The sequence below is a fragment of the Affinundibacterium flavidum genome (assembly GCF_014284175.1).
GTDB lineage: Bacteria > Pseudomonadota > Gammaproteobacteria > Burkholderiales > Burkholderiaceae_D > Undibacterium > Undibacterium flavidum.
In genome coordinates this window covers 115,344-173,014 of record NZ_JACOGA010000005.1, presented here as the reverse complement: position 1 = coordinate 173,014, position 57,671 = coordinate 115,344, and the positions used below count along the sequence as shown (strand labels likewise).

Below are 57,671 nucleotides of genomic sequence, written 5' to 3'. Positions count from 1 at the left end.
ATAGTTCTCGTCCAAAGTTTGCATGCCATGATCACCGCTCTCATCAACATATACCACGTAGTTACTGAATTTTCCGGTGGGCGGCAATGCTAAATCCGCTTGTGCAGTTTTGGGGTCAGTGTTTTCAAATAATGAGAATTGTTTGGGCTGAGTGTCTGTGTTTTCTGGCGGCATAATTGCTATCTACATTGCAGTCTATGAATGTTTATGTTTTTGAGTCTATTGCGAAGCTGATTCCAATCGTGTTCACTAGAGAATAATTATGACAGACCATTTTATCGATTACACTGCTTTTTGATTGGCGATCCCAAATGGAATGTGCACCATAGGAATATCTCCTCCCGGTGATTCTAAGTGACTGCGTTGATCGTCAAAAAACATATGGGGTTTTAAAACTGTTAGAACTCTAGATTTTTCCATTCCGCCTAAGAAAAAAGCTTCATCGACAGAAACACCCCAATCTTTGAGTGTAGTAACAACACGTTCGTGCGATGGCGCGTTTCGTGCAGTTACGATGGAAATTCGTAAAATTTTTTGATAACTTGGTTCCTCCTTTTGCCGCTTCTCTTCTAGCTTTTGCATGAAGGAGAGCTTCTTAAATAGGTCGGCAAGAGGACCTGGTTGATGTGGAATGGACATATTCTTAGCTTCGTGTGCCTGAAACTCCTCTAAGTCATTATTCTTCTTGAACACCGTCTCCGCCTCATCATCCGCAATTACGCCATCAAAATCGAATGCGACTCGCAGTTCTGCGTCAGCTTCATCATCGTAAACTTTCGACGGCAAGACAACGCCAGCCGGATAATCTTCATCAATCGCTCTTTGTACATCGCTTTCGTTCGCACTTAGAAAAAGTGAAGCGTTAAATGCAGGCAGGTATTCATGTGGTGAACGACCAGCCATGAAAGCCGCGCGGCTGACATCTAATCCATAGTGTTTGATCGAACGAAAAATTCTTAATCCAGTCTCAGGCGAATTTCTCGATAATAGGACAACTTCGACTGGTGATTGTTTTGGGAATGCTTTGTTAATGCTCAAAAACCGTCGAATAAAAGGAAACGCCACGCCACGAGGGAAAGGAAGATCGATATTGGTTTCTTGATGATCTCGATACGCAGCAACACCATGATCTAAATAGATTTGATTCGACTCCGAGAGATCAAACAGCGCACTCGACGAGACACCGATCACTAATTTTCTTTCGATGGGATACGCCATATTTTCTTCACTTTCTTAAATAGAGTGTGAGCTTGTGATTGACACTCAGTGGAGTGGTTTCGACATTGAGAGTGAATTTTCTACGAGAACATCAGCTAGTTTTTGTTGATGCTGTTTAGCTTTGATGATGCGGGATTTTAGTTGCTCGCATATGGACATTAGTTCATCTACTTTGGCTACTATGCGATGTTGTTCCTCTAGTGGAGGACAACAGAAAATGAGGTTAAGTATCTGTTCTCTCGTCACATTTTTCATAGAGCTACTTGTTCCACCAGCGTGGAGTAAATAATAGGCTCGTGCAAATGGCGACGCATTTGCAAGATTGATAAACTGTTTGTCGCAAAGTGATGAAAGGCGAAGCCTGACGATTTTGTCTGACAGCATTAAATTAGGTGGGCACTCGTCGATTACCACACTTTTCGCCACTAGTTCAGCGGTATTTGCTCTGGATATTAAGAAATCCCCTTCCTCAACCACACAATCCAATCTCGCCTCAAGCGACTTTGGAAGTGCTTTATTCTCATCAGGTAAAAATTTACCCCAAGATACAGCACTAACTTTTAATACCCCCCAATCAGTACCAATGCGTGGATATGCTTCACAGCTTGGACTCCAACCAGCACCGCTTTTTTCGACCAATGTGCCAAGCCTAATCCACTCCCAACCTTTAGGAAGATCAAAACACTTCTCATTTTCTTCAATCGCCGCCAACGGTTTATCCTTCTTAATCGTCCCCTCAGCAACCAACTTCGCTTTCTCAGCCTGTATCCGCTTAAGCAACTCGCTAGCCGGTTCGTCGTTCGGGTCTTGTGGTACGAGTTTGCCCATGACTGCTAGTTGCAGCAGGGTTTGTTTGAGGGCGTCTATGCTGGATTCAGTAGTGAACAGGGAGTCGAAATGGGTGGCGATGCGTTGCCAGTTGGCGTTGAAGTCTGCTGCATCTTGCGATTGCGTGAGCGTGCTTAACAAGTGGCTGACGAGTTGTTCGTGGGCGTCGGCGGCGTTGTTGTGTTGGGCTTCTAGTTGGTCGCATAACGCCATTAGTTCGTCTACTTTGGCTACTATGCGGTGTTGTTCCTCAAGGGGAGGAATGGGTATCGATGTTGTCTTGAGATTGTTTTGTGTTATTTGATTTATAGTCGTTGTCGCAACTCCGTCAAGGAATTTTCTAAAAATTGGTGAATTCAGAAATACTTCGACATAACAATTGAATCGACTTTTATATATCGCCATAAATGCGCCAAAAACCATTGGCTCATTTAGATCTTTGATCATCGCCGTTTTACCGACTAGAGACTTACTTCCATTTCGGGCACAAATTAACAGATCACCATGGTTCACAAATAGATTGCTCTTAATATTCGCCGACACTCGAACAAGATCTGTTAAATCAATTTTTCCGTTTTGAATATTCGACGAACGTAGCACTGGGATTCCAACATCAGTAATGTCTTTTGGTGAATATGTTAGTCCGATGAAGGTACTTCCGATGTCATCAAGCCGTACCCATTCCCAATTCGAAGGTATTTCGAATAGTTTTTCGTCTTCGGTAATGGCGGGTAAAGGTCTTTCCTTTTTTATTTTTCCCTCATTGACGAGCAATAAATTATCTTCGTTAAGACGCTTCAACAACTCAAAGGCAGGTTCATCATTCGGATCTTGCGGCACCAACTTCCCGCGCACCGCCAATTCCAAAATCAATTCACGCAATTTCTTAATGCCATACACGCTATTCGCATTGCCAGAAGCTCGCCCACGTCCCGATTTTTTTTCGGTGTCTGCGGCGGTCCAAATATCGAGATGATCGGTGATAAGTTGATGTATGGCGCTCATGCCTGCTCTCCTGCTTGGGCATTTTCTAACACGGCGCGGTCACGTTGTAGTTCGGCTTGCAATTGTTCTTCGGTGGGCAAAAAGGCGCGGTAGCGGCTGGCGAATAGGTGTTGGCTATCTGCGAGTAGCGAGTATTTGGCGACGGCTTCGTTGCGTTCTGAGCAAAGGATTAAGCCTAGCGTGGGGTTGTCGCCTTCGCCTCGGTATTGTTCTTCAAACACGCGCACATACATATCCATTTGGCCGACGTCTTGGTGGCTGAGTTTGCCGACTTTGAGATCGACTAATAAAAAGCATTTGAGCAGGTAGTTGTAAAACACCAGATCAACAAAGAAATCATCGCCTTCTACGCGTAATTGTTTTTGTCTGGCGACAAAGGCGAAGCCCTTGCCTAGCTCTAGCAAGAAGTTTTGTAGCTGGCCTAGCAAATTGCTTTCTAATTCTTTTTCAAAGAGGGTGGCACCGGGTTGGGCACCGAGGAATTCTAGTACGTAGGGATCGCGGATAAAGTCGCGTGCCGCATTGGCATCAGTGGTAGCGTTGGGCGCGTGTTCGGCGATGAGAGCAATCGCTTCGTTCTGCACTGCGGCCTTGTCTTGGCTGGATAGAAGACGTTCGTAAAATAGGGTGCTGATCTGGCGATCTAAGGCGCGTACGCTCCATCCTTGGGTCGCTGCTTCATTGGCATACCAATCGCGCGCCGTCTTGTCTTTGATGCGAATTAAGACCTTGTAATGGGACCAGTGCAATTCTCTCCACAGTGTAGAGAGAATTGGAAACTCAAGATAAAATTGTCGAAAACTCCACAAACTTTGCGGTGAAAAGCCTTTTCCATATTCGGCGCTGAGCTTTTGCGAGAGTTGTTGCAGGGTTTGCTTACCGTATTGCGCACGAGCAGCACCGCCTTGCTCATCTTCTACGATTAAACGACCAACATGCCAATAGCTTTGCACCATGACATCGTTAATGGTGTGACGAACTTGCTGCTGGGCGCTATCAAGAACTAGCCGAACTTGTTCGTATAGCGGTTGAATATTGACTGGCGCTGTCATGATTAAGCATTCCCTTGCAAGGCATTTTGTAAGATATCCTTCAGTTTCCCACGGAGGGCACCAATCTCATTTTGCATGGCTGCGTACTGCGCCAGCAAAATTTCTGGATCATGAATTTCTTGTTCGCCTACGTGTGGGTTCTTGAAATCGAGATTGTAGTTACGTGCCTTGATCTCTTCTAGGCTGACTTTCCATGCTTGGCTGTTTTCCGTACGGGTACTGAAGCCATCCGTTTCTTTGCCCCACCACGCGCGTTCTGCTGCGAACTCTTCTATCTTCATCGGCTTGGTTTTGTTATAGCTTTTGACGCCCTCTGGGTAGGGGTGTTCGTAAAACCAAATGTCCTGTGTGGGTTTGCCTTTGCTGAAAAATAGCAGGTTGGTTTTGATGCCGGTGTAGGGCGCGAACACGCCATTGGGCAGGCGTACGATGGTGTGCAGATTGCATTCGTCCAGCAGTTTTTCTTTAATGCGAGTTTTGATGCCTTCGCCGAATAAAAAGCCATCTGGCAAAACCAGTGCGGCGCGACCATTGGCTTTGAGCATTTGTATGATCAGTACCAGAAACAAATCGGCGGTCTCGCGGGTGCGAAAGGCGGTGGGGAAGTTGGATTCGATGCCGTCTTCTTCCATGCCGCCAAACGGTGGGTTGGTGACGATGACATCGACGCGCTGTTGTGGCCCCCAACTAATCAAAGGGTAAGACAGGGTGTTGTCATGGCGGATGTTGATCGGCGTATCCATGCCGTGCAAGATCATATTGGTGGTGCAGAGTAAATGCGGCATAGGCTTTTTTTCTATGCCCAAGATACTGTTTTGCAATTGCGTTTCGTCGTCCACGGTTTTGACGTCGTGGCTGCGGATGTGTTCTATCGAGCAGGTTAAGAAACCGCCTGTGCCACAGGCTGGGTCCATCACTTTTTCACCGAGACGCGGGTTGACCATTTGCACCATGAATGCGGTGACGGCGCGGGGTGTGTAGAACTCGCCCGCATTGCCTGCGGCTTGTAAGTCGCGCAGTAATTGTTCGTACATGTCGCCGAACAGATGGCGCTCTTGCGCTTTGTTGAAATCGACGCCCTCTTGAATTTTGTTGATGACTTGGCGTATTAGTTGGCCGGACTTCATGTAGTTGTAGGCGTCTTCAAACACCGAGCGGATCACGAAGGCGCGCTGATCGTCCCCTCTGGCTTCTAGTTTTTGTAGCGCGGGGAACATGTCAACATCGAGAAACTGTTTGAGTTCGTCACCGGTCATGCCCTCGGCATTGGCTGCCCAATTACGCCAGCGGTATTGTTCTGGTAAAGGGGATACGTAGTTGTCTTGCAGTAGTTCCCATTCTGATTCGCGGTCATCAAAGATTTTGAGGAATAACATCCAGACGAGCTGACTTAAGCGCTGGGCGTCGCCGTCAACGCCTACGTCTTTGCGCATGATGTCTTGGATGGATTTGATGGTGCTGGAAATGCTCATGGTGTTCTTTTCTGCTTAAGGTTTTTGTTGGTTTGTTGATGTTTTGATTTAGTTCTTGTTTCGTTTTTTGTACTTTTTTAAACTCCCCTCTACCGCAAGCGGGAGAGGGGTTGGGGGTGAGGGCGGTAGTGCAACGATATTCGATCTTTATTTGTTCGTTTATATCGTCAATTTTCATGCGTTGTGCGCGACTCAATCTCCCTCACCCCGACCCTCTCCCGCTTGCGGGAGAGGGGGCTAAAACAATTTGCCGTTTTCTATTTTCGTACTTACTGCTTATGCGTATATTCGTACTTACCGCTTATGCGTATAAATTTTGCTCCAGTTCTGCAAGTGCCGCCATATAGGCGGGTTTGCCACCAAAGGCGGATACCAATTCGCTGGCGGTGCCCATGTTTTTAAACGGGTCTAGCGTGAGGATTTTGATGTCTTCGATATTCTCTATACCTGTGTCCGCGTATTTTTCTAAGAGGATTTCTAAAACCTGTCTGGCTTGTTCGCCGTATTTGGTGAAGTAGTTGCGCTTCTTCACTTGGTCTGCGCGTTCACGGCGGGTGAGTGGTGGTTGATCGAAGGCGACGTGGCAGATTAAATCGAAGGCGTCGAAGTCTTTACCGACATCTTGTGCGAGTGCTTCTAACAATACGCCGTGTTGTTCTAATTCTTGCAAGATGGCGCTCTTGCGTTCTGCTTTGCTCCAACGCAGCAAGAATTGATCGAGTGAAGAGTAATCTTTACGTATGGTTTGACGGGTGTAATCTTTGAGCGACTCGGTGATGAGCTTGCCATCTGGTCCCATGTATTGCACGCGCTCTGAGGTGACATAGACATCGACATCGCCGACGATGTATTTAACGCGGCCTTGGCGTACTTCATCATCGCCTAGGTGGATTTGGCTTTCATCGTAGGTGAATGGATCTTGGTCGTCGGGATTGGCAGGCGCGATAGGATTGCCATCTTCGTCTAAAGTTACTTCGACGACTTCATCCGGCGGTACTGGGGAGTCTTCGCCCTTTGGTTCGTAGATGATCACGGGCTCGCCATCAAAGTCTTTGTCGGCAAACAGCTCGGTCGCCTTTTTAAAATCCATGATGGTGAACCAGTATTTGTTGTAATCCTCGTTGATGCGTGTGCCACGGCCTATCATCTGTTTGAACTCGGTCATGGATTTGATGTGCTGATCTAGGACTACCAATTTACAAGTTTGTGCATCGACGCCTGTCGTCATGAGCTTAGACGTGGTGGCGATGACGGGGTAGCGCTCTTCCGGGTTGATGAAGTTATCCAGCTCGGCTTTGCCTTCTTTTTCGTCGCCTGTGATGCGCATGATGTACTTACGACTTTCTTTGACTCGCTCTGGATTGAGATTGACTAAAGCTTGGCGCATGCGTTCGGCGTGATCGATGTCATCGCAAAAGACGATTGTTTTGGCGTAAGGATCTGTCGCTGTCAGAAATTCGGTGATCTTCTTTGCGACCAATTCTGTGCGTTTCTCTAGCACTAGCGTTCTGTCCATATCGACTTGATTGTAGATACGGTCTTCAATTTCTTGACCATGCTTGTCGAGCTGGCCTTTGCTCGGTCGCCAACCTTGCAGGTCTTTGTCGATATCGATACGCACTACTTTATACGGAGCGAGGAAACCATCTTCGATACCTTGCTTAAGGGTATAGCTATACACCGGATCGCCAAAATAATTGATGCTGGAAACTTCTTTAGTTTCTTTGGGTGTAGCGGTTAAACCGACGTGCGTGGCGTTGCTGAAATAAGTCAAAATCGAGCGCCAAGCAGAATCCTCTGCCGCACTGCCACGGTGACATTCGTCAATCACGATCAGATCAAAGAAGTCTGGCGTAAATTGTTTGTAGATGTTTTGTTCTTCTTCTGAGCCTGTGACCGCTTGATATAGACAGAGGTAAATCTCATAACTTTTATCGACCTGACGCTTGCTGATCTTGGTCATGGCCGCGCCAAAGGGTTTGAAATCATTGTTCTTGGTTTGATCGACCAAGATGTTGCGGTCAGCCAGAAACAAGATGCGTTTCTTGGTGCCAGACTTCCACAAGCGCCAGATGATTTGAAATGCTGTATAGGTCTTGCCCGTGCCTGTTGCCATGACTAGCAGCACGCGTTGCTGTCCTCTGGCGATCGCTTCAACGGTATTGTTAATCGCATTGGCTTGATAGTAGCGCGGCGTGCGGCCAGTGCCATCGTCGTAGTAAGGCATTTCTACGGTTTGGATTGCTTCTGGTGTGGCGATGCCTTTCCAAACGCAGTAGCGTTGCCATAGTTCGGATGGTGAAGGAAATTCTGCGAGACTAATCTCGATCTCAGTTTTTGTGGCATTGCCTGTTCGGTCGTGGAACTGAAATGCGTCGCCGTTTGAGCTAAAGACAAATGGCACACCTAAGGTTTCTGCGTAGTTCAAAGCTTGTTGCATACCATCGCCAACACTGTGCTTGTTGTCTTTGGCTTCGATGACGGCGATAGGAATATTTTTCTTGTAGTACAGGATGTAGTCAGCGCGCTTTTGTTCACCGCGCGTATGCAATTTACCGCGCACGATAATGCGACCTTTGGTGAAGCTGACTTCTTCTCGAATTTGTGTGTGCAAATCCCAGCCTGCTTCAACAATGGCGAGGGTAATGTATTTGCTGCAGATATCGCGCTCAGAAAGGCTCTTTTTATCCATCGACTGATCCACTGTCCATCAAAATGAGGAGCAGTGATTGTACTGCAGTCTCTATATAGAGCGCAGGCGATATTTGCGGGATTTATAGAATAGTTCGTGGTCTTTTTTTGAGGGCGTAAATTTACATGTAAAGAATTGATCAGGTATTCATTATGGTAAAAATGAGTGGGTAATTTAATCGACTAAATTACCCACTGAGACGTCCGCCTACACGATTGAATGCAAGATGGAGCTAATTAGCCTATTTGCAAGCGTCGAGCGCAGTCGACCCGCCGATTTCCAAAATCAACGGTTTAACTTTTTCTGCAATTTGGGCGCTAGTCAATGGCCAGGACGGCGTAGTTTTTGACTTTGGAAAAACAACAAATAAGAATTTTCCTTTGGGGGAACCTGCACCAGTTCTTGGATTTGGATTTTCCCCTCCCAGTGACGTGGCCAAGGCGATCGACATTTCACCAAGTTTCGCTTTTCTTGGGCCGATTTCCGCTACGATAAATGCGGAGGTCTTGCCGTTGGTTAGGTTTGTTGCATAGCCAAAGTCTCCCATTGAACCAGTGCCCGCTAATTTATGGAATTCTCTAGGAAAAACGAGATACGGTATGTTGCGCGAATCTACAAATCTTTCTGGATTGTTTTTTTCTTTCGATGCATCAAACAAAGAAGTCTGCGAAACAAAAAAACCAGCGAATTCTGAAGGAGCTTTTTGTATGTAGGGTAGCGAAGGATTGTTTGTGTCAATCACTAATACAGAAGGCCACCAAGTTTGGTTCGGATATCCTGCATTGGCGGGGCAATCGAGGCCCTTGAATCCAACTCCTTTTGTACAATGCAGTTTGGTGTCGTCAGGGTGGTAAGCGTTCGGTGCACCATCTGCATCTACTTTGACCGATGAAGTGTGAAAAAGATATGCCGGGAGAGCATTGTGTTTATATAACTTGGTGTCTTGATACTTGGACCAATCGGAAAAGCCACATTCTGCAGCAGTCGCTTGTATGGTCGCGGTGGCGAGTAATACCGTTAAGAAATTGCGTATCATTCATATACCCCTAGGTTGTCATGAGAAAGGGAGGGCAAGTTAGCGCCTCCCAGTTAAGAAATTAAAGAGTAAAGATTTATTCGGATTTCGGCTTGAATGGCGCGCTGAGTAATCGAAACTTGTTGGCAAGTTTTTCAGCTTGTTCCGCAATTTTCTGTGATTCTGCTGCTTTTATCGCGGGAGTTGCATTTGATGCTAATAGATTTTTTAGTGATTCTTGAAGAGCATCGATTTGTATCTTCGAAGCAGTTTGTTCAAAAGCCAAAGTTTGCAAGCAATAATCTTGAATTTTTTTGTGTCCTTCGCTGGTTGTTTGCGTATCGTTTGATAGCTGGAGGAAGCAAAGCTGACCTCTATCGTCCGTATTGATAATTGATGTAACAATTTTCTCGACAGTGCCAGCGATCGCTTGGATATGCTCATCGTTACGCTGTGTCAGCACGCCAAGATTACTTACGTTGGCAGTCGCATTTCCGCTTACCAAAGTCCCTTTTGCATTTTCGATACCCTTAGCAATAGCCTCCTTGTCCGACTTGAGTTGCTTAATTTGTTCATCAAGGTTTTTCTTGTCAGCATCCGATGCTCCAGAGGCTGCTTTTTTCGTTTCTAAATCTGTGATTTTTTTATCCAGAGCAGAACTTTCCACACGCATTTCTGAAATTGAACGTGCGGCCTCAGCAGAGCCGCTGGTATTTATTGTTACTGCTGGGGCCTTTATAGCACCAGTTAACTGTTCAATTGCTAATAGTGCGACCGTATGTTTCTGGTATCTCCTTGCCAGAATGTCATATTGGCCTGCTGTGATTGCTCCGTTCATGTGCGCTTCGCACATTCTGTACATTGAGTCTCGAAGCAATTGTATGCTTTGTGTCCGTAGCCCAGTGAATGAAGCGCTTTCCTGGAATGCACTGGAAAGTTGTGCTGAAGTACCGCTGGGAAGATCTGCTTTCCCTGCTAATTCTGCAGCATATGCCGAAAGTGCATCCGGGCTCGGTTCTGCGCAGACAATGATTTTTTGATTCGTGCCTTCCCCTGTTTTACTGGCGATGATCGCACGCTGTTTTATGTCGATCAGAGCGCCTGTCCCCTCTCCTGTTTTTAGATCTCTGTATACACTATTGAAGTTGGCACAGCCTGCAAGACTGATTGATATGAGAGCCGCAGCTAAAACTTGTTTCGTCATTTCTTGGTCTCCTTCTAGATAAGGCAAAGTACCTGAACGTCACTGTTTGTAGAGCTAAGGAAAAATGCGGCACTAGTCACACTAAGAAAATGTCAATTTGCTCGGTAATTCGCAATGCCGACTAAATACTGATCTAGAATTTTATTCTTGTAAAGAAAAGAAGTAATATCATTCACAGCAAAGAGAGTTTGGCTTCACGAAAAATTTTTGGTTTTTAATGTGAACGGTGATGCTGCGGGTAGGGAACCTAAAGTGCATTGTGGCGAAGCTTCATTCGTTCTTTTGGCTTGATGAGTTGCACAGGCTTTTATGTGACGTCGAAAAGCGAAGGAACTGATGGATTTTATGAGATGATCAATAATGTGGGCTGCGGTGCCTGATCGAAAAGGCTTAAACCTCTCGTGAGGAAATTTTATGCAAAAAAAATGGTTACCAGCCGAAGCGTGTAACCATTTGATTTTATTGCATATTTCTTGGTGGCCCGGGGCGGAATCGAACCACCGACACAAGGATTTTCAATCCTCTGCTCTACCGACTGAGCTACCAGGCCAAGACCAAGAATTATAGACACTTATCTTCGAAAAAGCAAATAATTTCTGTTTTGACCTTATCGATAAGCTCATATCAGTAGATATCAAGGCATTCTTAATAAGAGAATTGGCTCACGTATAATAGGCGGCGAATGCGGGTTTTGCTGGGTTCTGTTATATAAAGGTTAGCCATGAGTCATCAGGTGATTCTTTCGGATATTTGTGTGGTTGGCGATGGTGCGGTGGGTAAGGCTGCGGCTTTGGGTTTGGCGCAGGCGGATTTGTCGGTGACTTTGTTGAGAGCTGCTGCGACGCCGCGCAATGCTGCACGGGCCTTGCCTAATGAATGGGATGTGCGGGTCTTTGCCTTGAATCATGTTGCGCATGATTTACTCGATAGCCTTAAAGTCTGGGGTGCTCTGGATGCGGCACGGATTGCGCCAGTGACTGCGATGCAAGTGCATGATGCGGCCGAAGCGGTCGATGGCAAGCTCGATTTTGATGCTTATGGTGCGTATATCAATGAGCTGGCGTGGATAGTTGAAGATAGTAATTTGAATCATGCATTGGATGCTGCCCTAGATTTTGCGCCGAATATTCAATATGTAACTGGTCAAGCAGAAAAACTGATTACCGATTTGAATTGTGCCTGTATTAATTTGGTTGATGGTCGGCAAATTCAGGCGCAGTTGATCCTTGGGGCGGATGGTGCGCAGTCATGGGTGCGAGGTCAGGCTGATATCGGTTTAGATTATCGTTCGTACGGGCAGCGAGGCGTGGTGACGAATTTTGCTTGCGAAAAGCCGCATCATGGTATTGCTCGTCAGTGGTTTGTGGAAGAGCAGGGCATCATTGCTCTATTACCTCTACCCGGCAATCAGGTGTCCTTGGTATGGTCGGCACCTGATGCACTGGCGGCGGAGTTGATGCACGGTTCTTTAGAAGAATTGACGCAACGCCTGGCACCTTTTGCTGCGTCAGCTTTGGGACAATTAAGGCCTTTGCAACCAGAAGCGATTAAAGCTTTTCCTTTGCGACTGATTCGTCCACATAGCATGGTGGCGGAGCGGATCGCTTTAATTGGCGATGCGGCGCATGCAGTTCATCCTTTGGCTGGACATGGCATGAATTTGGGTTTTGGCGATGTGCAGGCATTATTGAAGATTTTGAATGAACGCGAAGCACATAGAGATTGTGGAGATGCGCGCTTGTTGAGTCGTTATCGGCGCGCTCGTAGTGAAGAAGTCGCGTTGATGCAAATCACGACGGATGGGCTGGCGCGACTCTTTGGTAGCCCATTTCCTGCCGTTCGTCTGGCGCGCAATGTGGGAATGAACTTACTGAACAGCTTACCTGTCCTAAAAAGAAAATTGATTTCTCACGCGATGGGAAAATAATCAAAGTATGAAATTATTTGAGAATATTTGAGAGAGTTATTATGAAAAAGAATTTTGTTGCGCTCGCTGTTACTGCGCTGATGACGGTAGGTTTTGCGGGTTTAGCTCATGCGCAATCGCAGACCGAGGAATATATCAAAAAAATGGTGTCCGCGAATATTGGCGGTGGCGTCAAGGTGGATTCCGTCACCAAGACACCGTATGGCGGTTTGTATGAAGTGCGCATGGGCAATGAAATTGTGTACACCGATGAAAAAGCAAAATATGTTTTTGTTGGCAGTGTCATCGACATCAAAGGCACGGTGAATTTCACTAAACAACGTACTGATGAGTTAAATCGGGTAAATTTTTCTGAATTGCCTTTAGATGCCGCTGTCAAATATGTAAAAGGGGATGGCAAGCGCGTGATTGCGATTTTTGAAGATCCGAATTGTGGCTATTGCAAAAAATTCAGAAAGACTTTGCAAACGGTTGATAACATCACTGTTTACACATTTATGTATAACATTTTGGCCGACGATTCGATTGCGAAGTCGCGTGACATCTGGTGTTCTTCTGATCGTAGTAAGGCCTGGGATGATTGGATGTTGAATGGAAAAGTAGCACCAGCTGCTGCCGCTAGCTGTACGGCTCCGCATGAAAAAGTACTGGCATTGGGCAAAAAAATGCGCGTTTCTGGTACCCCGACAGTGATCTTTACCGATGGTTCACGTTTGCCAGGTATGGTAGATGTGAAAGCCTTGGAAGAGAAATTTGCCAGCCTGAAAACTTCTGCTCCCGCAGTGGCGGCGAAGTAATGTTGGCACATCACTGAGTTTTCGCTGAGCAATTCCCAACCTTCACTTCAACATGCCCAAACCTTTCCTCTGTTACGGTATCTTATTGGCCGCCGGGCAGGGGAAACGCTTTGATGCCAGCGGTTTGCGGCATAAACTTTTGCAGCAATTGCCTGACGGGCGCAATATTGTGACGACTAGCGCCACGAATTTACAACAGGTCTTGCCACATACCATCGCAGTAGTGGCACGCGACGCTGACTCCGTACAAGATTCTCTCAAGATGTTAGATATACCAGTCGTGGTCTGCGAAGATGCACCATGGGGAATGTCCAATTCATTACGTACAGGCTTGCAGCATCTGCCGATAGAGGCTGACGCTTTTATTATCGTTTTAGCCGATATGCCGTTCATACGTGTCGAGACAATTCAGGCAATTGCATCAAGTTTGGCAGAGGGCGCACAGATTGTGGTGCCCACTTTTGCCGGGCAGCGTGGCAATCCAGTCGGTTTTGCTAAAAAATATAGTCAGGAGCTGAGTCAATTAGAGGGCGACCGCGGTGCGCGCCAGTTATTGCAGAGCTTGCCTGTGACAGAGTTGATCGTCGATGATCCCGGTATTTTGCGTGACATCGATCTGCCCGAGGATTTGCATTAAGTGATTTTTGCATAATTGCGCTTATTTGGCGCATTTAGTTCACATACTGTGTGCGCAGTAAATAAGTTCCCTGACTTTCATCGTAAATCATCGCAAGCCCCTGCTATTTCGCCTAAAATAGCGCCTTTCTTTCTACCTTCGCTGCGACGCGATCTTTTTGCGCCTGATATGGATAATCTTGATAAACAATTTGCCACGCGCCTCGGCTTGCTTGGTTTGATCCCTTTCGTCTTATTAACTTTGCTGTGCTGGATAGTGCATCCAGAATGGATGCCGTTCTTTGTCGAAGCGCAGTTGGTGTACGGGATTGCAATCCTGGGATTTCTCGGTGGCTTGCATTGGGGTTTGGCATTGATAGGCAAAGAGCGTAGTGCGCAAGATGCGAAACGTGATTTGTTATCGGGGGTGTTGCCAGTCATTATTGCCTGGTTCGCGATGTCGCAAATGACGGTGATCGGTTTCTTGGTGCAAATGGCGGCTTTCATCTATTCTTATCAATACGATAAACGCATGTATCAGCGCTTTGCTATGCCGGCGTGGTTTGTGGAATTGCGTTTCCGCCTAACCGCTGTCGTGGTGACGACACAAGTGTTCACCTTCCTCGCTGCAAATATTCGTTTATAACAGGGAAGAACAATCATGACTAAGCAAGTTCCTGCTGTGCATTACAGCATCGTTCCCCATGATTTGGCCGCGCATTTATTTCAAGTCACGTTGACGATTGCAGCACCCGATCCGGCTGGACAAATTGTTTCTTTGCCGGTGTGGATACCTGGCAGCTATATGGTGCGTGAGTTCGCCCGGAATATTATTCGTATCAGCGCCACGACCAATGGCAAAAAAATCGCGCTGAAAAAATTAAATAAGACGAGTTGGCAGGCCGCACCATGCGATGGTGCGCTGCAGATTTCGTACGAAGTGTATGCCTGGGATTTATCAGTGCGCGCTGCGCATTTGGATCAGAGTCATGGTTTCTTCAACGGCACCAGTGTATTTTTGCAAGTACATGGACAAGAGCATGTCTGTCATGAATTGGAGATTCAAAAACCAGTTGATGCAGCGGCAAAGAACTGGCGAGTCGCGACATCTTTACCTGAATTAAAAGCTAAGCGTTATGGCTTCGGCTCCTATATTGCCACTGATTATGATGACTTAATCGATCATCCGGTAGAGATGGGTGAATTTGCCTTGGTCAGCTTTAAGGCGCATGGCATACCGCATGATTTTGTGGTGACGGGCAAGGTGCCGAATCTCGATCTCGCGCGTATTGCGAAAGATTTGCAAAAAATTTGTGAAACCGAAATCGCCTTCTTTGAACCACGTAGTAAACAAGCGCCGATGTCGCGCTATGTCTTTATGACGATGGCGGTCGGTGACGGTTATGGCGGTTTAGAGCATCGTGCATCGACTGCATTGATTTGTAATCGTGCCGACTTACCGACCAAGAATGATGTCAGCATGAGCGAAGGCTATCGTAGCTTCTTGGCCTTGTGCAGTCATGAATATTTTCACACCTGGAATGTGAAGCGCATTAAGCCTGCCGCATTTGCAGATTACGATTTAAGTCAAGAAAATTACACCAGTTTGCTATGGTTGTTTGAAGGCTTCACTAGTTATTACGATGACTTGATTTTGTGTCGCTGTGGTTTGATTGAAGAAGACGCCTACCTGAAGCTGATCGCAAAAACGATCAATGCCGTACAACGCGGCAGTGGGCGCAAAAAACAAAGTCTGGCCGATTCTAGCTTTGATGCCTGGACTAAGTATTACCGTCAAGATGAAAACTCACCGAACGCCATCGTTAGCTATTACGCGAAAGGTTCTTTAGTCGCGCTCGGCCTTGATCTGAGCATACGTGCAGAAACTCAGGGCAAAAAGTCGCTCGATGATGTAATGCGCGCATTGTGGAAAAAATTTGGTAAAGATTTTTATGCGAAAGCGTCATCCGGTAAGCAACAAGGCTTAGGTGAAGATGAATTCGCAAGCCTGGTTGAGCAAGTCACGGGTCTTAATATCAAACGCTTTATCGACAAATACATTAAGGGTACAGAAGACCTACCGCTGGCAAAATTGTATGCAGATTTTGCAGTGGCGTGCGTTGATGCAAATAGCGCGAAGAAAGCATCTTTGAATGTACGCTTGGCTAAGAGTGGCGCAGATTGTAAATTGGCGCATGTGTATGAACATGGTGCCGCACATAAAGCGGGATTGTCGGCTGGTGATCTCTTAGTCGCGCTCAATGGTTTGCGCGTGACCGCAGCCGATGTAGCAAATGGCTTGAGTAATTTGCTGACGGCTTACAGCGTGGGCGACACGGTGCAGATACACGCTTTCCGTCGCGATGAATTGTTGAGTGTTAATCTTAAATTGCAAGCCGATGACACGCCGAATTTTAATTTAACCGTCGTTGAAAACAGTAAGAAAACATCTTCATTGAAGCGACCTTCGCATTGATGCAGGAACAATTCACACAAAGAAAAACGGCTCGAATTTCGAGCCGTTCTTTTTTCTGAACTCAATTCTGAACTGAGTTTCGAAAGCGCAGCAAATACTTAGCTTGGTTGCTTCACTATGCGCAGGTATGGCTTAGGAGCAGACCAGCCATCTGGGTAAGTCTTTTTCGCATCTTCATCAGATACGGATCCGGCAATAATTACGTCGTCGCCATTTTTCCAATTGACTGGGGTCGCTACTTTGAATTTTGCAGTCAATTGCATGGAATCAAGCACGCGCAAAATTTCGTCAAAGTTGCGGCCTGTGGTCATAGGATAAGTCAGCATCAATTTAATTTTTTTATCCGGACCAATAATGAATACAGAACGCACGGTGGCATTGGTGGCGGCTGTGCGACCTTCAGAAGTGCCAGCTTCATCAGCAGGCAACATATTGTATAACTTTGCGACTGCTAAATCGGTGTCGCCTATCATTGGGTATTTCACTTCTGCACCCTGAGTTTCAAGGATGTCGGCAGCCCATTTGCTGTGGTTGTCGACTGGGTCAATCGAGAGTCCGATCAACTTAGTATTGCGCTTAGTGAATTCGGGTTCGATTTTTGCCATATAACCCAATTCAGTAGTGCAAACTGGCGTGAAGTCTTTTGGATGAGAAAATAAAACCGCCCATTGATCGCCTACCCATTGATGGAAATCGATTGTGCCGTGTGTCGTTTGAGCGGTGAAATTTGGTGCGGTATCGTTGATGCGAAGTGACATAAAAAGCTCCTTTAAGTTTTTTCTTGCTGGGGTCTCTGCGGTTTTCTACCGTCGATCAAAAATGGTCAATGTAGAAAATACAGGAAAAAATCAATTACTTACTTCACTGCGTATTTCACTATGTATACTAACAAATTACTGCCAAATTACTACCAAAGCACCAATAAAATATTAGCAAGTATTATTGCCAAACTCATTGCTAAATTTCTTATTCGCTTTTCTCATTCAATGCATGAGCTTGTATCGACTTGATTACTGTCGCCAGCCAAACATCATTTGTTCGGCCAATATTTTCTTAAGCGGGCTAACGATATCGAGTGCCCCCAAGCCCGCGCCTAGCAAACTTTGTGTGATACTGCCGTCGGGGCTGCTGGCAAAGACACGCGCCATGGTGTCGGTAAGACGTATGCTTGTTTTTCTATCGATTGCACGCAGCTGCGAGAAGCGATTTAAGGCGTTCTGGATTTGTGCAGCTTCATCCTTGTGATGGAACTGCACTGCCACAATCGCTTGGGTTAGTACTTGGGCATCGCGCAGTCCGAGATTGAGTCCTTGGCCGGCTACAGGATGCAGGGTTTGTGCTGCATTACCTATTCTTACGCTACGTTTGTTGTTGCCGTCTACTTGTGCATTTAGTCCCAACGGAAAACTAAAACGAGGACTGGCTTGGGTGAATTTACCTAAGCGGTTTCCAAAGGCATGTTGTAATTCGTTCAAAAATTTTGCTTCGTCCAACGATGTTAATGTGACCGCTGTTTCTGGCCGAACGCACCAGACTAAAGCGTACCCATCCTCTTGTGGCAAGAGTGCAAGTGGACCTTGTTCGGTAAAGCGTTCAAAAGCACGATGCGCAATTGGCTGGTCACACAGTAGGTGGCTGACCACGGCGGTTTGCTGGTAGTCATGATGTTGCGTACCTTGTACCTGACTGCCAAAAGTGCCGCCTTCTGCTTGTATTAAAAGTTGGCAGCGATGTTGAGTGCCATTCTCAAAAGTGAGCGTGATGCCATCAGTTTGTTCATTGCAATCGTTCACTAGTACCGGGCGAAGTAACTGAATTCCTGATCGTGCTATAGCGGCTTCCAGTGGCGCTAAGATGTCGGCATAACGCGCCACATAACCGAGTGCAGGTAAGCGATATTCATTCGCTTGTATTAGACAACGTCCAAAGTGGGCGCGTCTTGATACGTGAATTTCTCTGATCGCCGTCGATTTTTCAACTGGCGCATGAATCGCTTTGAGTAATTGTTGGCTGCCATGCGAGAGTGCAATCGAACGTGCATCTCTGCTGGCTTGCTCACGTGTTTTCGCTTCTAGCAATACTATATCCGCGGCAGCGATGCCACGTTGCAGTAACATCAGTGCCAGCGCTTGTCCGACTGGTCCTGCACCGCAAATTGCAATGGGTGTGAAACTCGCCATAGTGATTACTGTGCTTAGTGTGTTTGATCGTTTGACAGGTGAGGGGGCGCCGATACACGGATAGGTGTATTTAGCGCAGCTAACTGTTCCGGCGTACCAACGTTATGCCATTCTCCGCGATAAAGTTCGCCGCCGAGTTGACCTCGATCAGCATAGTTGCGCAAAATCGGCGCTAACTTAGCGTGAGTACCAGCTTGAATACCCGCAAACATTTCTGGACGATAGACACCGATATTGCCAAACGTCAGTCTTTGCATATCGGCGCGCACTTCATTTTTAAGCCCCATCAGACTCAAAGAAAAATCACCTTGTGGGTGAAATTCAGGATTTTTTACCATGTATAACCAAGCCACATCACGCTGATCAAGAGGGTGCGGATTGCCCCACATATCTTTATCTTCCAGTGTGTTCAGGCATTCTGCAAAATTAAAATGCGGAATATAAATATCACCCGAGACGACGATAAAAGGCTCTATCCCATCACTGAGCAAGGGCAGCGCTTTGGCAATGCCACCGGCAGTTTCTAGGGCGGTCTCTTCCGCTGAGTAAGTCAGCTTAGCGCCATATTTGCTACCATCACCGAGGGCGTCAACGATCATTTGACCGAGATGAGCGTGATTGATGACAATGTCGGTGATGCCCGCTTTGACCAGATTCAAAATATGCCAAACAATCAAAGGCCGACCACGCACCTTCAACAAAGGTTTTGGGCAGGTGTCGGTTAAAGGTCGCATGCGCTCACCGCGACCAGCTGCCAATATCATTGCTTTCATCGGAGAACCTGAGTGTAATTAAAATGTATAGCCAAACTTGGGCGCGGTTTCTTCTAGCACATCTAATAAGCGCAATAGCGGGATCAATTCTTTATAGCGATGCGATGTTTTGCGCACGTATTCCATCACGGTTGGCATATCGTCGAGGTAATGCTGTTTGCCATCACGGTGGGCGAGGCGAGCGAAGATGCCGAGAATTTTCAAATGGCGTTGTAAGCCCATGAATTCAAAATCGCGGTAAAAACTGTCGATATCAGGTGCGACTGGTAAGCCTGCCTTCTTGGCTTTTTCCCAGTAACGAATTGCCCAGTCGAGTACCATTTCTTCATCCCATTGCACATAGGCGTCACGCAACAGAGACACCAGATCGTAGGTCAGAGGACCATACAGCGCGCCTTGGAAATCCAGAATGCCGGGATTAGCTTTGTCCATCAACATCAGATTGCGCGAATGAAAATCGCGGTGTACAAAGACTTGCGGTTGCGCCACGATATTCGCCAGCAAGGCGTCAAACACTTGCTGCAAACTGGCTTCTTGCGCTGCGGTTAGTGTCACGCCCAAATGCTTATTGATATACCACTCAGGGAAAATCATCAATTCGCGTTGTAAGAATTCTCGGTCGTATTCTGGCAAAACATCGGGTTGGCTTTGGGTTTGCAACAAGATCAAAGAATCAATCGCATCCAGGTAGAGTTTATGCGCAGTATCGCTATTGAGTACATGCGAATACATAGTGGTGCCCAGATCGGTCAATAACAAAAAGCCCTGAGCAGTATCTTGCGCCAACACTTCGGGCACTGTCAGGTTAATCTGTTTAAACAGTTGTGCGATCTGGATAAAGGGTTTGACATCCTCTTGCGGTTGCGGCGCATCCATCACGATGAACGTATAGCGATTGCCTTCCGCTTCGCCATCAATCCGGAAGTAGCGGCGGAAGCTGGCGTCGGCGGAGGCAATACGCAGGCTGGCAAGATCAAGTTTTGGGCTGGCAATGCTGGCGAGCCAAGTATTTAAATCTTGCAGGCGTTGTGCATCTTGGGAAGTAGAGGCGGATGTCATAAAAGTATCAGTAGCAAAAAAATGGCAAAAAGTGTCAAGTGGATTCGAGCGTGTTGGAGTTGCGGTATATGAAAATATATTTTGACAACAAAAATAAATGTGCTTTGTAGGTCTGCTTTGTAAATGTACGTTGTGAATGTGCCATGCGAATGTGCCTTACGAATTTGCCATATCGAGGCAGTCTTACTAATCCATACACGAAAGCTAAGTCAACAAACGATTAGACCTAGTTTACGCCTATAATAGGCGGCTTTTATAGACTGCAATATTGCCATTGTTGCTTTCATTGCTGTAGGGAGCCAGCCTTAGGCTGAGTTTCATAGCAAGGCAATGCACATGTCTGTTAGCTCAATCTTAAGTGCCAGAGAAACATTTAAATTAATGTCATCAAATAACCATTCCATGCGCCGGAAAAGTCATCCAATAAAAACGCTATTATCGCATTCATCGACGCAAGCAGCTATGTTTCCGGCAGGTCCGGCATACGCGAAGACTTTGATGGCAGGTATTTTGCTCACCGCCTTTAGCGCGGCGCAAGCGCAACAAGTGGTTCCAGCGCACACTCCGAATACAAAAGAACAGCCGGGTCTGGACAAGAAAAATCCTTCAGCAGAACCTGCAATGGCGCAGAGCCCTATTGCAAAAACTGACAACCCAGCCTCAACAATCTCAATAACGCCAATAACGACAGTACTGAAAGCGGAACAAGTCTCCGGCCAGCCAGATCGTATGATTCAGCTCGAACATCAGGTCGAAGTAACGCGCGGCAATTTGAATTTTAGTGCGGATCAAGCGACTTATTTGCAATTGGATGATCAATTAGACGCGGTCGGTAAAGTGACTTTGAAGCGCAATGGCGACTGTTATCGCGGCGACGTGATGAGTTTTATTTTAGAGACCGGCGCAGGGTTTGTAAAAAATCCTAGCTATTTTTTCGCGAAAAATAATGGTCAGGGACGTGCCGAAAAAATTGAATTTGAAAGCGAAGAAAAAGCTAAAATTTCTAATGGCACCTATAGCACCTGTGAAGGTTTAGATCCGGATTGGTATTTGCGCGCAGATACGATGAGCCTCGATACTGGATTAGATACAGGCGTTGCGGGTAAATCGGTCTTGTACTTCAAAGGTGTTCCGATTATGGGCACGCCTTCTTGGCTGAACTTTAGCTTCCCTTTATCTGGCGCGCGTCATTCAGGTTTATTACCCCCAACGGTAGGCCATTCTAACAAGGGCGGTATTGAATTTGGCACACCATATTATTTCAATATCGCACCTAATCGTGATTTTACTTTGCATCCAAAATTCATCGCACGTCGTGGTTTGCAATTGGGAATGGAAGGACGTTACTTAGGCGAGGCTTATGCTGGCGAAACTGCGGTTGAAGTGATACGCGATAAGTTGACCGATACGACACGTTATTCCGGCAGTTCTGTGCATAGGCAAAATTTCACGCCAGAGCTGGTACTCTCATGGAATTTGAACAAAGCGTCTGATAACGATTATCCGGCCGATTTCTCGAATTCAACGACTAAGACCGCGCAGCGTCTGTTGGTGCGCGATATCGGATTTGATTACTATGGCAGTTTCTGGAATGCCGCATTACGTTCCACGAGTTACCAAGTTCTGCAAGATATTACCGCGCCGATTACTTTGCCATATGAGCGTTTGCCACAATTGAGCTTTCATGCAGGGCAGAGCGATGTAGCGGGTTTGGATTGGTCAGTTGATGCTTCAATGACGCGTTTCTGGCATCCGACTTATACTCGTGGTCAGCGGGCGGTATTTAATCCGCAAGTTTCTTTGCCTTATATCCAGCCAGCTTACTTTATCGTACCGAAGCTAGCATTTCATGCGACCAGCTACCAGATCGATAATCCTGCGGCCGGTAAGCCAGATAGCTTGCAAAGAACCGTGCCGATTTTCTCTATTGACAGTGGCTTAGTGTTTGAACGTCGCGCCAGCTTATTGGGCGAGAAAATGACACAAACGCTGGAACCGCGTCTGTTCTACGTGAACACGCCGTATCGCGATCAAAAAGATTATCCGTTGTTTGATACCGCACTCGCCGATTTTAACTTTGCACAGATTTTTAGTGAAAACCGATTTACCGGCCACGACCGTATCGGGGATTCCAATCAGGTCACAACGGCGCTGGTTTCCCGCTTTATTGAAGACAACGGGGTTGAACGTTTCAAATTTGCACTAGGTCAGCGTTTCTATTTCAATACGCAAAAAGTGAGCTTGGATGGGAAATCCAATCCTAGTCGCTCTGATTTATTGTTAGCGGGCACGGGGCAGATATCGGATTCTTTGAATGTCGAAGCGGCCTTGCAGGTGAGCCAGAGTGATCGCCAATCAGTGCGTTCGAATTACGCAGTTCGCTGGCAGCCGGCACCGAAGAAAATACTTAATCTGCAATACCAATTTCAGCGTGAAGTCTTGAAGCAGCTAGAATTGTCTGGTCAATGGCCGATGGCGCATCGCTGGTACGTTGTGGGTAAGAGCAATTATTCTTTGCAAAATAATAAACTGGTCGAAGGCTTAGCAGGCTTTGAATATCGTGCCGACTGCTGGGCTTTGCGTTTCGTTACGCACCGATTCGCGACTACGAACTTATCGAATAACTCTGGTTTTTCTATACAGTTAGAATTAAACGGCTTGGCAAGAATAGGTTTTGGCTCAAATCCTGTCGAAACTTTGAAAAAGAGTATTTCAGGTTATCAGGCTACGAATTAGCGTGTATATTGCAGCTTTCGCCAGAAAATGGCGATAAAAGTCGAGGATGAATAGCTAGCGCCTCATTTTTATTATGAATTTTGGATCACTATGCGACACAATTTGCACATGAATCAATGGAAACGTCCCGCCGCTTTGACTCTTTCAGTTTGCCTGACAGCCCTATTTGGACTTTCTTTTTCTGCCGCCGCTTTTGCTCAGACTGCCAACAAGCCTGCAAGCCAAACTGCTTCACCTGTAGCGCCGATTGAAGATCCTCTGGCGGCTGGTGCGAAAATTACACCAAAAAAAGCTTCAAAAGCGCAAGTGATTAATGGTATTGCCGTCGTGGTGAACGACGAAGTGATTACTAAGATGGAAGTAGATGAACGGATTAACTCCATCGAACGTAATTTAAAAGCGCAAGGTACGCCATTGCCTGCCCGTGCTGATCTGGAAAAGCAAATTTTGGAACGTATGATCATTGATCGCCTGCAAGTGCAACTCGCTAAAGAGCAAGGTATGCGCGTCGATGACATCATGCTTGATCGTGCTTTGCAAAGAATGGCAGAACAAAATAAAACAACGCTGCAAGAAATGCGCAATCAGATCGAACGCGAAGGCGCGTCGTTTGCATCCTTCCGCGAAGAAATTCGCGATGACATCATGATGCAACGTGTGCGTGAACGTGAAGTCGATAGCAAATTACAAGTTTCCGAATTAGAAGTGGATAATTTCCTCGCAGCGGAAGCCGTATCGCCAAGTAAAAATCAAGAAATTAATCTTGGTCACATCATGGTGCGTTTCCCAGAAAATGCAACGCCAGAAATTATCGCGCAAAGGAATGCACGCGCGCAGGAAGTCTATAAAAAATTGCGTATCGGTGATGATTTTGCCAAACTCGCAGCGACTTATTCCGATTCGAATGAAGCTTTAAAAGGTGGCGAAGTCGGCTGGCGCGAACAAGATAAAATCCCGACGATCTTCGTTGAAGCGGTGAATAAAATCAGTTTCGTCGGTGGTTTTTCAGAAATCATCCGCAGCCCGAATGGCTTTCATATTTTCAAACTCTTAGGGAAGCGCGATATTGCGCCGGTTGCTGCTGCAAATACAGTACAAGAAACTAATGTTCGTCATATTTTGATGCGTCCTACACAATTGCTGACAGCGGCGCAAGTCAAGAGTACGCTGGCAGAATTGAAGCAAAAGATCGCAAACAAGACAGCAACGTTTGAAGAGTTGGCAAAAGCGAATTCTGTGGATTCTTCTGCTTCTAAGGGCGGTGATTTAGGCTGGGTACATCCGGGCGATACTTTCCCTGATTTTGAAACGACGATGAATAAATTGGCGGTGAATGAAGTCAGTGATCCAGTTGAAACGCAAATGGGTTTTCACTTGATTCAAGTGTTAGATCGTAAGGTCAGTGATGATGCAAAAGAGCGCAAACGTGTCGCAGCGCGTCAATCAGTACGTGCTCGCAAATCAGAAGAAGCATTGCAAGACTGGTTACGTCAATTACGTGATCGCGCTTATGTTGAATTCCGCAACGAGCAAAAATAAGTGGAAATAAGCTGAATTGAGCTGAAATAAGCAGGAATAAAACTTAAAAGTAACCATCAAAAATAATGGGATCGAATCTACCTGTCATCGCGATTACTGTTGGTGAGCCCGCCGGCATAGGACCAGAAATTTCCTTACTGGCGGCGTGGGAATTGCGTGCGCAGGTCAGACCCATCTTGATAGGTGACGCGGCTTATCTGGCGATGTTGGCGCATGATCTGGATAAAAATATCCGTCTTATGGGCATCTCGCAGCAAGCGCTCAGACACAATGGTTTGCCGGGCTGCGGTAAAGATCAAATTACCGTTATCGATTGCCCACTGGCAGCGCATGTTCAAGCTGGGCAGCTCGATCCGCGTAATGGTCGTGCCGTATTAACGACCTTAGATGTCGCTATCGAAGCGATACAACGTGGCTGGTGCGATGCGATGGTCACAGCGCCACTGCAAAAAAGTACGATTAACGACGCCGGTGTTGCTTTCACTGGGCACACCGAATATCTGGCGCAGCAAACCAACACACCGCAAGTCGTGATGATGTTGGCATGTGAAGCATCTAAGCATTTGCCTCAGCCTTTACGCGTGGCATTGGCGACGACCCATTTGCCCTTGCGTGAAGTGCCGGATGCGATCAAGTTTGATGATCTCTTGCGAACCTTGCAGATTATTCATAACGATTTACAAGAAAAATTTGGTATCGCTAAGCCTAAGATTTTTGTCACAGGCTTAAATCCGCATGCAGGTGAAAACGGTTATTTGGGGCGAGAAGAAATTGAGGTTATTAATCCTGCGATTCAACACGCGCGCAGCTTTGGCATGGATGTACACGGCTCTTTTCCGGCCGACACTTTGTTCCAGCAAAAATATTTAAAGGACGCTGATTGCGTATTGGCGATGTATCACGATCAAGGACTGTCAGTATTGAAGCATGCCAGTTTTGGTTTGGGCGTGAATATTACTTTGGGTTTGCCTTTGATCCGCACTTCAGTCGATCATGGCACAGCCTTGGACTTGGCAAAGTTGGGCACAGGCTTAGCCGATGCTAGCAGTATGAAAGTGGCGATTCGTATCGCCGCAGAAATGGTGGCGCGTCAAAATGCCAGCCGCAATCAAGCCGCAAATCATAACTAAAATCTGTTTTGCATTGCCGTAGCCACTTTGGTGATGCATGCAAAATCATCGATTAATCACTAGTCAATAGTCAGACAATAAAAAATATGAAGCACATCGCACGTAAACGTTTTGGTCAAAATTTTCTCACCGATCAGCAGGTTTTGAATGACATTATCAGCGTCATTAATCCACGGCATGGTGAGAGCATGGTAGAGATCGGACCTGGCTTAGCGGCGATGACACGTCTCTTGTTAGAAGGCTTGGATCAATTGCATGTAGTCGAACTTGATCGTGATTTGGTGGCGCGTTTGAAAAAAAGTTTTGACCCGACTAAATTGATTATTCACGAAGGCGATGCCTTGCAATTTGATTTTGCTTCTATCCCTGTACATGAGGGAAAAAAGCTGCGCATCGTTGGCAATCTTCCTTACAATATTTCCAGTCCATTGTTGTTTCATTTGGCTGAATACGCAGAGCAAGTTGAAGACCAACATTTCATGCTGCAAAAAGAAGTAGTAGAGCGCATGGTCGCGGAGCCAGGTGGCAAAGAATATGGTCGCCTATCAGTGATGCTGCAATGGCGTTATCACATGGAATTACTCTTCATTGTGCCACCCACTGCATTTGATCCGCCACCGCGTGTCGATTCGGCGATAGTGCGCATGATTCCGAAAAAAGAAAAACTGCCGTGCAAATTGCAGAACTTAGAGCAAGTGGTAACCAAGTCGTTTTCGCAACGTCGTAAAACGATACGCAATTGCGTTGCCGGACTTTTTACCGAACAGCAATTGATGGACGTCGGTATCGATCCGCAACTTCGCGCGGAAGCGATACCTCTAGAACAGTATGTCGCGCTCGCGAATTTGCTGCCAGCCTAAATTAAAATTCTGACGCTATGAATCTTACCAATACTCCTGAATGGCAAGCATTATTGGGTCATAAAGCGCGATTGCAAAATCAGCATTTGCGCGATTTATTTGCCGGTGATGCGCGGCGCTTTAAACATTTTTCGCTAGAACTTGATGGCTTGCTGGTGGATTATTCCAAGCAGCGGATAGATGCTGCCGCACTGAATGATTTGATTAAGCTGGCACAGCATTCCCAAGTAGAAGATTGGCGTGATCGCATGTTCGCAGGTGAAAAAATTAATTTCAGCGAAAATCGTGCGGTCTTGCACACGGCGTTGCGCCATACCGATTTCACGCCCTTCCCGAATGCAGAGCATGATGTCATGCCCGAAGTGCACGCCGTGCGAAAACAAATGCGTGATATCGTCGAGCGAGTGCGCAGCGGCTTGTGGCGCGGCTTCAAAGGTGATGCGATACAAAATATTGTGAACATCGGTATCGGCGGTTCTGATCTCGGTCCAAAATTAGCAACACGTGCTTTGTCCGCTTTACAGCACCCGGGTTTGAATTTCTATTACGTTTCAAATTTGGACAGTGCCCATCTTGCACCCCTATTAGAAAAACTCGATCCGCACACGACTTTGTTTATCGTCGCGTCCAAAACTTTCACGACACAAGAAACCAGCATTAATGCGCATACCGCACGAACATGGTTACTTGCCGCGGCGATGGAAGAATGGGCGATCGCCAAGCACTTTATTGCAGTCACATCGAACCCAAGTAAGGCGCATGAATTCGGTATTCCTGACGCGAATATCTTACAAATTTGGGATTGGGTAGGTGGTCGCTATTCGCTGTGGTCAGCGGTTGGTTTATCTGTCGCACTCGCCATCGGTATGCGTGGCTTTGAGCGTTTGCTCGAAGGTGCAGAGACTATGGATAAACATTTCTGTAGTGCGCCCTTAGATAAGAATTTGCCAGTGTTGTTGGCTTTGATGTCGATTTGGAATACGAATTTCCTTGGCGCAGAAACCACCGCAGTATTGCCTTACAACGAATCGATGCGGCATTTGCCAGGTTTTTTGCAACAGCTAGAAATGGAATCGAATGGCAAGACTGTGGGGCGTGATGGCGAGCCTTTAAGTTGCCGCGCGAATCCTATCGTCTGGGGTGAAATTGGCGTGAACGGTCAACATGCGTTCTTCCAATTATTGCATCAGGGTGGTTGGCTGATCCCCTGTGATTTTGTGGTCGCTGCCAGCAGTGATTATCCATTGCCTGGACATCAGGCACCTTTGTTGGCGAATTGCTTGGCACAAAGCTCGGCACTCGCATTTGGTAAAACCGAGCAACAGGCGCGTATAGAATTAGCCGCAGCGGGTTTGCAAGAAACCGAGATCGCCAAGCTCTTACCGCATAAAGTGTTCGCCGGTAATCAGCCTTCGACAACGATATTGATGACCAGCCTCGATCCGTTTCAGCTGGGCATGTTACTGGCTTTGTACGAACACAAAGTTTTTGTGCAAGGTGTGGTGTGGGGATTGAATTCTTTTGATCAATGGGGTGTGGAGCTCGGCAAACAACTGGCGAATAGTTTGTTACCTGCACTTAAAGGTGATCAGGCGTATGACGCGCAGCTTGATGACTCAACTCGCGGTCTGATTTCTTACTTCCGGCGCTACGGCAATAATTGAGGTTCGAACTTCCGAATTGGTAGGGCGAGTTGCACCCGCTCTACCAATTTACCGCTTGTTTATAAGGTCACAGGCGTATCAAATTCACGCTCTATCAATTCCACTTTATAGCCATCGGGATCTTGCACAAACGCGATCACAGTACGGCCACCTTTGACCGGACCAGCTTCACGTGTCACATTCCCACCACGCGCTTTGACTGCTGCACAGGCCGCTGCCGCATCCGGTACCGAAATCGCGATATGACCATAGGCGGTGCCCATCTCATACGATTCAACGCCATAGTTGTAAGTTAATTCCAATTCAGCATGTTCAGGATTGCTGCCAAAGCCTAGGAACGCCAGTGTGTATTGATATTCTGGATTGTCAGAGGTGCGGAGTAATTTCATACCCAATACTTCGGTATAGAAATCGATAGAACGTTGCAGGTTGCCGACGCGTAGCATAGTGTGAAGTAAGCGCATGATGGTCTCGAAAAATTAGAAATAGGGAAGCGGAGATTGTACCCGCATATAAGATTGTTAGCCTTGAAGCCCTGCTCCTAAGGCAAACGATAGGATAGACAATCAGTATGGTGATTAGAATACCGGCAAATCAGCACTCGCATGTTGTCGCAATTGTTGCTTTGCGTGTTCGTATTCTGGGTAGATAGACTCGACTGTCGCCCAAAAATCCGCGCTGTGATTCATCTCGCGTAAATGTGAGAGTTCATGCGCAACGACATAGTCGATAATCGCGGGTGAAAAATGAATTAATCGCCAATTCAAGCGTATCTTGCCTTGTGAGGTACAAGAGCCCCAGCGTGTGCCTGCTGACGATAAGCTCATGGAGTGATAAGTTACGCCTAAACGCTGCGCAAAAATGGGTAGGCGTTGATTGAAGATGTGCTTAGCCTCTTGTTGCAGCCAGCTTTGTACGCGGTCTTTGAGTTGCTGTTCGTGAAAATCAGGCGGTAAAGAAATATGCAATATTTCTTGCTCTGCATCATGTGTTACAGCGCTTCGTCCTTGATGCGCGATACGCAAAGTCAGATGCTTTCCAAGATAGGGGAGGCGTGCGCCATCTTCCCAACGCATGCATGCTTGCATCCGTCTTTTTGCCAACGCATTTTTTTCTTGCAGTTTGCTGATGATCCAATTTTGTTTTTCAGCGATCGCTTGTTCAATATCGGCAAGCGTAACCCAGCGCGGTGCGGTAATACGCAAACCTTCATCAGCAATCAAAAAGCCTATGCTGCGGCGCTTGGAGCGACGTAATTCATATTCGAGGACTTGATCTTGAATGAGAATTTGGCGTTTGCGCGTGCCTGTATTGCCGCCATGGTCAGGCTGACTCGGAGAGCTTGGGCGTTTTTCAACAACGACTTCGTTATTGCCAAACAGATCGTTGAAAAAATCCAATTGCAATGCGCGTTGCAAGCCTTGCATCAAAGAAGGCTGTGATGACTTTGGTGAAATAGATGGCTTTGCAGCGGGCATGCGATATCTCTCAAAACGGTGTATCTAGCAGCGCGCTGAAGAGCGGAAACCCAAGCTCAAGAGCGCGCTTTCTAAGAGTGTAGCATGACTGCGATTGAGCGTTTGATGTGAGAAATTATTTGTAAATTTGTGGAGAAATTACACGCATTTCGGCTTCTATCCACTCTTCGACTTTGCTCATTAGTTCTGTCGCATTCATGTCGCCTGGTGCAATTGGCTTGCCTACGGATACCGTGATCAGACCCGGGCGTTTGATAAAAGAATTTTTAGGCCAGCATTCACCGGAATTTAAGGCGATAGGAATGACCGGTGTATTTGTTTCGATAGCCAGGCGCGTGCCACCGCCTTTGTAATTGCCTTTTTGTCCGACGGGAATACGCGTACCTTCAGGGAACATAATCACCCATTGTCCATCGGCTAAACGTTTGCGACCAATGGTGACGACTTGCGCAAACGCATCCTTGCCTTTGCTGCGATCAATTGGAATCATCTTCATCAAAGAAATCGCCCAGCCAAAGAAGGGGATGTAAGTGATGGATTTTTTAAATACGAAAACCAGTGGGCGTGGCGTCGACATTAACAGAAAAATAGTTTCCCATGCCGATTGATGTTTGGATAAAACGATCACGGGGCCATCAGGGAAATTTTCATAACCACGAGTTTGATAACGGATACCGCAGATGACTTTTGCCGCCCAGATGATAAACACATTCCAGCGCGCAGTTGCCCAATAACGTTGGTTATACGGCAGCGGTGCAAACAAGAAGCAAATCGGTGCCCAGATCACCGTGGCGATGATCATCACTAGAGCAAAAATTAAAGAACGGATAAAACAAAAAGCTGAATACATTATGTGTCCTGAATCGAAATTTCAATCAATGTCTTTAGTGACTAGTCACTAGTTACTAGTTAATCGTTAGTTTCAGTCTGCGCAGTAAGCAATGCATCTACCATCGCACCCAAATCAGAGTGAATTTGCGTGCCTGGTGGCAAGCCACCTTTATTCATAGTGCCCTGGCCTTTGCCGGTTAACACTAAATTTGGAATGCAGCCAACTACGAATCCCGATTGCAAATCGCGCAGTGAATCACCGACGCAATGTACACCTTTGAGTGAGATGTTATAGCGTGCAGCGATCTCTTGCAGCATGCCTGGTTTAGGTTTGCGGCAATCACAATTATCGTCAGCGCTGTGCGGGCAGAAAAACACCGCGTCTATCATGCCACCGACTTGTTCTACCGTTGCATGCATCTTTTGATGTATCGCATTTAAGGTCGTCATCGGAAATAATTTACGCGCCACACCTGATTGATTCGTTGCAACCACCACCGTATAACCAGCCTGATTCAAACGCGCAATCGCTTGCGCTGAACCGGGGATGACACGCCATTCATCAGGGGATTTGATGAAGGCATCGGAGTCGTGATTGATCACGCCATCGCGGTCGAGGATGATGAGTTTGGTGGTGGGTGTCATTATTTCTTAATCCAACAAGGTATCCATAAAATCTTGAAGTCGCTTTGGGTTCCAAATTGTAGGGCGGGAGCAACCCGCGCCGCCAAAACGTAAAGTAGGCGAGGTCAGCCTACTGGCGGCGCGGGTTGCACCCGCCCTACATTCATTCTTTACGCCGCCAACTTAGAAATATCAGCCACTTGATTCAACATGCCATGCAAAGATGCCAGCAAAGCTAAACGATTATTGCGTAAGGCTAAATCTTCAGCATTTACCATCACATCATTAAAGAAACTATCAACGCCTTCGCGTAAAGCAGCCAGCGTCTTTAATGCACCAGTAAAGTCGCCTGCAGCGTACGCGGCATCGACGCCTGGTTTAACATCACTCATGGCTTTGAAAAGAGCTTGTTCGGCAGCTTCTTGCAACAATGCTGGGTTGACAGTGCCCGGCGTGCCTTCGGCTTTTTTCAAAATATTTGTGATGCGTTTATTCGCTGCTGCCAACGATGCAGATTCTGGCAACGCCGCAAAACTTTGTACTGCTTGCAAACGTTCAACGATATTATCCAAAGTATCTGGATTTTGTGCGACCACGGCTTCGACTTCGTTTTGTGAGAAACCACGTTCACGTAATTGTCCGCGCAAACGGTCATACAAGAAACTCAGCACCTCAGCGCCAGGATCTTTGAAATTGCTATTGCCAGTAAACAGATTTGTCGCCGTTGTGATTAAGGCTTGCAAAGAAATCGTCAAACGCTTTTCCACCAACATACGCAAGATACCAAGTGCATGACGACGCAAAGCGAATGGATCTTTGTCGCCGGTTGGTTGCAAGCCTATACCCCAGATGCCGACCAGTGTTTCCAGCTTGTCAGCCAATGCTACCGCAGTGCCCGTCGCGGTTGCTGGCAAGGCATCACCAGCGAAACGTGGTTGATAATGTTCAGAGGCTGCGGCGGCAACTTCTGGATGTTCGCCATCATGCAAAGCATAATAAGTTCCCATGATGCCTTGCAATTCTGGAAATTCTCCCACCATGTCAGTCAGCAAGTCAGCTTTCGCCAGCAAGGCACCGCGTTCCGCGATATTTTCATCGGCACCGACTATAGGTGCGATATGACGTGCTAAAGACATGACTCTGCGGGTGCGATCAGCTTGGCTGCCAAGCTTGTTGTGATACACAACATTGGATAATTGCCCCAAGCGATCGCCTAGCGTTTTTTTCTTATCTTGTTCAAAAAAGAATTTTGCATCGGACAAACGTGGACGCACCACGCGTTCATTGCCTTGAATGATGTGTTCTGGTGTATCGGTCGCTAAGTTAGACACGATCAAAAAGCGTGAACGCAATTTGCCCGCCGCATCGGTCACGGCGAAATATTTTTGATTGGTTTGCATGGTCAGAATCAGACATTCTTGCGGCACTGCCAAAAACTCTTCTTCAAAATGGCATTCATACACGACCGGCCACTCAACTAAAGCGGCAACTTCGTCCAGCAAAGATTCAGGCATGAGAACTTGATCGCCGTTGGCTTTCGCCTGTAATGCAGCGCGGATTTTTTCTTTACGTTCTGCGACATTTGCGATGACCTTACCTTGTTCTGCCAGAGCAGCACCGTAGTGGTCGGCGTGGGCGATGGAAACTTCTCCGGTGGATAAGAAGCGATGACCTTGCGTGACGCGACCCGCAGTTAATCCTAGTGCCGCTAAAGGCAAAATGTCTGTGCCATGTAAAGCGATAATGCTGTGTACCGGGCGTACAAAATGCACGGTCTCACCATCCGGACGTTGATAACTCATGACCTTAGGAATCGGTAATTTGCTGATGGATTCTTCTAGTGCCAACTGCAAGCTGCTAACTAAAGCCGTACCCGGCGCGGTATAGCTATAAAAGAAGCTTTCAGCTTTGCCGTCCACCGCGCGTTCTAAATCTGCTACCTGCAAATTGGGGAATCCCAACGCTGCGAGTTTTTTAGATAGCGGCGGTGTCGCATTGCCGTTGGCATCTATAGCGACAGACACAGGTAAAACCTTCTCACGCATTTGTTTGTCGGGAGAAGTCGCACGCACCTTGGTGATGCTGACTGCCAGCCGACGCGGTGAAGCAAAGCTGGTGGTAACTGAATCAGCTTCCAAAAAGTCTCGTGATTTTAAGCCATGGACGATACCAGCGGCGAAAGCCTCGCCGAGTTTGGCGAGCGCTTTTGGCGGTAATTCTTCTGTAAATAATTCAACTAAGAGTGTGTTATTCATTTTTCTATCTCGATCTATTCTATCTTTGTCTGATACGACCAAACTTGCTTATGTAGGGTGCGCCGTGCGCACCAATTTATTTATCAACAAGGGCAGGTTTTGCGACTACGTATTTGCGCCTAGTCTGCCAACACAGGAACTGGTTTATGCTTATCATCCGCAGCACACATAGGGAAGCCGAGTTTTTCGCGCGAGGCATAATACGCCGCAGCCACAGCGCGTGATAGATTGCGAATGCGACCGATGTACGCTGCACGTTCAGTCACCGAGATTGCACCACGCGCATCGAGTAAGTTGAAGGTATGCGCTGCTTTTAAAATCATTTCATAAGCGGGCAAAGCCAAAGATTTTTCTTCTACGGTATCGGTAATTTCCAATAAACGCTTCGCTTCAGATTCGTAATTGGTGAACAGAGAAAACAAGAAGTCGGTGTTCGAATATTCAAAGTTAAAAGTTGATTGCTCGACTTCGTTTTGATGGAATACGTCGCCATAAGACAAGCGCACGGTTTTGCCATTTTCTTCGCGCTCAGTCCAGACTAAATCGTAGACGTTTTCTACGCCTTGCAGGTACATCGCGAGGCGCTCAATACCATAAGTGATTTCACCCAGAATAGGTTTGCAATCGAGACCACCGACTTGTTGAAAGTAGGTGAATTGCGTGACTTCCATGCCGTTTAGCCAGACTTCCCAACCCAAGCCCCAAGCGCCCAGCGTTGGGTTTTCCCAGTCGTCTTCGACAAAGCGAATATCGTTTTGCTGCAAATCCAGACCCAGGGCTTTTAAAGAACCGAGGTAGAGATCCAGAATATTTTCTGGTGCTGGTTTCAATACGACTTGGTATTGATAGTAATGCTGCAAGCGATTCGGATTTTCGCCATAGCGCCCATCTTTAGGGCGGCGTGAAGGTTGTACATACGCTGCGCGCCAAGGCTCTGGACCAATCGCACGTAAAAAAGTACCGGTGTGTGAAGTACCAGCACCCACTTCCATATCAATCGGTTGTAACAGGGCGCAACCTTGTTTGTCCCAATAGTCTTGCAATGTCAAAATAATTTGTTGAAAAGTGAGCATAGCTCTTCTGCCTTTTTTGCTGGATGGTGACTTAAGTTGCTCGCACAGAGTTCGATTTGCCGTACGGAACTAAGGATTTTATAAACCTTTGATTTTAACCTTTTTTTGCCATGATTCGACGGCTTTGCCCCAGCTTTTCATTCTAATTCACTGCTTTTTTCAGGATCTTTACTAAAGCTGCGGCTAAGCTGCGACACAAAGAAGTTTTTTTGTCGATTAGCCTATACTTTCGACATTCTGGAGCGATCTGCCATTGGCTTGGTTCAATGGAAAGTTGCCTGTGGTGATGGGATGCTTCTGCGCCTGATTCTTCAACTACTTTTTCAACTACTTTTTCGCCTACTGATTCAACTACTTATTCAAGCCCTTATTCAATTCATTATTCATAGTTCAATGCGAGGACAGACATGGAAAATCGGTATTTATCACTTAAATTATGGCGTTTGCGCTTAGGTTTAGGTGCGCTGTTGACGTTCAGCCTGGTTGGGATCTCTATGGTTTCCCAAGCACAAGAAGTCGTTCTGGAAATTAAAACTGGCGCTCAGGTGGCGCAATGGAGCCGTGAAAAGCTCTTGACGGAGGCAGTAGACATTACGATTTTGAAAGATTCTGCCTATCAGCGCACCATGCAGTACCGTGCCGTACCTTTCGCCAAATTGATGCCGAATGTTGGCCAATACGGTTCAGTGCAATTTGTCGCCTTGGATGGCTTTGTTGCGAATATTACAGGTCACGACTTGGCGGGGGCAGGGCAGCCGTATCTTGCAGTGGAAACGCTGGAGCAAGCCTGGCCTGCAGTCAAGCCAGACAATCCTGCGAAAACAGCGAGTGCAGGACCGTTCTATTTGGTGTGGTTAACGCCAGCAGCAGGCAAAATTACGAATGAACAATGGCCTTATCAAGTTGCCAAAATCAGTGTCGAACTACCTTTACAACAAAGGCATCCACAAATTATTCCAGCGGCTGAATCTTTACCTAAGTCGAGGATTAGCTATGAACAAGCAATGCGCGGCATGCAGGTCTACATCAAAAATTGCGCTGTGTGCCACACCATGAATGGCGGTGGCGATGCTGCAATTGGGCCAGATTTGAATCTACCATTTAATCCGACCGAATATCTGCAAGAACCTTTCTTGCGACAATTAATCCGCCAACCCGGAGCGGTGCGTAGCTGGAAGCAATCGCTCATGCCGGGTTTTGATGAGCAAACAATCTCTAAGCAGGAGCTCAATGATTTGGTCGCATATTTGAAGCGTATGGCGAGTCAACGTAAATATAGGTAAAAGCCAAATAAGAGCCGAGAGGGGCAACAAATGCGAAACTCAGAGCAAATGACGATCTATTCCCCCGTTTTTGCAGTCTGTCGCAATCCGCTGGTAGCGTCGGGGATGAATGCTTAGACTACAAACATCCGATAAGTACTCAGCAAAAAACAAAAGTACTGATCGCCACAGGTTTAATGCGTAATCACTAAGTATATAAAAAGGGGAAATAAAATGAAAACTAATCAACGCAATATTTTTATCGCAATCGCTATCATTTTTACTTTGTTATTTTTGAGCTATTTATCTTTAGATACTTCTCACATCGTTATCGACGGCGAAGAGATCGGTGATATCGGTGGCTTTACAGGCTTCTTAATTGCCTGTGCGGTTGGCCTTTGTGCGCTCTTCTTTGCTTTGAGCCTTACAGGGTTGATTCTGGCGGTAGTCGCTTTGGTGGTGGTGGTTGTTTTAGGTGCGGTGTTGGGATCATTCGCGCTCGCCTTGTTACCATTGATGATTCCATTCTTGATTTTGTACGGTTTATTCGCCTTAATTTTTCGCAGCTCACGCAAAAAATCAGCTTGAACTACGCTAAGTCAAAGCTAAATCAAAATTTAATCAAGTATTCAAGAAATAGCTTTTCAGAGAGGAAATTATGTCTACGCCAAATTTACGTCGTCAATTTTTGACCCTTGCGCTGCTCACAAGTGCATTTACCGCGATGCCCGCTTCAGCAGATTGGAGTAACTGGTGGGGCAAGGGTATCGAAGGTTCGGGCAAGATTATCAAACAAGATCGACCTGCGAAAGATTTTCGTGCGATTCAAATTTCTTTACCCGGCAAAGTCGAATTAAGACAAGGTACGCAAGAAGGTGTGCAGATAGAAACCGATGACAATATTCAAGCAATGTTAGAAGTTGTGGTCGAAGGCAATACGCTCAAAATTCGTTCCAAAGAAAAAAATGTTTATCCAAAAACGCGCAATCTAGTGGTTGTGGTGAACTTCAAAAATTTGGATGACTTTGCTTTAGAGGGCTCAGGTAGCGTGAAGAGCGACAAAATTGTGAGCACCGATTTGAAATTGCGAATAGGTGGATCTGGTGAAATGGAAGTGACCGAACTTAAAGCTGAAACCCTTAAAGTAGCGATTGGCGGCAGCGGTAACTTTACTGCGCGCGGTGCCGTGCCACAAATCTCCGGTTCGATTGGTGGTTCAGGTGAATTGGATCTCTCTCGTTTAGCGGCGAAAGATGTGCGCATCAGTATAGGTGGTTCGGGGTCGGTGCAAACTTGGGTGACTGACAATCTGAATGTCAATATTGGAGGTTCGGGCAATGTCAGTTACTACGGTGATCCACGCGTGAATAAATCTATCGGTGGTTCTGGTAGCGTGACGCGCAAAGGTGCACAGCCATAATTTGTCGTTTCGCAATTTTCCATTTTGCGATGTTCTATTCCGCATAAGCAGACTATCACGCTTAGATCGACTTCCCAGATCTGCATCGTGATAGTTTGCTCTTCTTAATTTTCCTCTGGCTTCATTTCACTTTATTCTGTATTCATCAGAAAATTATCGGTCAACCATCGCCATGCGCTCTGGGCTATAGCGCTGTCCTGCTACCTGGCTTAGCGCCTGTTCCAATTCAAGCATTTCTTCCGAAGTTAATTGCACCTTGCTTGCGGCGACATTTTCTTCCAGATAGCTTCGACGCTTAGTGCCAGGAATCGCAACGATGTCTTCACCTTGTCGCATCAGCCACGCGAGAGCGATTTGTCCACCAGTGGCTTGTTTTTCCTGTGCCAGTTTATGAACGGCTTGTGCTGCTTGTAGATTACGATCAAAATTTTCACCTTGTAAACGCGGATCAAGATGACGAAAATCGCTTTCAGGATATTCCTCAGCACGCTTCATATTGCCGCTTAAGAATCCGCGTCCGAGCGGTGCAAATGGCACCAGGCCAATCCCAAGTTCACGCAATACCGGTAGTACATCTATTTCCAAATTACGCTCCCACAAGGAATACTCACTTTGGAGTGCACTGATGGGATGTACGGCATGCGCACGCCGGATATTGCTAGCCCCAGCCTCCGACAAACCTAAGTACAAGACCTTACCTTCTTTCACCAAATCTGCCATTACGCCAATGACGTCTTCAACTGGTACTTCTGGATCAATACGATGTTGGTAGAGCAAATCGATGTAATCGGTATTCAGGCGTTTCAAGCTGCCTTCGACGACTTTGCGAATTTGGCGTGGATCACTGCTCACACCCGTCACCGTGCCGTCTTCAATGCGAAAGCCAAACTTAGTCGCCAGCACGACTTCTTGACGACGACCACGCAATGCTTGTCCTAAAAAATCTTCATTGCGATACGGACCATAGACCTCGGCGGTATCTAAGAAATTCACACCCAATTCCAGTGCCCGGCGCAAAGTGGCGACCGCCTCGGCATGATCTACCTGGCCATAGGCATCGTCGCTCATTCCCATGCAACCTAGTCCCAGTGCTGAGACGCTCAAACCTTGTGTGCCAAGGAGGCGTTGGGGAAGTAATGTTATGTTCATGCGTATCCTTATTTAAGATTGACGAATGCCAAAGTGTAATGCAATTTTCTTTAGTCGATATTTTCTCCGTGCAAACGGCAAAAACTTTTGACTTAGGGTCTACGAAAATTGCACTGCTGCTTTGGTGCGCGCGGCGCACCCTACCTTGCTCCATTTATTCTAGAGACTAATACGGTCTTACCTTTGTTGGGTATTACAAAGGAAAGCAACAAAGCCTGCGACTGTTTTGCTTAAGTCTTATGGCTAAGTTCTATGACTAAGTCTTGGTAAAGCTCTGGCTAGACTATTTGCCTAGTGTATGTGGAGTGTGTTGTTTCTCGATCAAAGTCATATCCATGTCGGCAATAAAACGGGAATGCAGTGACGCTATTCAGGCACAATCCCACAGTGTTTTTTAATTTAATTGACTGGAGAAATGATTTTGAAATCGACATCGCAGTTTATCCAAAAAAGTTTGCGACCATTAGGTCTGACCTTGGCAATCACTTTTGCTTTCGGTGGTACAGCTTTTGCTGCTGATAGCGAATTAAAACTCGCCATCGCAAAAAATTACAATGCACAACTCAAACCTCTATTTGAGTACTTTCACCAAAATCCCGAATTGTCTTTTATGGAGACAAATACTTCCGCCAGGCTCGCCAAAGAGTTGCGCGCTGCTGGTTTTGAAGTGACTGAAGGTGTAGGTAAAACGGGTGTAGTGGCGATGCTAAAGAATGGACCCGGTCCTCTGGTCATGTTACGTGCCGATATGGATGGTTTGCCGCTGGAAGAAAAATCAGGTTTGCCTTATGCATCAAAAGTGCAGCAAAAAGATCCCGATGGTAAGTTGCAAAACGTGATGCATGCTTGTGGTCATGACGTGCATATCACGAGCTTAGTTGGTACAGCAGTACAAATGGCGGCACGTAAAAATCAATGGTCGGGTACGTTGATGCTGGTCGGTCAACCAGCAGAAGAACGAGTTGGTGGCGCGGTATTGATGATGAAAGACCAGATTTGGAAACGCTTTGGCCAGCCAAAATATGCGCTCGCCTTCCACGTTGATTCCGGCTCGGAAGCAGGCAAGATTACTGCTGAAGAAGGTTCGCCTTATTCAGGTGTTGATACGGTAGAAATCATTGTGCATGGTGTCGGTACGCATGGCGCTTATCCGCACTTAGGTAAAGATCCTGTGGTCATCGGTGCGCAAATTGTGATGGCTTTGCAAACCATAGTCACGCGCGAAGTTGCGCCGCGTGAGCCAGCTGTCATCACGGTTGGTTCCTTCCATTCGGGAACAAAATCTAACATCATCTCTGACGAAGCAAAACTGCAATTAAGCGTGCGCAGTGAAAGTAAAGAAACACGTGCCTTACTGCTGTCGGCGATCAAACGCGTCGCAATTAATACTGGCCGCGCTGCAGGTCTGCCGGAGAATCTCTTGCCTGAAGTATTCGAGCGTGACACACCCACGCCGCCAACACTGAACGATATACCTTTGACTCAGCATCTGAAAAAAGTCTGGACTGAAAAACTAGGTAAAGACGCTTTCGCTAAACCTAAAATGCGTGACGGTATGGGTGCAGAAGATTTCCCATTTTTCGTCAGTGATCCGTATATTCCTAGCGTGTATTTTTCTATCGGCGGTACGCCAAAAGAAGACTTTGAAAGGGAAAGTAAAGGCGGGCCTGCAGTACCAGGCCACCATAGTCCAATCTTCAAAATTACCCCAGAACCAGCAGTGCGGGCAGGGGTGGAAGCTAGTGTGATTGCTTTGATGGATTTGTTGAAGAAATAGGTCAGGAGAAGTTAATGATTAGAGCCGCTCGACGAATATTATCGAGCGGTTTTTTCTTTAGACCGTGATTTCTCTTTTAAGTTAAAAACGATGCTCAAAACCTAAAGATACCTTGCGGAAAGCTGGATTGCGATAGGAGGTCAAGGAACGCTCATCCGGAGTTATGCGTTCTGATAAATAGTTGAAACCGTGTTTCATTAGATTGTCGATAGAAAAGCGTAACAGACTTTGCTTGTTGAATTTCCATGTGGCATACAGATCAATGTCCAAGGGATTGCTGGATAATTCGCGCTGGGTCTTGCTGGAAAGCTGCCAATGTCCTTCGCTATAGCGAAAATTGCTTCCGAGGTTGAGCGGTAAGTCGTTAGCACGATAGTCGAAACCTAGTTTGATGCTAGAGATAATCGGATCGAGAATACTGTCGGTACTGTGTTTGGCGGTGTACGCTGTGCTTAAATCATGAGCATCAATCCGATAAGTCACTGTTGACCAATGTTTTGATAGATCCAAACTCACGTCGATATTCGGGGCATTTTCAATGAAACGCTTTAAAGGAAATTGCGTGTCAAATTCCAAACTCTTTGCGAGCGCATTTCCAGCGTTCACATACATCATCCACCATACGCCATTCTCTTGACTAACGTTGTCCCTGTGCAAGCCAGTAATGCTGCGTAATTTGGCGCGCAAGTTGTAGTTCCAATCGTCTTTACCATTGTGTTCATAAGCCGCGTCTAGCGACCAAGCCAATTCTGGACGAAGTGCCGGATTGCCACGAAAGTTCGGGGACAAGAAAGAATTGTTCGCGCTTTTGTAGATCGGTGAAATTAAATAGAAATCTGCTGGCGCCTGGTAGGTTCTTGATAAGCCAAGTCGTAAGCGGTCATTATTTTCGGGGTTCAGTTGCCACAAGCTTTGTACGATAGGGCTAAAGACACTAGATTGATGACGTAATTTTTCTTGCGTACTCCCTTCACTCTGGATTTTGACTGCTTCCCAGCGCAAGCCAAAATACGCAGACGAATGTTTGCGAAATTTCCATTCATCTTGAACAAAGACAGCGAATTTATCAATATTCGCTAAGGTCGTTTGCAAGCCAGATTCGGAGGTCTGTGGCACGTAGTTAAATTGGATTTCTTGTCGACGGTTGTGGTTGTTGGCATTCGAATAGGACCAGCCGGTAACAATGTCGTGCTCTTCGTTTCCAGGAGCCGTAATTTTCCCGGTATTGCTAAAGCCTAGATTTTTGGTATTGGTATTGACGTCTCTTTGATAAAACGCCAGTTTATTTGGTGAGTAAGTATTGTCTCTTGTGGTATCTGAAAAATGGTAGATATTGGCGCTTGTATTGATGTCTAGTTTGGCGTCACCAACACTACTCAACATTCGCAAACTCGTATTGCCAAACTGCGTGTCTGCTCGCGAATTGCGCAAGGTACGCCAGATCGGTAAGGTGTCACCCACTAAGAAATCGTAGCGTTCATCACCTGCAAAGTGGTTTCGGTTGAAATTAAATGACGAGCTTGATGTAAAACTACTCCCTCCTTCAGTTTTGTATTGTATGCGCGGATTGACACGTATACCTTGCGCTTGCATATTTCGCTGGCTCCTGAATTCGTAGGCTTGTTTTTTTGTATCTACTTCATCGAAAATTTCGCTGTGTGATACAAAAGGTGCGGACAAGAGGGCGCCATTATCTCTGGCTGAAAGAGAAATTGAATAAGACAAATTGTCGATCTTATCGGAACTGAGCCATTCCACATTGCCACTTGGCTTGTAGGTGTTGGTCAAGTTGAGCTTGATCTGTGCCTGCTTATTACTTGGAACCCGTTTTAAAATGATATTGATAGTGCCGGCCATTGCTTGGCTACTAAATTGCGCACTGCCAGCACGATAAATTTCGACCCGCTCAATTAAATTCATCGGTAAGTCGGCAATGGTGATGCCGCGTGGTGGTTCGCCATCAATTAAGATTTGGGTGTAACGCCCATTCATTCCGGGCAGTTGCATTTGATCTTTGACCACCAACACACCCGGCACCCGTTTCATCGCATCGTTAATATTGGTGTCGCCATAGCGCATTAATTCTTCATTCGTAATGACTGTTTTTGCAGCGGTGTCGCGTCTGGCATTATCGGCTTCGCTTTTGGCTTTGACTTCGATTTGTTGTGCTTTGTCTTTATTCTCAGCCGGACTTAATGTGGGGGCTGTCGATTGATTTTCTTGTGCTGATGCCGCATTGATACACGATAAAAATAAAATGCTGGAGGCGAAAAGGTGTTGGTGTCTGATGAGTTGGAAAGGCATGAGCGGTATGCGGGAGCCGCATTGATTTTTTGTAATCGCTCATTTTGATTTATGCATGCATTGCAGTCAATTCATAATTGCAATCAAAATAGTGGAAGGTGACATCGACAACGATTACCTTAATTAACTTCATCCAGCATCGCATCTCCCAAATGCTCGATATCGCCCCAACTCACCAGCGACAAGCGTCCATCTTGATACTGGAAGCGATTAATGCTGGCGTTGTAAATCGTAATCGTGCGTTCGGCGTTTAGCGGCAAATTCATGGCAGCGCGATACGCACATTCGAGGACACCGCCGTGGGCGACTAAGGCAATTTTTTGACCAGCGTATTGGTCTGCATAATGCGAAATGCAGCTGATCGTTCGTTGTTGAAATTCACGTATGCTTTCACCGACATTTTTGCTGTCATCCGGTTTTGGCGGGAAATGAAAATCAGGGTCGCGCAAACGCCAGTGTGCATATTCTTCAGGATAAATTTCAGGTAGCTCGCTATACAGCTTGCCTTCAAAATCGCCAAAGCAACGCTCGCGTAATGCTGCATCAATGCGTGTTGGTAAACCTTGTAGTCTGGCGATTTCACCGGCGGTTTGCATGGCCCGTTGTAAGTCGCTGGAGACTATGGCGGCGAGCTTTTCTTGCTGCAAACCGGCGGCCAATGCTTTGGCTTGACGACGGCCTTCGGCATTCAGCGGGAGATCTAAATGCCCTTGCAATTTGCGCACGGCATTCCAGGCGGTTTCGCCGTGGCGTATTAATAGAATTTCGGTCACGGTTTATTTTTCTGCTTTGGATTTGGTTTGCAGCCAAAAGGTCACCGGGCCATCATTGGTGAGTGAAACTTGCATGTCGGCGCCAAATTGCCCGGTCTCAACCACCGCATGTTTACAGCGTGCCTGCGCGACAAAGTAATCAAATAATTGTTTACCTAATTCAGGTGGTGCAGCGGGTGTGAAGGAAGGGCGGGTGCCGGATTGCGTATCGGCAGCCAGTGTGAATTGCGGTACCAACAATAAGCCGCCTTGCACATCGGTGACACTGCGATTCATCTTGCCAGCATCGTCTGAGAACACGCGATAGCTGAGCAATTTTGTCAGTAATTGCTCGGCCTCTTTTTCGGTGTCATTGCGTTCCGCACAAACCAAGACCATCAGTCCTGCCTGAATCGCACCTATCGTCGCGCCCTCAACAACCACGTTGGCGTTCGTGACTCTTTGCAATAATGCGATCATACGATCATGCGCTCAAAGTCACTTTGGCGAATTTACGTTTGCCAACTTGCAGTACAACCGTACCTGCTTGCACTTGTAATTGCTTATCGCTGATTACCGCGCCATCAATGCGCACGCCACCTTGATCGACCATACGCATGGCTTCAGAAGTCGATGCACATAGATTCGCTTGCTTTAACAATTGGGCGATACCGATTGGTGCGCCGCTCAAAGTGATTTCAGCGATGTCGTCAGGGATGCCGCCTTTAGACCGGTTTACAAAATCTGCCAACGCGTCCTCTGCGGCTTGTTTGTTATGGAAGCGCGTCACGATTTCTTGTGCGATGGCGACTTTGATATCGCGGGGATTTTGTCCTTCGGCGACGGATTTTTTGTATTGTGCGATTTGCTCCAAAGAGCAGAACGATAGCAAATCATAGTAGCGCCACATCATTTCGTCAGAAATACTCATGACTTTGGCAAACATGGTATTCGCTGGCTCGGTAATGGCGATGTAGTTGTTCTTGGATTTAGACATCTTTTCGACGCCATCCAAACCTTCTAGCAAAGGCATGGTCAAAATACATTGTGGCTCTTGTCCGTAATCTTTTTGCAGTTCGCGACCTACCAGCAAGTTGAATTTTTGATCAGTGCCGCCGAGTTCCAGATCTGCGTGCAAAGCAACGGAGTCGTAACCTTGCATTAATGGATACAGAAATTCATGTACAGAAATCGGCGTGCCAGCTTTAAAGCGTTTGGTGAAATCATCACGCTCCATCATACGCGCCACCGTGTATTTTGATGACAATTGAATCAAGCCACGTGAGCCGAGGGGATCGCACCATTCCGAGTTATAACGAATTTCAGTTTTGCTAGCATCTAAGACCAAGGATGCTTGTTTGAAGTAAGTCTGGGCGTTGGCTTCGATTTGTTCGCGTGTCAGCGGTGGGCGCGTTGCATTGCGGCCAGATGGGTCGCCGATCATGGAGGTGAAGTCACCAATCAGGAAAATGACCGTATGTCCCAAATCTTGCAACTGACGCATTTTGTTTAAGACTACGGTGTGACCAAGGTGTAAGTCGGGTGCTGTAGGATCAAGTCCTAATTTAATGCGTAATGGTTTGCCGGTCTTTTCACTACGCGCGAGCTTTTGCGCGAATTCAGATTCAATCAAGAGTTCGTCCACACCACGTTTGGTAACTGCTAATGCATGCTGCACTGCATCTGAAAGTGGCAAAAGTGGGGTTGCGCCTGGCGCTTTGTCATTGTGTTGTGGCGAAGTCATGATGGTTTTAATAAATTAATTAAACAAAAAATTTAAACTAAATTCCGGATGGATCAAATGGGATTGAAAAAAATCAAAAAGTTTTGTAACAGGGCTAGCGAAAAAAGTGCGCTCCTCACATAATCGGCAGCTTGCATTATTCGCTGTTTGCTTTACAATCAGGCGACAATTTTTAAGCCCCACCTTAAGTTAATAAAAATAAAAGGAGTGGGTTTGCTAACACTCTGTTAACTGCCAGCCCCAAGATCTGGCAGCGAAACATCAATTTTAACTTATTGCATGCGTTTATCCGATAAATTCCGTCATTTAGCTGCAACTACACAAGTTAGAGCCCAGTCTTTGATAGCAATCAGTATTGCGAATCTGCGCGGTATGCGCGCTTCGCGTGTGATTCCTTTTACTGGCTTGTTCTTCGCAGTGTGCGCAGTTGGTGCGGTCGGTGTTGCTCCTTTAGCACCTGACGCCGCCAATCTCCCCGTTAAAACAATTAGTCAAGAATTGCAAATGCCATCTTTGGATGAGCAAATTTCTAAGATTGTTTTGCAACAACAGCATTATGTGAAAGAAGAAAAGATCCAGCGCGGCGATAGCTTGGCGTCTTTATTGCAGCGTTTGGGCGTCGATGACGTCAATGCTGCAAACTTCTTGAAAACTGATCCTGTCGCACGCAGTGTTCTGCAAGCCCGCGCTGGCAAGTCTATTCGTGTGAAGACGACCGACGAAGGTACTTTAGAGTGGCTGCGTGTTGGTTTGGATGGTAATGATAATGGCACTAAAACTTTATTAGTGTCACGCAATGATCAAAATGGTTTTAAAGCGACGGAAGTCGTTGAACAATTAGAGCGCCGTATAGAAATGCGCTCTGGCGATATTCAATCTTCTCTATTCGTCGCAACGGATAAAGCCTTGATCCCGGCACCGATTGCCGATCAAATCGTCAAAATGTTTGAAACCAGCATTGATTTCCGTCGCCTGCAACGCGGCGATTATTTCAACGTGGTGTACGAAACATTCTGGTTGAATGGTGAACTGGTGAAGACAGGGCGTTTGTTGTCCGGTGAATTCAAAAATTCAGGCAAATTAGCGCAAGCGGTCTGGTTTGACGAAGGCGCTGGCGAAGGTGGGTATTATAGTTTTGATGGTAAATCTTTGAAGAAGGCGTTCTTGAAATCGCCACTGGAATTCTCCCGCGTATCTTCTGGTTTTTCTATGCGCGTGCATCCGATTTCTGGTAAGTGGAAACGTCATACAGGGATTGATTTTGCTGCAGTTAGCGGTACGCCGATTCGTGCCTCTGCTGACGGTACGATTGAACATGCTGGCCCACAAGGTGGCTACGGCAATATGGTCATTGTTAAACACTGGAACGGTTACAGCACAGCCTATGCGCACATGAGTCGCTTTGCACCTGGTTCACGCAAAGGTACACGTGTTAGTCAAGGTCAGGTGATTGGTTATGTCGGTTCTACCGGTTGGTCAACAGGACCGCATTTGCACTATGAGTTCCGTGTGAATAATGAGCCACGTGATCCGAATACCATCAGCGTCCAAAGCGCTGCTGCATTGGCCGCACATGAATTGACGCGCTTCAGAGTGGTTGCCGCAGATATGGCACATCGTTTTGATTTACTGCGACCAGAACGAAACTCAGCGGCGCTGGTGGCGGCACGCTAGATTCTTAAGAAGCAAAAAGCCGAACTTAGTTCGGCTTTTTTATTGTCAGGAATTGCGCATTATTGCGCATTATTGCGCATTATTTCCGATTACTTGGCACCATGTTGCACCACTTCGCTTTGATTGCTACAGCAAAAATAGATAACAAACAAATCCAATGAGTCTCAAAAATTACATAGGTCTGATGTCAGGTACCAGCTTGGATGGCGTAGATGGCGTGTTGGTCGCTTTCCCTGACAGTACAGCGGGAAATAATCACACTGCAATGCAGTTATTGGCGAGTGCCCACATTCCTTTTTCTACTGAGTTGAAGCAGCAAGCGATGGCCTTGCAGCAAGCGGGCGAGAATGAAATTGAACGCGAAGCCGCGTTGGCAAATCAATTGGCAATCGTCTACGCAGAATGTGTGACTGAGTTACGTCGTCAACATCCGAATTTGCAAGTTCAAGCAATAGGCGTACACGGGCAAACGATACGCCATAGGCCTGATTTGGGCTTCACCCGGCAAACTAATAATCCGGCTTTATTGGCGGAGTTGACCGGGATTGATGTGATCGCCGATTTTCGTAGCAGGGATATCGCTGCGGGCGGACAAGGTGCGCCTCTGGTGCCGGCTTTTCATCGTGCTGTATTCGCAAAGACAGGCGAATGCCGCGTGGTGTTGAATATTGGCGGAATCAGCAATATCAGTATCTTACATGCCGATGGTCGCACCACAGGATTTGATACCGGTCCGGGCAACGTTTTAATGGACGCCTGGATATTGCAACATCAGGGCTTGGCCTATGACGCGAATGGTGCTTGGGCTGCGCAAGGTCAGCCTGATCCGCAATTATTGGCAAGCCTGTGTGACGAAGTTTTTCTGCGCCAATCTCCACCAAAAAGTACGGGACGTGATTTCTTTCATCTACCATGGCTACAACAAAAATTGCAGGCTTTTAAACATCTGAGCGTCGTTGATGTACAAGCGACTTTATGTGCGTTTACTGCCCAAAGTATCACTGATGCGATACGTGAATTCGCGCCAGAATGTGTCGCTGTCTATGTGTGTGGCGGCGGCGCTTATAATGTCAGTTTGATGCAAGCCTTAGCACAAGCTTTGCCGCAAGTGCATTGGGATACCACCGAGTCTCTGGGTGTCGAAGTTCATCATGTAGAAGCACTCGCATTCGCTTGGTTGGCGCAACGATTTGTGCAGCGAGAGGCGGGCAATCTTAGCGATGTCACCGCGGCGCGCGGCGCACGAATTCTAGGTGCTCTGTATCCGGCGTAAGCCTGGAAGATCTCGAATAATCCCACCCCAAAAACTACTGAAGTTAATCAATCGTATGTCGAATAAATTCTTATATATTGCAGATCCTATGTGCTCTTGGTGCTATGGATTTAGTCATGAATTGAAACAGTTCTTGGCGGACATTCCTGATGCTGAACTTGATATCGTATTGGGTGGTTTGCGCGCTTACAATAAACAGACTATGGATGCGGATCAACGCACAATGATCTTGTCGCATTGGGAAAAAGTACGACAAGTAAGTGGATTGCCGTTTGATATGACAGGTCTCGATAAACCTGCATTTATCTATGACACTGAGCCTGCATGTCGTGCGGTGGTCACTGCAAAAATCTTAACCGAAGACATGCCGACTAAGATTAACTTCGCAGTCTTTGAGGCAATACAGCATGCGTTTTATGCTGAAGCGAAAGATGTGACGAATGAACAGGTCTTGGCAGAAGTCGCGGTACAAGCCTTAAACGCATATGACAACAGTGAGGCTTTTGATGTCGCCAGTTTCCAAGAAAGCTTGAGTTCAGCAGACAGCAAAGAGGAAACACGTCAGCATTTCGAGCAAATTCAACGCTGGGGCGTACGTGGGTTTCCTATGTTGCTGCTGGTGAAGGAAGATGGTTTGCATACCTTGAGTTCGGGCTATGCCAAAGCACAGGATTTGCGTGATAGTTTTCATGAAGCGCTGTAGCGGAGTGAATTTTGAAATTGGGATCGAGCTTATTAATCAATTTGGCGTTAAGAATAATTCGCGAGTTCAATTTTGCAGTATAGCTCATTGTAGATACCTACAAAATGGATAGGCGACAGTAGCATAGCTATGAACTGAGTTTGAAAAAGATGTTTTAGTACTTCGCGGTTATACATTTGAAAATCGAAGATAATGGCATTAATCCCATTCTTTATTTTTTAAACAGGATAGCCTCGCTATGTCTATGATCAGTTCACGCATCACAATTGCGCCACATGGCCCAGAGTTTTCACGCATCGTTCTCGGCCTGTGGCGGCTGTCTTCATGGCAGATGTCACCCGCCGAGCGCGTGCAATTTTTGCGAGCTGCGCTGGACTTAGGAATTACCACGATAGACCAAGCAGATATTTATGGTGACTATACTAGCGAGACTTTGCTCGGCGAGGCATTCGCATTAGCTCCGGAATTACGCCAACAATTTCAGATTGTGACCAAGTGCGGGATTCAGTTTCCGTCTGCACAAAGACCGCAACAACGAGCGCATATTTACAATACTAGCGCTGCGCATATTATTGCTTCTGCAGAAAATTCTTTGCGTAGTATGCAGATTGAAAAAATTGATTTATTACTGATCCACAGACCAGATCCTTTGATGGATGCGGATGAGATTGCAGAGGCTTTTATGCATTTACAGCAAAGTGGCAAAGTCGCTTATTTTGGTGTGTCTAACTTTACTCCCGCACAATTCGATTTGTTAGATTCACGTTTTCCTTTGATGACAAATCAGCTTGAATGTTCTTTGCTGCAGCACGCCCCTATTTACGATGGTAGTTTTGACTTATGTCAGCGCAAACGTGTCATCCCTATGATATGGTCAGCCTTGGCTGGTGGACGTCTGTTTAGTGAGCTTGGAGAGCAACATCCGCAAGGGCAAAAGCTCCATGCAGTCTTAAATCGGATTGCCGACGAACTTGATCTCAGCCCCGCAACAGTCGCCATTGCTTGGGTTCTGAATTTGCCTTCAAAACCCATGGTATTGACTGGCTCTAGTAGAGTGAAAGTCTTGGCCGAGGCCGTGCAAGCCCTAGATTGTCGTCTGTCGCGTGAACAATGGTTTGACCTATGGCGCGCCGCTAGCGGGCTAGAGTTGCCATAAATTCAGCATTGTCGTTGCTTTTGCTGTGAACTTTAAAAAATACTTTTCAGCAAGTTAGATTCGGCGTATAAAAGAACACTTGCTGGTCTTAACTTCTTGTAATCCTGCAGAATGATTGTGTACATAAGATTAATGCTTGAGATGTGGATTTGAGAAATCAATCCACCATCTCTTGATGAATTATTGACTCATCAAAGTCTGCAGCACTAGGGAGTAGTCATTGAAGATAGTTCGTCCTTTTCTACGCCGATTTTTACGCGCGCAACGCTTGCCGACACGGGATCTGCAATTTTGGCGCGATCAAATGTTAAGTGCGATATTGTCAGTCGCCTTGGTGTTGGGGACTATCACAGCCATACCTAGTGTCATGATGGCGGTTCGTGATCAGCTTTATTCCATTGTCTTAACCGACGTGTTGGCCATCGGGTGGTTGGTCGCCCTGTGGCGTTGGCGTACTCTCAGTTTCACCGCGAGAAGCTGGAATTTTTTACTGATCGTGTATGGCGTTGGGGTCTTTTTTCTGTTTAAGGTCGGTCCAGTCAGTCAGATCTATTTAATGGCGGTTCCGGTATTGGCAGCTCTATTATTGGGCTTGCGGCCGGCTATTTTTGTATTGGTACTTAATGCGGTCACCCTAATATCGATCGGTTATGCTTTTGATATAAATTTGCAATTTGATCGTTATCACGACCGACCTTTTCTACGCTGGGTCATTATCACTTTAAATTTCACTTTCATTAGTTCTGTCATTACCGTGTCTTGCGCGGTGCTATTGCGCAGGCTTGAAGAATCTTTGCGTAAGCATCTACAGATTAGTTTGTCGCTACAGGCGGAGCAAAAATCATTAAAGCATGCCAATGAAGAATTGCGATTAATTTCAGCAGCAGTTGAAAATCTCAATGACATGGTGATGATCACCGATAATAATTTGAATGAAAATGGCCCGCATCTTGTATTCGTCAATAAAGCTTTTGAACGTAGCACAGGTTATAGTCGAGATGAAGCGATAGGTAGTAATCTTGAAATGCTATACGGGCCGAATTCTGATATTCATGAAATTCACAGAATACGTTCGGCCATGAGTACGCGTCATGCAATCCGTTCAGAAATTATTAGTTACACCAAGTCCAAGGAAGAATTTTGGTTGGAAGTTGATATTCGACCGATTAATAATCATCAAGGCGTATGTACGCATTACGTTGCGATTGAACGCGATATTACAGATAGAAAAAAAGCGGAGTTGGATATTTATAGACTCGCTTTTTTTGATGTGTTGACTGGCTTACCTAATCGTCGCTTATTACGCGATCGCATGAGTGTGCAGCTTGCGAATGCACAACGTACTGGTAATTTTAGTGCGGTTTTATTTATCGACCTTGATCATTTCAAGACGATTAATGATGCCCGTGGTCATGCAACTGGCGATATCTTATTGATTGAAGTTGCCAATCGCCTGAGTCATTTACTGCGAGAAGTCGATACGGTCGCACGCATTGGTGGCGACGAATTTGTGGTGTTGGTGGATAGCCTAGATTCGCATATAGAAATCGCTGGCAAATTGGCTTTGACGATCGCCGAAAAAATTCGTCATGCCTTGTCTCAAGACTTTTTAATCAATGACCAAAATTACAGTTCGAGTTGCAGCATTGGCGTGAGTCTGATGCCGAAAGCAGGACAAAATGTAGACGACCTCTTGCGTGAATCTGACACGGCAATGTATAGAGCGAAATCCGCAGGACGCAATCAAATAGCCTTCTTTGAAGGCAATATGCAAACTGAGGTTGAACATCGCCTTACTCTGGAGCGCGATCTTGCTAAAGCATTGGAACAAAATGAATTGCAGATGGTCATGCAGGCACAGGTGAATTACGCAGGCGTTGCAGTAGGCGCTGAATTACTGATGCGTTGGCATAGCAAGGAGCGAGGCATGGTATCGCCAGCGATATTTATCTCGCTCGCAGAAGAGTCAGGTTTGATCGTCAAATTGGGTGACTGGGTGTTATCTGAAGCTTGCAATATTCTTAAAAGTTTGCAGCTGGAAGGCCATCACTTTCCATTGTCAATCAATGTCAGTCCTAAGCAGTTCAGGCAAAAAGATTTTGTGGATAAGGTGACTGCTACTTTAGCTGCGCAAGAAATCAGCGGGAAAAATCTGATATTTGAGGTTACCGAAGGTTTGTTTATCGATAATTTGCAAGAAACAATTGCACGTATGAGTAAGCTCTCGGCTTTAGGAATCCGGTTTTCGATCGATGATTTTGGTACCGGTTATTCAAGTTTGAATTATTTAAAACGTTTGCCTTTGTATGAATTAAAAATCGACAAAAGTTTTGTGCAAGATATTCCGGGTGACGCGAACGGAACCGCCATCGTCGGTTCTATCTTATCGATGGCAAAGCAATTTGGCCTAAAAGTGGTTGCTGAAGGCGTGGAAACCGAAGAGCAGGCAAATTACTTGATCGCTAATGATTGCGATTCTATGCAAGGATTTTTGTATTCACGTCCAACTGCACCTGATGTGTGGATGGCGAATCAAATTCAAGTCAAGGCGCAGTTGCAAGCCTAAGCCTTACTTTCATCAAATGAATTTAGATAGACGTTTAGCGAATACGAATAGGGCTGGAGACGTGAACAGAGCTGACGAAGCAAAGTATAATCGTAGCTTGGCACATCCATTGTCACGAAAAAATAAGAGATAGAACATGTTTACGGCGTCAACACACACTTGCACAAGAAGACAGACGGGCTCTTTTAAGCTGAGCATCCTCATTGCTGTCGGACTTATTTTGGCTGGCTTGTTTGCCTATCAAACCATGAGCGGCAAGCAAGCTGCACCAAAATTAGACTATACCAATATTCAAGGTAAGAAAATTGGCCAGCAAGCTTTGCATGGAAAAGTGTACATGGTTAATTTTTGGGCGACATCATGTGCGACCTGCATTAAAGAGATGCCGCATATGATAGCTAGTTATGAAAAATTTCGTGCTCAGGGCTTAGAGTTTGTTGCCGTAGCAATGAGTTACGATCCACCTAATTATGTACTCAATTTTACGGAAACCAGGCAATTACCTTTTCATGTGGTGCTTGATCTGGAAGGGAAAATTGCGCAAGCATTTGGTGATGTCAGATTAACGCCGACGACCTTCCTTATTGATAAACAAGGAAATATTATCAAGCGTTATGTTGGCGAACCTTCTTTTGATGAGTTAAATCAATTACTTGCCAAAGAACTGGCGAAAACTTGAATGGCATTTCTACATTGATTCTGTTCGTCGACATTTCGCTTCACAAACCATCTCGCCTTTCGATTAGCAATCAAAGTGCAATCAATAAGCAATTAAGAAGCAATAAATAAGTAACAAGACCCAAAAAAGTCTATTGAAAATCTGTTCTAAATTAAAAAAAATTGTTCGAACGAATCCACAATTTCGCATAGTTTTGCTAATTATTTAGGCAGCTTTTCAGGTAGAATAGCGCTTCCCCGAAATTCCTCTGACTCCCCCAAGGTTTTAACATCGTGCAAATTGGCTCCTATCAGCTGAAGAATAATATTTTTGTCGCGCCTATGGCAGGTGTGACGGATAGACCGTTTCGCCAATTATGCAAAGACTTGGGCGCTGGTTATGCGGTATCCGAAATGGCTGCTTCGAACCCTAAATTATGGGAAACCGAAAAGTCCACACGCCGCACTAATCACGAAGGTGAAATAGAACCGAAAGCGGTGCAGATCGCTGGAGCTGATCCTAAGATGTTGGCTGAATGTGCTAAATACAATGTCGATAAAGGCGCACAAATTATCGATATTAATATGGGCTGCCCAGTGAAAAAAGTTTGCAACGCCTGGTGTGGTTCGGCCTTATTGCAAGATGAAAAATTAGTCGGTGAAATTCTTGATGCAGTGGTGTCTGCGGTTGATGTCCCTGTTACTTTGAAATTCCGTACAGGCTGGGATAGAGCGAATAAAAATGCATTGCAGATAGCGCGTATCGCGGAATCTGCTGGCATCGCGATGTTGACCTTGCATGGCCGCACACGTGCCGATGGCTATAAAGGCGCAGCTGAATACGACACGATCGCCGCGGTCAAAACGCAAGTCAACATTCCCGTAGTTGCCAATGGCGACATTACGACACCAGAGAAAGCTAAGTACGTGTTGGAAGTGACGGGGGCAGATGCGATTATGGTTGGGCGCGCTGCACAAGGCAGACCGTGGATATTTCGTGAAATCGAGCACTATTTGAAAACAGGTACTTATTTACCAGCGCCATTGGTGTCGGAAGTTAGCGCTTTGTTGGATCGCCATTTGCGCGAACATTATGCGTTTTATGGCGAGTTCATGGGCGTGCGTACCGCACGCAAACACATAGGTTGGTATGTGGAAGATTTAATTGATGGCGAAGCCTTTCGTCAACAAATGAATAAGTTGGAAACTTGTGAGGAGCAATTGGCCGCGGTCAAAATGTTTTTTGATAGCCGGCCGACAGAACGGTTACAATACCGCCCCTCCGAGATAAACACGAACGACGAGCTGGCTCAGGCATTGGCTGCTTGATGTCGTTTTGTCGCTCTTGTTGGCACGATTTTGTGCGATTTAGTACGATTTTGGTGGAAGTTTTATTTAGTTTAACCCTTGAATTCCCGGTAGTTTTTAAGCGAGGAATTCATTAATAAGAAGAAAATTCAGTATGAGTAAAGAAAGCATTCAAGAAGCCGTCCATAAAAATCTGGAAAAATATTTCCGCGATTTAGGTGAACAACCCGCTTCAAATATTTACGATATGGTGGTGTTAGCGGTTGAAAAACCGATGTTAGAAATGGTCATGACACGCACCGATAGCAATCAATCTCAGGCTGCAGATATGCTCGGTATTAATCGCAATACTTTGCGCAAAAAGTTGCAGCAGCACGGTCTTCTTTAATTTTTAATTATCTCTCTTTATTATGATCAAACAAGCTCTCCTGTCCGTCTCGGACAAAACTGGTGTTCTCGAATTTGCACGCGAACTCAATGCTATGGGCATCAAACTTTTGTCCACGGGCGGTACTGCAAAACTCTTAGCTGACAATGGATTGCCAGTCACTGAAGTAGCCGATTACACAGGTTTCCCAGAGATGCTAGATGGTCGTGTGAAGACTTTGCATCCTAAAGTGCACGGCGGGATTTTGGCGCGCCGCGATTTTCCTGAACATCAGGCTGCTTTAGAAAAACACGGCATTCCAACGATTGATATGGTGGTGGTGAATCTTTACCCATTCCAGGCAACGGTCGCGAAAGTCGAATGCTCTTTGGAAGATGCGATTGAAAATATCGATATCGGCGGTCCGACGATGCTGCGTTCTTCTGCTAAAAATCATAAAGACGTGTTGGTGATTTGCGATCCTAGTGATTACGCAACGGTCTTGGCAGAAATGAAGGCTGGCAATAATGTTGTCTCTTACGACACCAAATTTATGCTCGCGAAAAAAGTCTTCGCGCACACCGCACAATACGACGGCGCGATTACCAATTACCTGACTAGTTTAGGTGAAGATAAAGCACACACTACACGTAGTGCTTATCCACAAACTTTGAATATGCATTTCGAAAAAGTGCAAGAAATGCGTTACGGTGAAAACCCACATCAATCGGCTTCTTTCTACCGCGATTTGGCACCAGTCGCGGGTGCATTGGCGAACTACACGCAATTGCAAGGTAAAGAACTGTCGTACAACAATATCGCTGACGCAGATGCAGCGTGGGAATGCGTGAAGTCTTTTGACACGGGCGCTTGTGTGATCGTCAAACATGCGAATCCATGCGGCGTGGCAATCGGTGCGACAGCATTGGAAGCCTATAGCAAAGCTTTGCAAACAGATCCTACTTCAGCCTTCGGTGGCATTATCGCTTTCAACACTGTATGTGATGGCGCAGCAGCAGAAGCTGTTGCAAAACAATTCGTTGAAGTCTTGATCGCACCGTCGTTCACAGCCGAAGCGAAACAAATTTTCGCGGCAAAACAAAACGTACGCTTGTTGGAAATTCCTTTGGGTTCTGGTGTCAATCAATACGACGTAAAACGTGTAGGTGGTGGCTTGTTAGTTCAGGCACCTGATGCTAAAAACGTTTTGCCAGCAGATGTACGCGTAGTCAGTAAATTGCAACCAACCCCACAACAAATGGCCGACATGATGTTCGCATGGCGCGTGGCTAAATACGTCAAATCGAATGCGATTGTCTTCTGCGGCAATGGCATGACTTTAGGTGTAGGCGCAGGTCAAATGAGTCGTATTGATTCTGCACGCATCGCTTCGATCAAAGCACAAAACGCTGGTTTGACTTTGCAAGGTTCTGCTGTTGCTTCAGACGCTTTCTTCCCGTTCCGCGATGGCCTCGACGTCGTGGTCGATGCAGGCGCAACTTGCGTGATTCATCCAGGTGGTTCTATGCGTGATCAAGAAGTGATTGATGCTGCGGATGAGCGTGGTGTGGTGATGTTGTACACCGGTGTGCGTCACTTCCGTCATTAAAAGAATACGCCCATAATCAAATTCTCGGGCGCATTTCAGCGTTGCAAATGCTCGCAATACCAACGTATTGCTCCGCTTTGCGCCTTGAACTGCATCCCGATAATTTAATTCTAGGCGCATCCTTTCCTTTCTATTCTCGCCAGTGATCGTAATGGCACCTTGTATGTTGGTGTGACGAGCGATTTAGTTCTGCGAATTTTCCAACACAAAAACAAGTTTGTACCAAGCTTTACTGAAAAGTATGGTGTGGACAAACTTGTTTGGTTTGAGGCTTGCGATTCGATTGAAGCTGCCATTGTGCGTGAAAAGCAAATTAAGAAGTGGAAACGGGAGTGGAAGATTAATTTGATAGAGGCGATGAATCCTTATTGGAATGATTTGTATGGTTCGATTTTGTAGTGTTTATCCAACCCCAGTTCATTGCTCTTGTTGAACCAACGCCACTGGGCTCCTGCCTTCGCAGGAGCGACGGTAAATAGTTTGCTGTTTTTTTTGTGTGGAAAATGGAGCTGCGAATATAGAGTTCAACTCGGCACTTATCGACCGTCATTCCTGCGAAGGCAGGAATCTAGCGGCGTTCGTTGAGCGACACAAAAAGTAATTACGGATCAGAATCCCAACACGCGAACACACAAGACCTGCGTATAATTTAGCAATAAATTCATACACAGAAAACAAACACCAATGAAAATCCTAGGCATAGACCCCGGCTTACGCACCACAGGTTTTGGTGTCATCCATAAGCAGGGCAGTAAGCTCACTTACATCGCCTCAGGTACGATCAAAACGGTCGAGGGCACTTTGCCTGAACGCCTGAAAACTATCCTCTCCGGCGTCACAGAAATCATTCAAACCTACCAACCTGATTGCGCTGCAATTGAGAAGGTATTCGTCAACGTCAATCCTCAATCCACTCTATTACTTGGTCAGGCCAGAGGCGCGGCGATTTGTGCTTTGGTGCAAGCCGAACTTAGTGTTGCTGAATATACTGCGCTGCAAGTTAAGCAAGGTGTGGTTGGTCACGGTAAAGCCAAAAAAGAACAAGTACAGGATATGGTGCAGCGGCTGTTGTCTTTGTCTGGCACGCCTAGTAGTGATGCTGCCGATGCGCTTGGCGTGGCGATTTGTCATGCGCATAGTGGGGATACTTTGAAAACGCTTGGGGCTATTGCGCCTGAGCTGGCCAAGAAGGGCTTGCGCGTGCGGGCGGGTAGGTTGATTGGGTAGTTTTTGTAATTAACTTTGGAATTAGATTTCATTTTCGGCACTTTCATCCTTCACAGGTTGATAGTGGCCCGATAGGTTGGAAAATAGACCAAAGAAAGTAAGCAAAGAAAGGAAGTGGCCGCCGGGCCACACATGGCTAGCAAACATCGAGTCATTATCAAGCGTTCAATTCGAGTGCGAAACAACTCTTACAAAAAACAAGCCCCCCACAAGCCCCCAA

The 57,671-nt window shown here is 46.3% G+C and carries 48 protein-coding genes and 1 tRNA gene (1 of these 49 only partly in view); 25 read left to right on the top strand and 24 right to left on the bottom strand.

Annotated elements, in window-relative coordinates; translation table 11 throughout:
- The 9 genes from H8K55_RS06915 to H8K55_RS06875 all read right to left on the bottom strand — a co-directional run.
- On the bottom strand, positions 1 to 174 hold the 5' portion of the coding sequence (locus tag H8K55_RS06915; protein WP_186941344.1) for a DUF3800 domain-containing protein. The gene continues 684 nt to the left of window position 1, outside the view; only the first 174 of its 858 coding nucleotides appear in the window; its start codon is at positions 172 to 174; its stop codon lies off the left edge, out of view.
- 108 nt (positions 175 to 282) lie between these two features.
- Positions 283 to 1,218 carry a 5'-nucleotidase gene (locus tag H8K55_RS06910; protein ID WP_186941343.1) on the bottom strand — a complete coding sequence of 312 codons (936 nt, stop codon included), beginning with the start codon at positions 1,216 to 1,218 and terminating at the stop codon, positions 283 to 285.
- A 45-nt stretch (positions 1,219 to 1,263) separates the two neighbouring features.
- Positions 1,264 to 3,051 (bottom strand): restriction endonuclease subunit S, encoded by a 1,788-nt coding sequence (locus tag H8K55_RS06905; protein ID WP_186941342.1) that lies wholly within the window; start codon positions 3,049 to 3,051, stop codon positions 1,264 to 1,266.
- Complete coding sequence (locus tag H8K55_RS06900) at positions 3,048 to 4,103, bottom strand: PDDEXK nuclease domain-containing protein (RefSeq protein ID WP_186941341.1); 1,056 nt, start codon at positions 4,101 to 4,103, stop codon at positions 3,048 to 3,050. Before H8K55_RS06900 ends, H8K55_RS06905 begins: the two co-directional genes overlap by 4 nt.
- 2 nt (positions 4,104 to 4,105) lie before the next feature.
- A complete protein-coding gene (locus H8K55_RS06895) occupies positions 4,106 to 5,575 on the bottom strand; it encodes a type I restriction-modification system subunit M (protein ID WP_186941340.1) in 1,470 nt (489 codons plus the stop codon).
- 301 nt (positions 5,576 to 5,876) lie between these two features.
- Entirely contained in the window at positions 5,877 to 8,267 is a 2,391-nt protein-coding gene (gene hsdR, locus H8K55_RS06890) for an EcoAI/FtnUII family type I restriction enzme subunit R (protein WP_186941339.1), read from the bottom strand.
- A gap of 241 nt (positions 8,268 to 8,508) precedes the next feature.
- Complete coding sequence (locus H8K55_RS06885; protein WP_186941338.1) at positions 8,509 to 9,303, bottom strand: glycoside hydrolase family 75 protein; 795 nt, start codon at positions 9,301 to 9,303, stop codon at positions 8,509 to 8,511.
- Positions 9,304 to 9,379: 76 nt separating this feature from the next.
- Positions 9,380 to 10,486 carry a hypothetical protein gene (locus tag H8K55_RS06880; RefSeq protein WP_186941337.1) on the bottom strand — a complete coding sequence of 369 codons (1,107 nt, stop codon included), beginning with the start codon at positions 10,484 to 10,486 and terminating at the stop codon, positions 9,380 to 9,382.
- A 474-nt stretch (positions 10,487 to 10,960) separates the two neighbouring features.
- A tRNA-Phe gene (locus tag H8K55_RS06875) sits at positions 10,961 to 11,036 on the bottom strand.
- 171 nt (positions 11,037 to 11,207) lie between these two features.
- On the opposite strand from H8K55_RS06875, the gene H8K55_RS06870 reads away from it, so the two are divergent.
- The 5 genes from H8K55_RS06870 to H8K55_RS06850 all read left to right on the top strand — a co-directional run bounded on the left by H8K55_RS06870 (position 11,208) and on the right by H8K55_RS06850 (position 16,301).
- Positions 11,208 to 12,413, top strand: coding sequence for an FAD-dependent monooxygenase (locus H8K55_RS06870; RefSeq protein WP_186941336.1), 1,206 nt, complete (start codon positions 11,208 to 11,210; stop codon positions 12,411 to 12,413).
- Positions 12,414 to 12,454: 41 nt separating this feature from the next.
- Positions 12,455 to 13,210, top strand: coding sequence for a DsbC family protein (locus tag H8K55_RS06865; RefSeq protein WP_186941335.1), 756 nt, complete (start codon positions 12,455 to 12,457; stop codon positions 13,208 to 13,210).
- 52 nt (positions 13,211 to 13,262) lie between these two features.
- The gene (locus H8K55_RS06860) at positions 13,263 to 13,847 is read left to right on the top strand and encodes a nucleotidyltransferase family protein (protein ID WP_186941334.1); all 585 of its coding nucleotides are present in this window, start codon (positions 13,263 to 13,265) and stop codon (positions 13,845 to 13,847) included.
- 168 nt (positions 13,848 to 14,015) lie between these two features.
- Entirely contained in the window at positions 14,016 to 14,471 is a 456-nt protein-coding gene (locus H8K55_RS06855; RefSeq protein WP_186941333.1) for a DUF3429 domain-containing protein, read from the top strand.
- 15 nt (positions 14,472 to 14,486) lie between these two features.
- Positions 14,487 to 16,301, top strand: a complete 1,815-nt coding sequence (locus tag H8K55_RS06850; RefSeq protein WP_186941332.1) for a M61 family metallopeptidase — start codon at positions 14,487 to 14,489, stop codon at positions 16,299 to 16,301.
- 98 nt (positions 16,302 to 16,399) lie between these two features.
- Here H8K55_RS06850 and H8K55_RS06845 read toward each other — a convergent pair whose 3' ends face one another.
- The 4 genes from H8K55_RS06845 to H8K55_RS06830 all read right to left on the bottom strand — a co-directional run bounded on the left by H8K55_RS06845 (position 16,400) and on the right by H8K55_RS06830 (position 20,313).
- Positions 16,400 to 17,059 (bottom strand): peroxiredoxin, encoded by a 660-nt coding sequence (locus tag H8K55_RS06845; RefSeq protein ID WP_186941331.1) that lies wholly within the window; start codon positions 17,057 to 17,059, stop codon positions 16,400 to 16,402.
- A 252-nt stretch (positions 17,060 to 17,311) separates the two neighbouring features.
- Positions 17,312 to 18,481 carry an FAD-dependent monooxygenase gene (locus tag H8K55_RS06840; RefSeq protein ID WP_186941330.1) on the bottom strand — a complete coding sequence of 390 codons (1,170 nt, stop codon included), beginning with the start codon at positions 18,479 to 18,481 and terminating at the stop codon, positions 17,312 to 17,314.
- A 14-nt stretch (positions 18,482 to 18,495) separates the two neighbouring features.
- Complete coding sequence (murU, locus tag H8K55_RS06835) at positions 18,496 to 19,254, bottom strand: N-acetylmuramate alpha-1-phosphate uridylyltransferase MurU (RefSeq protein WP_186941329.1); 759 nt, start codon at positions 19,252 to 19,254, stop codon at positions 18,496 to 18,498.
- Positions 19,255 to 19,272: 18 nt separating this feature from the next.
- Entirely contained in the window at positions 19,273 to 20,313 is a 1,041-nt protein-coding gene (locus tag H8K55_RS06830) for an aminoglycoside phosphotransferase family protein (RefSeq protein WP_186941328.1), read from the bottom strand.
- Between the two features lie 336 nt (positions 20,314 to 20,649).
- On the opposite strand from H8K55_RS06830, the gene H8K55_RS06825 reads away from it, so the two are divergent.
- The 5 genes from H8K55_RS06825 to pgi all read left to right on the top strand — a co-directional run bounded on the left by H8K55_RS06825 (position 20,650) and on the right by pgi (position 28,242).
- On the top strand, positions 20,650 to 23,049 hold the full coding sequence (locus H8K55_RS06825; RefSeq protein WP_186941327.1) for an LPS-assembly protein LptD: 2,400 nt from the start codon (positions 20,650 to 20,652) through the stop codon (positions 23,047 to 23,049).
- A 108-nt stretch (positions 23,050 to 23,157) separates the two neighbouring features.
- Entirely contained in the window at positions 23,158 to 24,588 is a 1,431-nt protein-coding gene (locus H8K55_RS06820; protein ID WP_186941326.1) for a peptidylprolyl isomerase, read from the top strand.
- 65 nt (positions 24,589 to 24,653) lie between these two features.
- Positions 24,654 to 25,718 carry a 4-hydroxythreonine-4-phosphate dehydrogenase PdxA gene (gene pdxA / locus H8K55_RS06815; RefSeq protein WP_186941325.1) on the top strand — a complete coding sequence of 355 codons (1,065 nt, stop codon included), beginning with the start codon at positions 24,654 to 24,656 and terminating at the stop codon, positions 25,716 to 25,718.
- 86 nt (positions 25,719 to 25,804) lie between these two features.
- Positions 25,805 to 26,578 carry a 16S rRNA (adenine(1518)-N(6)/adenine(1519)-N(6))-dimethyltransferase RsmA gene (rsmA, locus tag H8K55_RS06810; protein ID WP_186941324.1) on the top strand — a complete coding sequence of 258 codons (774 nt, stop codon included), beginning with the start codon at positions 25,805 to 25,807 and terminating at the stop codon, positions 26,576 to 26,578.
- Between the two features lie 17 nt (positions 26,579 to 26,595).
- Complete coding sequence (gene pgi, locus H8K55_RS06805) at positions 26,596 to 28,242, top strand: glucose-6-phosphate isomerase (protein ID WP_186941323.1); 1,647 nt, start codon at positions 26,596 to 26,598, stop codon at positions 28,240 to 28,242.
- 59 nt (positions 28,243 to 28,301) lie between these two features.
- Here pgi and gloA read toward each other — a convergent pair whose 3' ends face one another.
- From gloA to glyQ, 6 genes are all read right to left on the bottom strand, one after another.
- On the bottom strand, positions 28,302 to 28,706 hold the full coding sequence (gloA, locus tag H8K55_RS06800) for a lactoylglutathione lyase (RefSeq protein WP_186941322.1): 405 nt from the start codon (positions 28,704 to 28,706) through the stop codon (positions 28,302 to 28,304).
- Between the two features lie 114 nt (positions 28,707 to 28,820).
- A complete protein-coding gene (locus H8K55_RS06795) occupies positions 28,821 to 29,720 on the bottom strand; it encodes a M48 family metallopeptidase (RefSeq protein ID WP_186941321.1) in 900 nt (299 codons plus the stop codon).
- A gap of 115 nt (positions 29,721 to 29,835) precedes the next feature.
- Positions 29,836 to 30,570: a lysophospholipid acyltransferase family protein gene (locus H8K55_RS06790; RefSeq protein WP_186941320.1), complete on the bottom strand. Its 735-nt coding sequence runs from the start codon at positions 30,568 to 30,570 to the stop codon at positions 29,836 to 29,838.
- 59 nt (positions 30,571 to 30,629) lie between these two features.
- On the bottom strand, positions 30,630 to 31,196 hold the full coding sequence (gene gmhB, locus H8K55_RS06785; protein WP_186941319.1) for a D-glycero-beta-D-manno-heptose 1,7-bisphosphate 7-phosphatase: 567 nt from the start codon (positions 31,194 to 31,196) through the stop codon (positions 30,630 to 30,632).
- Positions 31,197 to 31,345: 149 nt separating this feature from the next.
- Positions 31,346 to 33,430 carry a glycine--tRNA ligase subunit beta gene (glyS, locus tag H8K55_RS06780; RefSeq protein ID WP_186941318.1) on the bottom strand — a complete coding sequence of 695 codons (2,085 nt, stop codon included), beginning with the start codon at positions 33,428 to 33,430 and terminating at the stop codon, positions 31,346 to 31,348.
- Between the two features lie 119 nt (positions 33,431 to 33,549).
- Entirely contained in the window at positions 33,550 to 34,503 is a 954-nt protein-coding gene (gene glyQ / locus H8K55_RS06775) for a glycine--tRNA ligase subunit alpha (RefSeq protein ID WP_186941317.1), read from the bottom strand.
- 407 nt (positions 34,504 to 34,910) lie between these two features.
- Between glyQ and H8K55_RS06770 the strand changes: the two genes are divergently transcribed.
- The 3 genes from H8K55_RS06770 to H8K55_RS06760 all read left to right on the top strand — a co-directional run bounded on the left by H8K55_RS06770 (position 34,911) and on the right by H8K55_RS06760 (position 37,185).
- Positions 34,911 to 35,786: a c-type cytochrome gene (locus tag H8K55_RS06770; protein ID WP_186941316.1), complete on the top strand. Its 876-nt coding sequence runs from the start codon at positions 34,911 to 34,913 to the stop codon at positions 35,784 to 35,786.
- A gap of 213 nt (positions 35,787 to 35,999) precedes the next feature.
- Complete coding sequence (locus H8K55_RS06765; RefSeq protein ID WP_186941315.1) at positions 36,000 to 36,353, top strand: hypothetical protein; 354 nt, start codon at positions 36,000 to 36,002, stop codon at positions 36,351 to 36,353.
- 70 nt (positions 36,354 to 36,423) lie between these two features.
- Positions 36,424 to 37,185: a head GIN domain-containing protein gene (locus tag H8K55_RS06760; protein ID WP_186941314.1), complete on the top strand. Its 762-nt coding sequence runs from the start codon at positions 36,424 to 36,426 to the stop codon at positions 37,183 to 37,185.
- 153 nt (positions 37,186 to 37,338) lie between these two features.
- Here the strand turns inward: H8K55_RS06760 and H8K55_RS06755 are convergent, their stop codons facing one another.
- Positions 37,339 to 38,334 carry an aldo/keto reductase gene (locus tag H8K55_RS06755; protein WP_186941313.1) on the bottom strand — a complete coding sequence of 332 codons (996 nt, stop codon included), beginning with the start codon at positions 38,332 to 38,334 and terminating at the stop codon, positions 37,339 to 37,341.
- 475 nt (positions 38,335 to 38,809) lie between these two features.
- Between H8K55_RS06755 and H8K55_RS06750 the strand changes: the two genes are divergently transcribed.
- Positions 38,810 to 40,111, top strand: a complete 1,302-nt coding sequence (locus H8K55_RS06750; RefSeq protein WP_230408512.1) for an amidohydrolase — start codon at positions 38,810 to 38,812, stop codon at positions 40,109 to 40,111.
- 81 nt (positions 40,112 to 40,192) lie between these two features.
- Here H8K55_RS06750 and H8K55_RS06745 read toward each other — a convergent pair whose 3' ends face one another.
- From H8K55_RS06745 to tyrS, 4 genes are all read right to left on the bottom strand, one after another.
- Positions 40,193 to 42,415 (bottom strand): TonB-dependent receptor plug domain-containing protein, encoded by a 2,223-nt coding sequence (locus H8K55_RS06745; protein ID WP_186941311.1) that lies wholly within the window; start codon positions 42,413 to 42,415, stop codon positions 40,193 to 40,195.
- Between the two features lie 119 nt (positions 42,416 to 42,534).
- Complete coding sequence (locus tag H8K55_RS06740; RefSeq protein WP_186941310.1) at positions 42,535 to 43,188, bottom strand: histidine phosphatase family protein; 654 nt, start codon at positions 43,186 to 43,188, stop codon at positions 42,535 to 42,537.
- Positions 43,189 to 43,191: 3 nt separating this feature from the next.
- Positions 43,192 to 43,647 carry a D-aminoacyl-tRNA deacylase gene (dtd, locus tag H8K55_RS06735; RefSeq protein WP_186941309.1) on the bottom strand — a complete coding sequence of 152 codons (456 nt, stop codon included), beginning with the start codon at positions 43,645 to 43,647 and terminating at the stop codon, positions 43,192 to 43,194.
- A gap of 4 nt (positions 43,648 to 43,651) precedes the next feature.
- Positions 43,652 to 44,911 carry a tyrosine--tRNA ligase gene (gene tyrS, locus H8K55_RS06730; protein ID WP_186941308.1) on the bottom strand — a complete coding sequence of 420 codons (1,260 nt, stop codon included), beginning with the start codon at positions 44,909 to 44,911 and terminating at the stop codon, positions 43,652 to 43,654.
- Between the two features lie 279 nt (positions 44,912 to 45,190).
- On the opposite strand from tyrS, the gene H8K55_RS06725 reads away from it, so the two are divergent.
- From H8K55_RS06725 to ruvC, 11 genes are all read left to right on the top strand, one after another.
- Positions 45,191 to 46,585, top strand: coding sequence for a M23 family metallopeptidase (locus H8K55_RS06725; RefSeq protein WP_186941307.1), 1,395 nt, complete (start codon positions 45,191 to 45,193; stop codon positions 46,583 to 46,585).
- Positions 46,586 to 46,742: 157 nt separating this feature from the next.
- A complete protein-coding gene (locus tag H8K55_RS06720) occupies positions 46,743 to 47,858 on the top strand; it encodes an anhydro-N-acetylmuramic acid kinase (protein ID WP_186941306.1) in 1,116 nt (371 codons plus the stop codon).
- A gap of 55 nt (positions 47,859 to 47,913) precedes the next feature.
- Positions 47,914 to 48,561, top strand: coding sequence for a DsbA family protein (locus H8K55_RS06715; protein ID WP_186941305.1), 648 nt, complete (start codon positions 47,914 to 47,916; stop codon positions 48,559 to 48,561).
- Between the two features lie 238 nt (positions 48,562 to 48,799).
- Positions 48,800 to 49,717: an aldo/keto reductase gene (locus tag H8K55_RS06710; RefSeq protein WP_222612389.1), complete on the top strand. Its 918-nt coding sequence runs from the start codon at positions 48,800 to 48,802 to the stop codon at positions 49,715 to 49,717.
- A gap of 220 nt (positions 49,718 to 49,937) precedes the next feature.
- Positions 49,938 to 52,283 carry an EAL domain-containing protein gene (locus H8K55_RS06705; RefSeq protein ID WP_230408511.1) on the top strand — a complete coding sequence of 782 codons (2,346 nt, stop codon included), beginning with the start codon at positions 49,938 to 49,940 and terminating at the stop codon, positions 52,281 to 52,283.
- Between the two features lie 247 nt (positions 52,284 to 52,530).
- On the top strand, positions 52,531 to 52,962 hold the full coding sequence (locus H8K55_RS06700; RefSeq protein WP_408057956.1) for a TlpA family protein disulfide reductase: 432 nt from the start codon (positions 52,531 to 52,533) through the stop codon (positions 52,960 to 52,962).
- Positions 52,963 to 53,234: 272 nt separating this feature from the next.
- A complete protein-coding gene (dusB, locus tag H8K55_RS06695) occupies positions 53,235 to 54,269 on the top strand; it encodes a tRNA dihydrouridine synthase DusB (protein WP_186941303.1) in 1,035 nt (344 codons plus the stop codon).
- 133 nt (positions 54,270 to 54,402) lie between these two features.
- Positions 54,403 to 54,636, top strand: coding sequence for a helix-turn-helix domain-containing protein (locus H8K55_RS06690; RefSeq protein ID WP_186892113.1), 234 nt, complete (start codon positions 54,403 to 54,405; stop codon positions 54,634 to 54,636).
- A gap of 22 nt (positions 54,637 to 54,658) precedes the next feature.
- Positions 54,659 to 56,224: a bifunctional phosphoribosylaminoimidazolecarboxamide formyltransferase/IMP cyclohydrolase gene (gene purH, locus H8K55_RS06685; protein WP_186941302.1), complete on the top strand. Its 1,566-nt coding sequence runs from the start codon at positions 54,659 to 54,661 to the stop codon at positions 56,222 to 56,224.
- Between the two features lie 132 nt (positions 56,225 to 56,356).
- Entirely contained in the window at positions 56,357 to 56,623 is a 267-nt protein-coding gene (locus H8K55_RS06680; RefSeq protein ID WP_186941433.1) for a GIY-YIG nuclease family protein, read from the top strand.
- A 285-nt stretch (positions 56,624 to 56,908) separates the two neighbouring features.
- Positions 56,909 to 57,451 carry a crossover junction endodeoxyribonuclease RuvC gene (ruvC, locus tag H8K55_RS06675; RefSeq protein ID WP_186941301.1) on the top strand — a complete coding sequence of 181 codons (543 nt, stop codon included), beginning with the start codon at positions 56,909 to 56,911 and terminating at the stop codon, positions 57,449 to 57,451.
- Positions 57,452 to 57,671 lie beyond the last annotated feature (220 nt).

Coding starts and splice junctions, on each gene's coding strand:
- H8K55_RS06910 (WP_186941343.1), bottom strand. CDS start 1,218: ATGGCGTATCCCATCGAAAGAAAATTAGTGATCGGTGTCTCGTCGAGT.
- H8K55_RS06905 (WP_186941342.1), bottom strand. CDS start 3,051: ATGAGCGCCATACATCAACTTATCACCGATCATCTCGATATTTGGACC.
- H8K55_RS06900 (WP_186941341.1), bottom strand. CDS start 4,103: ATGACAGCGCCAGTCAATATTCAACCGCTATACGAACAAGTTCGGCTA.
- H8K55_RS06895 (WP_186941340.1), bottom strand. CDS start 5,575: ATGAGCATTTCCAGCACCATCAAATCCATCCAAGACATCATGCGCAAA.
- hsdR (WP_186941339.1), bottom strand. CDS start 8,267: ATGGATAAAAAGAGCCTTTCTGAGCGCGATATCTGCAGCAAATACATT.
- H8K55_RS06885 (WP_186941338.1), bottom strand. CDS start 9,303: ATGATACGCAATTTCTTAACGGTATTACTCGCCACCGCGACCATACAA.
- H8K55_RS06880 (WP_186941337.1), bottom strand. CDS start 10,486: ATGACGAAACAAGTTTTAGCTGCGGCTCTCATATCAATCAGTCTTGCA.
- H8K55_RS06870 (WP_186941336.1), top strand. CDS start 11,208: ATGAGTCATCAGGTGATTCTTTCGGATATTTGTGTGGTTGGCGATGGT.
- H8K55_RS06865 (WP_186941335.1), top strand. CDS start 12,455: ATGAAAAAGAATTTTGTTGCGCTCGCTGTTACTGCGCTGATGACGGTA.
- H8K55_RS06860 (WP_186941334.1), top strand. CDS start 13,263: ATGCCCAAACCTTTCCTCTGTTACGGTATCTTATTGGCCGCCGGGCAG.
- H8K55_RS06855 (WP_186941333.1), top strand. CDS start 14,016: ATGGATAATCTTGATAAACAATTTGCCACGCGCCTCGGCTTGCTTGGT.
- H8K55_RS06850 (WP_186941332.1), top strand. CDS start 14,487: ATGACTAAGCAAGTTCCTGCTGTGCATTACAGCATCGTTCCCCATGAT.
- H8K55_RS06845 (WP_186941331.1), bottom strand. CDS start 17,059: ATGTCACTTCGCATCAACGATACCGCACCAAATTTCACCGCTCAAACG.
- H8K55_RS06840 (WP_186941330.1), bottom strand. CDS start 18,481: ATGGCGAGTTTCACACCCATTGCAATTTGCGGTGCAGGACCAGTCGGA.
- murU (WP_186941329.1), bottom strand. CDS start 19,254: ATGAAAGCAATGATATTGGCAGCTGGTCGCGGTGAGCGCATGCGACCT.
- H8K55_RS06830 (WP_186941328.1), bottom strand. CDS start 20,313: ATGACATCCGCCTCTACTTCCCAAGATGCACAACGCCTGCAAGATTTA.
- H8K55_RS06825 (WP_186941327.1), top strand. CDS start 20,650: ATGTCTGTTAGCTCAATCTTAAGTGCCAGAGAAACATTTAAATTAATG.
- H8K55_RS06820 (WP_186941326.1), top strand. CDS start 23,158: ATGAATCAATGGAAACGTCCCGCCGCTTTGACTCTTTCAGTTTGCCTG.
- pdxA (WP_186941325.1), top strand. CDS start 24,654: ATGGGATCGAATCTACCTGTCATCGCGATTACTGTTGGTGAGCCCGCC.
- rsmA (WP_186941324.1), top strand. CDS start 25,805: ATGAAGCACATCGCACGTAAACGTTTTGGTCAAAATTTTCTCACCGAT.
- pgi (WP_186941323.1), top strand. CDS start 26,596: ATGAATCTTACCAATACTCCTGAATGGCAAGCATTATTGGGTCATAAA.
- gloA (WP_186941322.1), bottom strand. CDS start 28,706: ATGCGCTTACTTCACACTATGCTACGCGTCGGCAACCTGCAACGTTCT.
- H8K55_RS06795 (WP_186941321.1), bottom strand. CDS start 29,720: ATGCCCGCTGCAAAGCCATCTATTTCACCAAAGTCATCACAGCCTTCT.
- H8K55_RS06790 (WP_186941320.1), bottom strand. CDS start 30,570: ATGTATTCAGCTTTTTGTTTTATCCGTTCTTTAATTTTTGCTCTAGTG.
- gmhB (WP_186941319.1), bottom strand. CDS start 31,196: ATGACACCCACCACCAAACTCATCATCCTCGACCGCGATGGCGTGATC.
- glyS (WP_186941318.1), bottom strand. CDS start 33,430: ATGAATAACACACTCTTAGTTGAATTATTTACAGAAGAATTACCGCCA.
- glyQ (WP_186941317.1), bottom strand. CDS start 34,503: ATGCTCACTTTTCAACAAATTATTTTGACATTGCAAGACTATTGGGAC.
- H8K55_RS06770 (WP_186941316.1), top strand. CDS start 34,911: ATGGAAAATCGGTATTTATCACTTAAATTATGGCGTTTGCGCTTAGGT.
- H8K55_RS06765 (WP_186941315.1), top strand. CDS start 36,000: ATGAAAACTAATCAACGCAATATTTTTATCGCAATCGCTATCATTTTT.
- H8K55_RS06760 (WP_186941314.1), top strand. CDS start 36,424: ATGTCTACGCCAAATTTACGTCGTCAATTTTTGACCCTTGCGCTGCTC.
- H8K55_RS06755 (WP_186941313.1), bottom strand. CDS start 38,334: ATGAACATAACATTACTTCCCCAACGCCTCCTTGGCACACAAGGTTTG.
- H8K55_RS06745 (WP_186941311.1), bottom strand. CDS start 42,415: ATGCCTTTCCAACTCATCAGACACCAACACCTTTTCGCCTCCAGCATT.
- dtd (WP_186941309.1), bottom strand. CDS start 43,647: ATGATCGCATTATTGCAAAGAGTCACGAACGCCAACGTGGTTGTTGAG.
- tyrS (WP_186941308.1), bottom strand. CDS start 44,911: ATGACTTCGCCACAACACAATGACAAAGCGCCAGGCGCAACCCCACTT.
- H8K55_RS06725 (WP_186941307.1), top strand. CDS start 45,191: ATGCGTTTATCCGATAAATTCCGTCATTTAGCTGCAACTACACAAGTT.
- H8K55_RS06720 (WP_186941306.1), top strand. CDS start 46,743: ATGAGTCTCAAAAATTACATAGGTCTGATGTCAGGTACCAGCTTGGAT.
- H8K55_RS06715 (WP_186941305.1), top strand. CDS start 47,914: ATGTCGAATAAATTCTTATATATTGCAGATCCTATGTGCTCTTGGTGC.
- H8K55_RS06710 (WP_222612389.1), top strand. CDS start 48,800: ATGTCTATGATCAGTTCACGCATCACAATTGCGCCACATGGCCCAGAG.
- H8K55_RS06700 (WP_408057956.1), top strand. CDS start 52,531: ATGAGCGGCAAGCAAGCTGCACCAAAATTAGACTATACCAATATTCAA.
- H8K55_RS06690 (WP_186892113.1), top strand. CDS start 54,403: ATGAGTAAAGAAAGCATTCAAGAAGCCGTCCATAAAAATCTGGAAAAA.
- purH (WP_186941302.1), top strand. CDS start 54,659: ATGATCAAACAAGCTCTCCTGTCCGTCTCGGACAAAACTGGTGTTCTC.
- ruvC (WP_186941301.1), top strand. CDS start 56,909: ATGAAAATCCTAGGCATAGACCCCGGCTTACGCACCACAGGTTTTGGT.